Here is a 55,830-nt window from a genome sequence, read left to right on the forward strand (position 1 = left end):
CAGCAACGCCGGCGCCGTCCACTGGTACCCCTCGGCCACCGCCGATACGTTCAGCGCCACCAACGGGAACAGCACCGTGCAGTACGCTGCCCGCTCCGGCCCCATGCGCCCGACCAGGGTCAGGTAGGCAGTAAAAGCGATCACCGAGCCTGGGATCACCAAGTACAGCAGCGAACCGATATAGCGGGCGTTCCATTCCATGTCGAAGGGAATGCCCTTGACCAGGCAATACACCGCCAGCATCGAGGCGCCGTACACCATGCCCCAGGCATTGGTAGTCATGGGCTTGAGCCCGGCCTTCTGCTGCACGGTGGACAGCATGTTGCCCGCCGAGAAGCACAACGTGCCGAGCAGTCCCAGCCCCAGGCCGTACAAGGTCTCGCGGCTGGCGGCGTGGTGCGACAGCTCTGGCCAGAACAGCAAGCCCAGCCCGAGCAGGCCCAAGGCCCCGCCGGCCAGCACGTTGGCGGCGATGCGCTGGCCGAAGAAGATCCGCGCGTTGATCGCGTTCCACAAGGTGGCGGTGGAGAACACCACGGCGATCAGGCCGGTGGCGACCCACTGGCTGGCGGTGAGGAAGCACATGAAGTTGACGCAGAACAGGCACAACCCCTGGGCCAGGCACACCAGGTGGCCACGGCGGTTCATCGGTTGCAGGCGGCGGGTGAGCAGCAGGAAGGCGAACAGGATCAGCCCGGCCAGGGCGAAGCGGTAGACGATCGACACCGGGATGGCGACCTCGCCCAGCTGCAGTTTCAGGGCGATCCAGGTGGTGCCCCAGATCAGGACGGTGAGCAGGTAGAGCGACAGGTTCATGGAAGTCCTCCGGGTGTTGAGCCAAGGGCCGCGTTGCGGCCTTCGCCGGCAAGCCGGCTCCTACGGGGACGCTGTAGGAGCCGGCTTGCCGGCGAACACCCGAGACGACATGCCCATTGCCAGTCTCCAACGCCCTGCTTGTTCCGGCTTGCACAAACTTGCGCTTTTCCACCCCAGGTAGCTGCCAGCCCGCCCCGCGCGCAGTACGATGGGCACCAGAGGAGTCGCCCATGCCCCCACTCGATCACCTGCAGGTCTTCAACGTCCTGAACGCCTCGCCCCACGCCAAGCTGGAGCTGAGCGCGCACCTGGGCGACGGGCTGGCGGCGGCGTTGTGGAGCAACCGCCACGACGCCCGCGACTACCAGGCCCCCAGCCACCACACCCTGTCCTGCTACATCGCCGAGGGCACCGGCACCTTCCGCCGCCAGCGCCCGGCCGACAAAGGCGCGCCGGACAAACTGTGCGTCATGCCCGCCGGCCACGAGTCGAACTGGGTGATCAACGGCTCGATCCGCCTGGCCCACCTGTACATCAGCGAGGAACAGTTCGCCCTCGGCTGCACCCGCCTGCTCGACCGCGAGCCCCGGGAGATGCAGCTGCGCGAAGAGACCTTCCTCGACGATCCGCAACAGGCCCGGCGCTTCCACCAGCTGATCCACCTGGACTGGGCCGAGCCTGGCGAACGCCTGCTGGCCAGCAGCCTGGCCCACGCCATCATCGACCACGCCGTGTTGCACCAGGCCGGGTTGCGCGAGGGGTTGAAGCTCAAGGGCGGGCTGGCGCCACATCTGCGTCGGCAGTTGGTGGAGTACATCGAGACCCACCTCGACCAGCCATTGACCCTCGGCGAGCTGGCGCTGCGCTGCAACCTCTCCGAATACCACTTTGCCCGGATGTTCCGCGCCAGCTTCGGCCTACCGCCGCATCAGTACCTGTTGGCCAGGCGCCTGCACCGGGCCTGCGAGCTACTGCGCCTGGGCGACCTGCCGCTGGGGCAGGTGGCATTGCTGTGCGGGTTCGCCAGCGCCAGCCACTTCAGCAATCGGTTCCGGCAGGCGCTGGGGGCAACGCCAGGGGACTATCGGGCTGCGTTCGCCGGTTGATCCTGGGGCCGCGTCGCGGCCCTTTCGCGACACAAGGCCGCTCCCACAGGAGATCGCCGTCTTTTGTGGGAGCGGCCTTGTGTCGCGAAAGGACCGCAACGCGGTCCCAGCAATCTAGAACTCGAAGGTACTCGACAGGCTCACCTGCCGCGCATCGCCGATCGCCACGAAATACCGGTTCACCGCCGAGCTGTAGTACACCTTGTCGAACAGGTTCTTCACGTTCAGTTGCAGGCGCACCTTGTGCTCGTCGAGCTTGGTCTCGTAGCTGGCAAAGGCGTCGGCCACGGTGTAGGCCGGCAGTTCGAAATCATTGGTCGGGTTGCCGGCACGCTCACCCACGTAGCGGGCGCCAGCCCCCATGCGCAGGCGATCGCCACCAAACAGGCTGCCATAGTCATACACCGCCGACAGCGAACCACTGTGACGGGCGACGTTCTGCAGACGATTACCCTTCAGGTCCGGGTCCTTGGTCACCTCGGCATCGGTGAACGCATAGGCGCCGATCAGGCTCCAGCGCTCGCTGAGCTGCCCGGCCAGGTCCAGTTCCACACCACGAGAACTGACTTCACCCGCGTTGCTGTACAGCGTTTCGCCGGTGTTGGTATCGAAGTTGGACACCAGCACATTGCGCTTGGTGATATCGAACAGCGCCAGGGTGCCGGAGAGCCGCCCGGGCATGTCGAGCTTGGCCCCCAGCTCCCAGGACTTGCCCTCCTCCGGGGCGACCGACGCGTCCAGCACCAGCCCGCCGGTCAATGGCGCGATGCTGGAGTTGGGCTTGAACGACTCGCTGTAGCTGCCATAGAACGACAGCTGCTCGTCCACCTTGTACACCACGCCCGCGTGGGGCACCCAGGCGCGGTCGCGGGTGTCGGTATTGGCGCTGAACGGGCGGCCACGGCCGGCGTACTGGTCGTACTGTTGCAGGCGCGCGCCCGCCACCAGGATCCAGTGCTCGTCCAGGTGCAGGGCATCCTGGAAGAACAGCGCGTCGGTGCGCAGCTTGTCGGTCTGGTCGCTGTCGCTGGCGCGCACGGTGCTGCCCTCGACTTCACGACCATAGACCGGGTCGAGGTAGCTGAAGGTCGAGCGGCTGGCCTGGCGGATCAAATCGGCGCGGTAGACCTTGCGGTCCTCATGGTCGACCCCCACCAGCAAGTCGTGCTGCATCCCCGCCAGTTGCACACTGCCATTGAGGCTGAAAGTAGCGAACTGGTCGCGGCTCATGGCGCCATGGGTGCCGTCGATGCTGCGAGTGAGCGTGCCACGCGCGTCGTTGACGCCGGTCACGCGCACCTGGCTGGCGTCGTAGGTTTCACGGTTGAAGCTGTAGCCGACATGCAGTTTCCAGTCGTCGGCGAGCTGGTGATCGACCTCCAGGCGGTACAGGTCGGAGCGCCCTTCCATGTCGTTGAACGGCTCGTCCAGGCGGCGCGTGGCGGGGATGTCCAGCGGGTGGTTGGTGCGGTTGCTGATGGCCGTGCCACGGTCGAACGGCGAGAGGAATTCGCGGTGCTCGTAGGCCAGCACCACTTGCGTGTCCTCGCCGTACCAGGCCAGCGACGGCGCAACCAGCGACTCGCGGTGCACGCCGTAGTTGCGCCAGTAGTCTTCGTCCTCATGGTCAACGATCAGCCGGTAGGCGAACGGGCTGTCGCCCAGCGCGCCGGTGCTGTCGAAGCCGCCACCGCTGCCGTTCTTGCCGCTGCCGTAGGTCGAGCCACGCAGCGTGAGGGCGTTGTACTGCTGCAATTGCGGGCGCTTGCTGACCACGTTGATCACCCCGCCCGGGTCCTGGATGCCATACAGCAGCGACGCCGGGCCCTTGAGCACTTCCACCCGCTCGGTACTGGCATTGAGCGCGCGGCCCTGCACCACCGGCATGCCGTCACGCATGATCGAGCCGTCGCGGTTGTCACCAAAGCCGCGCTTCATCACGGTGTCGGCGGTGCCGCCAAAGTTGTTGCCCTGGGTGATGCCGCTGACGTTGTACAACGCGTCATCGAGGTTGCGCGGCGCCTGGTCGCGGATCACCTGGGCGGGCACCACGTTGATCGCCTGGGGGATGTCCAGGGTCGAACCCTGGCCGCGCATGATCGAGGCGCTGGCCGGGGGTTGGTAGCTGTAGTCATCCATCTGCGAGTTGATGGTGGTGGCCTGCAGGTTCAGCGCACCGGACGTGTCGACCGGTTCCAGGGTCAGGGTGCGGGCGTCGAGGCGGCGCCAGGCCAGGCCAGCATTGCCCAGCAGTTGCTGCAGGGCCTGCTCGGCGCTGAACGTGCCATTGAGCGCGGGCGCCTGTTGCTGCGGCAGTTCCAGGGTGTAGACCACGCTTTGCCCGGTGACCCGGCTGAAGGCATTGAGCGCCTGGGCCAGCGGCTGGCTCGGCTGGGCGAAGGCATAGGCCTGGCGCTGCTGCTCGGCCAGGGCCTGGGGTGCCAGGGCCAGGGCGGGCAAGGTGCAAAGGCCGAACCAGAGAGGAACGCAACGCGGGGTGAACTTCATGGACGCTGACCTGTGAGAGGGGTAAACATTTGCGAATGAATCGCACTTCCACTCACTACACGGATGCCGTGGGGGGATACCTCATCACTTTCTCGATTTTTTCTTCACCGGCCTCTTCGCCGGCAAGCCGGCTCCTACAGGTACGGCGCTGCCTTCTGGATTTTTGGATACCGCTCCAACCTTTGGGGGCAGTCCACATTCGTAGGAGCCGGCTTGCCGGCGAAGAGGCCAGAACGATCAACACAAGGCTGTCGCTCCGACAACGTTCAACGCAGCACCGTAACCCGCCCCAGCACCGTCCGCCGCTCGAAGCCCAGCACCTTGCCCAGCGAATCCAACGCCGCCAGCGGCTGCGCCACCGGGAAACTGCCACTGACCTTGCGCTGCGCCAACTCGCCATCGAGCAACAAAATCCTTCCTGGGTAGTAACGCCCCAGGTCCTCGACCACCTGCCCCAGCGGCACCTGGTAGTAATTCAGCCAGCCCTGGCGCCAGGCCAGCCGACCCTCGCTATCCACCGCCTCGACACCAGCCGCCACGCCCTCGGTGAAGGCCAACTGCTGGTTGGCGGTCAGCTCCCGGGCCTGCTGCCCTTCGGCCGCCGTCACCGCCACCCGCCCGCTGCGCACGGTCACCTGTGCCCCGCCACCCTGCTCGCGCACTTCGAACTGCGTCCCCAGCACACGCACCTCGCCACCTGCGGCCTCGACCAGGAACGGCTGCCCGGTATGGGTCACCTCGAAGAACGCCGCCCCCCTCAGCAACCGCACCCGCCGCTCGCCATGGTCAAAGTCCACGGCCACCGCGCTGCCAGCATCCAGGGTCAGCTGCGAGCGATCCGCCAGGGTCACCTGGCGCACCTGTTCGCCGCTGCTGTAGTCGGCGCGCAGGTCCTGCAGCCAGGCCTGTGGATGCCAGCCCTCCATGCTGCCCACCCCGAGCACCAGGCAGGCAGCCACCGCAAAACGACGCCAATGGTTCGTGCGACGAGGCCGCCGCATCGCCTCCAGGTACTGGCGCAGGCTATCCTGCTCTTCGGCCGCCAAGCGCGCCGCCGGGGCTTCGCTCAGGCGCCACAGGGCCTCGGCCTCGGCATAGGCGCGGCGATGGGCGGGATCCTCCAGCAACCAGCGCTTGAACGCCGCGCTGTGCACCTGCTCGGCCTGCTGATTGATGTGCGCCAGCCAACGCAGGGCCGTTCGGGACTGCTCGGCGGTGATCGGCTGTTCAACTTTCATCGACGGGCGCTCCCTGGCCGGCGCGGTGGGGGGGCGGCTTCGGCGACACTCGCCTTGCACGCTTCGAGGGCGCGCATCATATGCTTTTCCACGGCGCTCTGGGACAGCTGCATGGCCTTGGCAATCTCACCGTAGGTACAGCCGTGGATGCGGTTAAGCAGGAAGATCTGGCGGGTGCGCTCGGGCAAGGCGCGCAGGGCCGACTCGATGCGCTGCAGGTCGTGGACAACTTCCAGCGCCTGCTCAGGCGCCTGGCTGCCTGGCTCGTCGTCGTTGATCTGCAAGCCTTCAGCGGCGCGACCCCGCGAGCCTTCGCTGCGCAGGTAGTCGATGGCCAAGTTGCCGGCGCTGCGCAGCAGGTAGGTGTCGAGGGCCTCGACCTTGACCTCCGGGCGGCGCCAGAAACGCAGGAACAGGTCCTGGACCAGGTCGGAGGCGGTGGCGCGGCAACCGATGCGCCGGCTCACCAGCGCCTCCATGCGCGCCCGCTGGGCCAGGAACACCTGGACGAAGCGCGCCCGGCCAGTGCCATCGGCCTCGGCGTCGATCACCTCCCCAGGCTCGCTCAAGCTGTCACACCGCCAGCAAGGCCAGCAGCGGCCCGAGCAGCAGGCTCGCCGCCGCCAGCCCCAGCAACAGGCGAGGTTGATACGGCAGGCCGAACACCCAGACGGTGACCCCGGCCATCAGCACCGCGATCCACTCCACCAGCCCCAGCGCCCAGCCACGCCCGTACACAGCCAGTACCAGCGACAGCAGCAGCAAGGCCCAACCACCGAAGCGCAAGCCGCGCAGTTGAACAGCCGTGGGCTTGCGCCCGAGCAGCTCGTTGAAATGCTTTTCCATGGCCAGGCACAGCCCGGCAAAACCGGCGAAACCGATCAGCGCGACACTCAGCATCAGCTCGCCTCCACCGCTTTCGCGACACGCGGCGCACGCTTGGCCACCGGCTTGGGCGCGCGCAACATCTTGCCCGCGGCCCAGGCCAGGAACAGCCCGGTGCCCAGCGCGGTCAGGTCGAAACCGGCCATGGCCCAGTCGCCCACGGCGATGGAGTGGTTCAGGCCCTGGCCGGTGGTCAGCGCGTTGAGCACGGGCAACAAGGCAAACGCCAGCGCGCCCAATGCCAGCTGTTCACCCCAGGCACGGCGCCCGGGGCGCAGCATTGCGTGCAGCAACGACAGCCCCCAGGCCAGGAAGAACCCGTTGATCTCCCAGTCGGCGCGCCCTTCAAGCGCAGCCGGCACCAGGCGGTTGACCCAGAAGAACGCCGCCACGCCCAGCAGCAGCCCGCTCATGCTGGCGATGTTGAGCACCTCGACCAGGCGCAGCTCGCCCGGCATGCGTTCACTCTTGGCATGCTTGAGCTGGCGCTTGCCCAGCCACATCACCAGGCCCGTGCCGATCACCGCGGTGCCGGCCACGCCAAAGACGAAGTACAGCCAGCGCAACCAGGGCCCGGCGAAGTTGCCCATGTGCAGGCCGACGAAGGTGAACGAGGTCAACATCGCCGCGCTTTCCGGCGCGCCTTGGGTGAGCAGCGCGCCGCTGGCGCCGTCGAAGGTCCAGTTGGCGCTACGTCGGTAAGCCACGCTGTCGGACGAAGCGCGGTTGAAGGTGACGCGGGCGTTCAGGTCGCCGGGGTTCTGCACCTGGATGAAGCCCAGGCGCGCGCCCAGCGCCTGGGCCTGCAGCTTGCCGTACAGCTCGCCCAACGGCACCAGCGGCGCGGCCTGGGCCGCCGCCTTGGGCACTTCGTCGCGGCCGAACACATCATTGAAGTAGCGGTTGCTGTCGCCATAGCTGGCCATGATGCTGGCCGGCATCACCATGTACATGAAGATCACCAGGCTGCTGTAGCTGATCATCAGGTGGAACGGCAGCACCAGCACGCCGATGGCGTTGTGCCCGTCGAGCCAGGAACGCTGGCCCTTGCCCGGGCGGAAGGTGAAGAACTCCTTGAAGATCTTCTTGTGGGTGATGATCCCGGTCACCAGCCCCAGCAGCATGATGAACGCGCAGAAAGTCGACAGCCAGCGGCCCCAGGGGTGCGGCATCTGCAATTGGAAGTGGAAACGGTAGAAGAACTCGCCGCCCCGGCTGTCGCGGGCCTCGACCTCCTGGCCGCTGCGGGCATCCAGCGTCTTGCTGACGAAGCCCCGTCGCCCACCAGCCTCGGGGTCGCGCCAGCCGACGCTCAGCGCTGCCTCGCGCTCGCTGGGCAGGCGGATGAACCAGCCGCTGGCGTGCCCGGCGTTGGCCTCCAGGTAGCGTTGCGCCGCTGTCAGGCTGGCCGCGGGGTCGAGCGCGTGGCTGCGGATCTCCGGTTGGGTCCAGTGGCTGATTTCGTCCTTGAAGTACGACAGCGTGCCGGTCAGGAAGATCGCGAACAGCAGCCAGCCGAAGATCAGGCCGGTCCAGGTGTGCAGCCAGGCCATGGCCTGGCGGAAGCCTTCTTTCATGGCTGTTTCATCCAGTAGGCCAGGCCGTTGATCGCCCCCAGCAGCACGCTCGGCAGCAACACCCCCAGCCAGGCGCGCCAGGCGCTGCGGCAGGCGAAGCACCAGAGGAAGGCCAGCAGGTAGAACACGAACGACAGCATCATGCCGGCCATGGTGGCGTCCACCTGGCTCATGGGTGCCAGCAGGGTGATGCAGACACTGGCCATGGACGCCAGCAGGTAGCCACCCAGCAGCGCGGCCAGGCTGCGTGAGGTCACGGCCAGGCGGTAGCTCAGGGGAAGGCCGGCGGCTTTGCGGGTCATGGTGGAGGTCCGGGGAATGGGGATGCAATAGTAATGATTTCAATTCTCATAAGCAAAACCCCGTCGAACCTGTAGGAGCGGCTTCAGCCGCGATCACCCGCGAAGCGGGTGCCCTGCACCGGGTTGGCTTCATCGCGGCTGAAGCCGCTCCTACAAGGGGCCCAACTCTCCTTACGTCGCCAGCAATTGCCGAACACCGGCCGCATGAATACAATGCGAACAATTCTTACTTCCAGTTGCGCTAGCCAGCGCCGGAGTCGCATCGGTGCCCAGCGCCCTCTCTTCCACCGTCGAAGGCCTCTATGTCGCCCACCACAGCTGGTTGACCGGCTGGCTGCGCCGGCGCCTGGGCTGCCCGCAGAGCGCCGCCGACCTGGCCCAGGACACCTACGTGCGCCTGCTCCAGGCCCGCGAGACGCCACAACTGATCGAGCCCCGCGCCTTCCTCACCACCGTGGCCAAGCGCGTGCTGTGCAACCACTTCCGCCGCCAGGAGCTGGAGCGCGCCTACCTCGAGGCCCTGGCCCAGGTGCCCGAGCAAGTGGCGCCGAGCGAAGAGGACAAGGCAATCATCTTCGCCACCCTGCTCGAGCTCGACCGCCTGCTCGATGGCCTGGCGCCGCTGGTCAAACGCGCCTTCCTGCTGGCCCAGGTCGATGGCCTGGGCCAGGGCGAGATCGCCCGCGAACTGGGCATCTCGCTGGCCACCGTCAAGCGCTACCTGAACAAGGCAGCCCTGCGCTGCTACTTCGCCCTGTGAACACCAGTTTCTCGCCACAGATCGCCGAGCAGGCGGTGCACTGGCTGATCGAGTCCCAGGGCGACGCTTTCGACCAGCAGCAGCGCCAGGCCCTGGAACGCTGGTTGCAGGCCGACAGCGAGCATCAGCGCGCCTGGGCGCATATCCAGCAGGTCAACCAGCGCCTGCGCGGCGTGGCCTCGCCGGTGGTCCACGCCACCCTGCAGGCGCCGCCCTCCGCGGCCCGGCGCCGGGCGCTCAAGGCCCTGCTGCTGGTGGGCGTGGCCAGCGCCACGGGGTTGGGCCTGCAACAGCACAATCCACTGCCCGGGCTGATGGCCGACTACCGCAGCCCGGTGGGCCAGCGTCGCCGCCTGACCCTCGACGATGGCAGCCAGTTGCACCTGAATACCCGCAGTGCCGCCGATGTGCGTTTCGATGGCCAACAGCGCCTGGTGCGTCTGCGCGAAGGCGAGCTGTTGCTCGACGTGGTCGACGAACCCCGCCCGCTGCGCGTGCGCACCGCAGAAGGCGAACTGCACCTGGCCCGTGGCCGTTTCGACGTGCGCCAGTTCGATGGTTTCAGCCTGGTCTCGGTGTTCAGCGGCCAGGCCAGTGTCGCCGGCCAGCCCCTGCTGGCGGGGCATCAGGCTCGCTTTGCCCAGGGCGGCTGGCAGGCCATCGCGCCCCTGGACCCCAACCGCGCGGCCTGGGTGGACGGCATGCTGGTGGTGTCGCAGATGCGCCTGACGGATTTTCTCGCCGAGCTGTCGCGCTACCGGCTCGGGCAGCTCGCGTGCAGCGAGCGAGTGGCCGACCTGCGGATCTCCGGCTCGTATCCGCTGGAAGACAACGAGCGGATCCTCGACATGCTTGAGGTGGCGCTGCCGGTACGGGTGCGGCGCTTCACCCGCTACTGGGTCAGCGTGGAAGACGCCACCAGTTGAACAGACGCACCGCCCACCCTGTAGGAGCCAGCCTTGCTGGCGAACAGCCCCACACACGGATCCAAGACCTGCGCTGGCCCGGTTCGCCAGCAAAGCTGGCTCCTACAGAGAGCGTGACGCGAAAAAATTTTTAATCACCTGAGCCATTTCCCGAACCTCGCGTGACAGAGAGGGCAGAACCCCTCGTCACAGGACCTCCGCCCTATGCCCCTGCGCCCCAGCCCGCTCGCCTTCGCCCTGATCCTCGCCGCGCCGTTCGCCCTGGCCGGTGAACCCCGCGCCTACCACATCGCCCCCGGCACCCTGGAACAGGCCCTGAACCAATTCGGCCGTGAAAGCGGCGCGCTGATCTCGTTCAGCCCGGCCATCACCCAGGGCCTGAACAGCCCAGGCCTGGAGGGGCAATACGAGGTCGGCCAGGGTCTCGACGCCCTGCTGCGCGGCAGCGGCCTGCAAGCCCGCCGGGAAACCGACAACGCCTACAGCCTGCAGCCGCAGCCCACCAGCAGCAGCGGCGCGGCCGTCGAGCTGGGCGCCTCGACCGTGGTCGGCGACTGGCTGGCCGAGGCCCGCCAGGACAACGTCTTCGAACACCCCGGCGCCCGCGACGTGGTCCGCCGCGAAGACTTCGAGCGCAGCGGCGCCAGCAGCGCCCGCGAAGTGCTCAACCGCATCCCCGGGGTCAACGCCCCCGAGAACAACGGCACCGGCAGCCACGACCTGGCGCTGAACTTCGGCATCCGCGGCCTCAACCCGCGCCTGGCCTCGCGCTCCACCGTGCTGATGGACGGCATCCCGGTGCCCTTCGCCCCCTACGGCCAGCCGCAGCTGTCGCTGGCCCCCATCAGCCTGGGCAACATGGACGCAGTGGACGTGGTGCGCGGCGGCGGCGCGGTGCGCTATGGCCCGCAGAACGTCGGCGGCATCGTCAACTTCGTCACCCGCGCCATCCCCGAGGAAGCCACCTTCAAGGCGGCGGTGCAGAACCAGATCAGCCCTTCGTCCAGCCAGGATGGCCTGAAGAACAGCGCCAACCTGCTGGTCGGCGGCACCAACGCCAACGGCCTGGGCGGCGCCCTGCTCTACTCCGGCACCCGGGGCAGCGACTGGCGCGAACACAGCGACACGCAGATCGACGACCTGATGCTCAAGGGCAAGCTGCAGCTCGACGACGCCAACAGCCTGCACGCCATGGCCCAGTACTACGAGGGCGAGGCCGAAATGCCCGGCGGCCTGAGCACGGCCGACTTCGACGCCGACCCGTACCAGTCGACCCGCCTGAAAGACAAGTTCTGGGGCCGCCGCACGCTGTTCAACTTCGGCTACGACTACAAGCAGGACGACCGCCAGTTCAGCGTCAACAGTTTCTTCACCAAGACCCTGCGCAGCGGCTACCTCGACCAGGGCAGCTTCGTCTCGCTGTCGCCGCGCGAGTACTGGGTGCGCGGCATCGAGACCCGCTTCTCGCAGGGCCTGGCCCTGGGCGACAGCTGGCACGAGCTGGGCATCGGCTACCGATACGTCAACGAAGCCGGCCACGAGCTGCGCTTCCGCGAGCCGGTCAACGGCGCCCTGCCCACCACCGCCAGCCGCAACGACCGCGACACCCGCGGCAGCACCGAAGCCCACGCCATCTACCTGGACGACCGCATCGACATCGGCCGCTGGACCATCACCCCGGGCGTGCGCTACGAGATGATCGACTCCGAGCAGAGCAACAAGCTCAACGGCCAGCGCTACCAGGGCAGCTACAACACCGCGTTGCCGGCGTTGAACGTGATGTACCACCTGACCGACAGCTGGAACCTCTACGCCAACACCGAAGGCTCGTTCGGCAGCGTGCAGTACAGCCAGATGCCCAACCGCGTCAGCAGCGGTGAAGTGAAGCCGGAGAAGGCGCGCACCTGGGAAGTCGGTACCCGCTACGACAATGGCGACCTGCAGGCCGAGATCGGCGCCTTCCTGATCAACTTCGACAACCAGTACGAAAGCAACCAGACCAACGACTCGGTGATCGCCCGCGGCGAAACCCGCCACCAGGGCATCGAGACCAGCGTGCGCTACGCCCTCGACGGCCTGAGCCCGGCGCTGGCCGGTTTCGACGTGCATGCCGGCTATGCCTTCGTCGACGCCACCATCCGCGAGGATGGGCCGAACAAGGGCAACCAGGTGCCGTTCTCGTCGCGCCACAAAGGCACGCTGGGCGTGGGTTACACCGAAGGCCCATGGCAGTTGAACCTGGACAGCAGCTTCCAGAGCAGCCAGTACGCCGACAACGCCAACACCGGCGCCGAGAGCGCCGATGGCAGCACCGGGCGCATCCCGGGCTACATGCTGGTGAGCACACGCGCTGGGTACGACTTTGGGCCGCAGTTGTCGAACTTGAAGGTGGCGGTGGGGGTGAAGAACCTGTTCAACCGCGAGTACTACACCCGTTCGTTCGATGACAACAACAAGGGCAAGTACGTGGGGGAACCACGGACGTTGTATGTGCAGACGTCGGTTGAGTTCTGAGGGGGATGTGGGATCAGCGGTTGATGATTTCAGCCGCTGGCCTGGTGATGACGAACAGGTGCCTGCCTGAGGATTTGTAGTGGTGCGCAAATCGAGCGCCGCGCGGGCGGCGCTCGATCTGATAGGCGCTGAAGATTTCGTGGCTGGCCCTCTCACCCACAACACCGATCAAAAATGCCCCTCACGAACCACCAAAAAATCAGACTAAGCCGATTTCTTGTAGTCCATTTCCCAAACATACTCCCGCCCCCTTCCGAGCCATTGCGGTGTTCCCGGTTGGCCTCTAGTCTCGGCCGGTCGCTGCGAAATCAGTGACCGGCTTTGACAGGCCGACCTAGGTTCATTCCCATGGCTCGCTCTTATGGCGGCTGTGCGTGGGGCACTTCGTGTGCGCCGGGTTTTGGGATGCCTACCGGTCTGTCAACCCATGTACAGCTGCCACCTTCTTGTTTGACAGCAGGCGTGTTGCGGCCCTTTTCAGGTACCCCAAAATGCTGAAGATTGTCCCCGACCCACCCCATCACCACCACTCCCTCGAAGACACCCTCATCCAGGCCACCGAGTACGCCCTGTGCGCCTTGACCGTGGCCCATCAGGCGGTGCTGGCCCAGCCCAGGTCCCCGGCCACGATCCTGATGATGGCGTCGATGCACGAAGTCGAATCGCTGCGCGTGCTGCTCGAATCAGCGTTGATCCAGGTCCAGATGCCAGCGCAGCCGAGGACGCTGCACTAAGCCCTTGCCGGCCCTGTTCGCCGGCAAGCCGGCTCCTACCGGCGGCTGCGTTTCACCTGTAGGAGCCAGCCTTGCTGGCGAAAGGGCCCGCCCAGGCCCCGAAAAATCCAGGGAGAAAAAACAATGACAACAGACGAAACCACCCCCAACACCACCGCCGGCAAAACCAAGTTCTACCAAGGCGAAGGCCAGACCATCCCACTGTTCTGCATCGAACCCGGCATCCCCTGCCAGCACGCCCGCGAACAGGCCTCGGAACTGATGGGCTGCGTGCGCGACCTGACCATCGCCGGGATCATGGAAGAAAAGCCGCAACTGCTCTGGGCCTCGTACTACCTGAGCGCACTGGCCAAGGCGCTGATGGATGACGCCGAGCTGGGAATGACTCACTGAGTGTCGCGGTGCCTGGGGGTGAATCACACCGGCTCCCAGGCAATCGCGTCAAACGCCATTGGCTTGCTGGTACACCTCGCCTAGCCAAGTTGCAGGAAGAAGCCGTTGACGCCATCCGTACCGCCAGCAACGAATGCATCGCTCAACAGCAGATACCCCATGCCATCGGAAAGCAGGCCTTTGTGCCCAGGCAAGGACATGTCCAGATCGCCGCCATACAGCGAAAGCCTTCTATGAGCGCCCGGCAGTTCGAGCGGGGCTTGCAGCCAGGCATCGACGCCATCCACCTTGGAGGCCAGGTTCTCGTCGTCATCGCACTCATCGACTTGCACGAGCACGACTTTGCCGGGAGGGCCGATCCCTGCATTGGCCCCATGGCGCAATTCAACGTGCCTTGCGTACCTCAACACCACCGCCTGTGAACGCCCATCCCGATAACGAAGTGCTCGGTAGTTAGGCACACCCTCCGGCTGTACTGGAATGAAGATCGATATCCAGCAGCTCGCATCGGCGTCACCCAACCAATGGCTCGGCAATGCCAGCAGATGCATCAATGGCTCGCCATCACTGGACGTCGGCCAACCCAGGGTCGCGGGCAAGTAAGCGCCGCCACCGGCGTAAGCATCGTTTTCCGTCGGCGCTTCCTGCGTGAACACCAACTCCTTGAACATCTCATCCTCCTGGAACATCACCTGGCAGCGGATACATGCGTCTGGCCTTCCTGTGAAATCTGCGACTCAGTCGGTGGCGGTGGGAACCGTGCCGGTGGCGTTGACCAAGATGAAGTCCACATGATGGTCAGGGTCGAAGTCATCCATCACATCCTGCCAATGCAGATGCTCCAGCCCTTCCACAGCCATCCGCTGTGCAGCCTCGATCAAGAACGTCCCAAGGGCGTTGAAAGCCTCAGGTGATGCATGGAGGGTTACCTCATCCAGCCTCAGCGATTCAGAAGAGCCGACTTCACATCCCGATACTTGGTCAATTTAGACCTTCAGATTCCCTTCTCACCGGCCCGTGCGACCCGCACGGCTTTCAGCCATAAAAATAATCAAAGAATCGGCCAAAGTTTTCCGCCCCCAAGACAGGCTCAATCTCTGCCTGCGTGCGCGATCGAAAAGCCTCCACAACGCCATCGTCATCGAAGACATCGAAAATGCAGAACTCGCCATGGACGATATCGATCAGCCTTGCCAACGCGATCAGGAAGTCGGCGAACTTGGCAGCGACTTCAAAGGGCGGGCCGGCACCATAGTTTGCGTAGACAGGCAGCCCCGGCTCACCGGTAACGGCGATCAACGGCTTGCCGCCGCCGATGTCGTCCATGATGACCACATGCTGCTCAGGCCAGGCAGCAAGGGAAACCAGACCACCCGCCGCGTTGGACCACCGGTATCCGACCTGCGCCTTCTCCAGGTCGTCCAAGGCCATGAGCTTCAACGGCGTCAGCCCAGTCTCCAGTTTTACGCCGAGCGGCTCGCACGCGTTGTAAAACAGCACCAGTTCCCTGGCCGCAGGGATACTGGCAGGCCAGTCTGTTTCAGCGCCGCGACCCGAACGAAAAACGCCGGGCAGGTGGTACTTGGCATGTACGCTCTTCAGTTCCTGTAGCGCTATCTCAAGGTCTCTCAAACTGCCTCCCGATACTTGGCAGCCACCAGAATACGGCCACCTTCTGAGTCTGCCTCGATACACAAGGCTTGCACGCGTCCTGATCGACTTCGCTCGCGATGCACCTGTCGACGAAGGCCAATGGAACTGGCAAGGCGTCCTCGAACCGAAAATCAAGCGCTCCAAGTGTCTTCAGCGTGTAGGTTCTCAGCAGGGTGTGTGATTCCCGCTCTTCTACCGGCCAGACAATATCACCCAATACAAAAACTCACGAAAACTACCTCATTACAACTGTCTGTCAAACCTCACCGATTCCGAAGCGGTTACTGAAGTAGTTGAAAAAATCGTCCGCGATATCGGGAAGGGCGCGCTCCAGACAGTGAAGGTAATAAAAAAGTGGTGTAGCGTCACCATCATTATCTTCCTGCCAGTCACCTTCATCGAACAAACAGTTCATCGCACTTCTTCCGAAGGCAGCGGTGGGGCCATCACTCTCCCTGAAGGTGATTTCTATACCACCCATCTTCCGCCTGAGCTGCCTTTTTTCTTCCGCACCGATCACACCCGCCGAGAGTTTGGCGGATCGTTTCAACGAGTGTTCGATATCAACACGAGCCTGGGGATTCAAGGCCACGCGATGATCGCTCAGCAAGATCAACAAGTACTCGGAAAATGCAACAGCGACATCGGTTACATCATGGCCTCGCGTGATCAGATGCTGTTCCAACGCATCGACACGATCATGATTGACCTCATTCATAAGCGTACCTCCCTGTGAGCACCCAAGGTTCAGTCAATCAGCTATCAAGCCACCAATCCAGCAGCGTGTCATCATCAAGGTCATTATAATTTTTATATATATTTGAATAATACCACTCAATCCCGGTAGTTTCTTTGAAGCGGTTAAACACCTCCCTTATGTTTTCCCTTCCACTTCTCGCTGGAACACTGAACGCCAGGTTCCCCCTGTACACACCATCAAGCGTACCGTTCAACAGAACGTTTACCTGTGACTCCAGCGTTGACAGCGTATCCGCATCAATATGATCCGCATACAAATTGATGCAAAAATTCCCTCCCCTTTTTATCACCACAGCTGGGGCGTTGGGGTCCTCGATACTAATCAAATCGCCTTTTGCGAGATTCAGCGCCAAACCGGGGGAGGACAAAAGCTCATAAACACCCTCGCCTTTCCAAAGCGCAGGAAGCTCCTCATAGACAGGGCCTCGAGCCGAGACAAAAACCTTGATGACCGAAAATGCTTCTAGCTTTTCCATAAAGTGCTTCTACAATCCCTTAAATAGATATCCATTACTTTATAGGGCAGCGCTTTCCCAAACCCAGGTGCTACCCACCCCACAGATTATATTGCAACCTCACGCGCCAAGCGAGGTTACTCATCAAACCAGACGTCTTCGTATCCATTTCTGTCAATAATAAAATGAGCACCTTCAGGAAGGTAAAGATACTTGGCGACTTCTGGCAAATCCTCTTTCAGGTGATAGGTGTGAAGCGCCTGGTAGAAATCGTCCGCCTCCGAAAATTCCCCGCAGTGGAAAAACCAACTCACCCCACCCTCTTCCGCGCCTCGGATACGTGTGCCATAGATTGGAGATCCATTCAGCGTGCCAAGCGCGACAGCCACTCGCGCTTCGGGAGCGGTTGGCGTCACACCATACCGCTTGCATACCTCCTCCTGAAGACTATCAGGGCTTTTCCTGAGCGTATTGTCCACTATCGGTCCCTCAACCAAAGCAATTTCATAATTTCCTATAGGGGCGAATACACTCTCTAAAATATTCGGAGTCAACACCGTCCTCGAATTCACCTCGACCCTCAAACTTCAAATACAGCAAGGCTTTTTTCACGGTATTTATCTCTCCCTGATCCAGCCTTATTTCTATCTCGGCAACCTCATCCACAAGATCTTCATTTTCATCCATTGAACAGCGTAAGCGCCATTTCAATCTTTAATATCATGAAAACTCAATAACACAAGAAAATACATGTCTTCTCACTTGGCGAAAAACCTGTCGATCATAATCAGGCAGAGGTACTGCGCTTCAGTCACAAGCTAAAGCTTCCACTCACTTCACATTGGAGCGGGCAAGCTCAAAGCCGCTCTAAAGTACGCCACTAACTCCTTTGTTCCCCCACCCCGCATTCTATCCAACTCATCAGCATACAGCAGAAAAGGTGTGTCTTCGCCTAACAAGTGGTCCGCCCAATCCTCATCATTGTTCGCGCAAAAAACACAGCACCTGGCAAAAGACGATAAAACGTCATCCACACCTTTGTACAAACTCACTGTAAACCAGAAATATTTTCTGGCCTTCTCTTTTTCAGGGGTCTCAGTCGCGGGCCATTCTTTCCGCTCAGCAGAGCCCAAGAGGCTAACAAGTTGGTGCTTGACCTCTCCATCAGGAAAATCGACATACCCCGAGACCAACATACATTTTAAATAGCCTGCCAAACAGGAAGAAAGATCATAAATAGTCAGATCGAAATTTAAAAAATCCTCCTCAAACCTATCAACCATCAACTGATCTAGCGCCCTAAACATAGTAAAACTCCATTTCTAAAATTACGCTTTTCCGCAACATGGCCACAAGACCTATCTAACACCCTTATTCCGACACCTAAAAAGGCAATACCCCCTTGATAGAAGAAAATTTTTCAATATCAACCTGTTTTAGCCAAAAGTAATCAAAGGCATCTTCTGCATTGGCAAACTCATTAAGCTCTTCCATTGCATAATCCTCGAATGTCTCCATCTTGCTTTCAAGCACACAAAACAAATAGGTACAATATTTGCCACCTTGCTTTTTTATTGCATACTGAAAATAATAGCGTTCTCCATTTACATCCCGCACCTCATCAAATCCCCTGACTTTACCTTTCTCTATAGAGAAAGCCAAATTCTTAACTGAAATTCCAGCCATACGTATCAGTCCTCATCCTTGTCAAATCGGAATGTTTAGGTTCACATGAGGTAAATAGCCATGCTCGTCCCCTTCATAAAATGAGGATCCGGAAATGTGTGAGGCCGATTTTCTCCACGCTCGTCTCGGTCAACTCGCTTCACTCACTCGGTCCATTGATGCTGTTCACGCACACAGAGAAAAGGGGACGAATGTATTTTCTCTACTTTAGAGTAATAAAATACATTCATCCTCTTTTTCCACGCTGCGGATACGATAGTACTTGTCGAGCCTAGCTAGCACCCAGTTGCAATTGAGCCTTGTTCTGGTCATTGCCCCGGCATGTGTGGGTACCGCAGATCACAGGCTGTCTTTCGGATCACTCAGCTTTAAATGGATAAATGTAATCTTCAAAATACTCGATCTCGCTAATTGTTTTGGCTTTCACCTCTCCTTCAAATTCACGCTGATCATTAATTTTTTTTAGCACATGCTCTTCCACATCTGTATTTCGCGTATTATAAAATTTCCGCTCTCTATCTGCAGACCTGCTGCCGGTAACCAGTTTATCGAAAGCAGAGTTTATCAGCTCACTACCCGTGTATATTAGGGAACTTGTCTCCTCGCAATCAAATTTCAAGTAAAGTATTGCTTTTTTCAAGGCATTAATCTCCCCTTGATTAAGCATTACAGGGCTCTCTGTAAATTCATCCACAACGCTTTCCTTTTCACTCATTGATTTAGCCTCAAACAATGGGACACAAAAATGGATAAATTTATTTCCTCCACTATCAGAGAAAAGGGGACAAATTTATTTTCCCTACTCTAATTTCAGGATACCCTGCCTCGTCCGCTCGATGCATTCCCCGGAAATTCGATTAGAGCAGGAAAATAAATCCGTCCCCTTTTTCGCGCTTTTTCTGCAATGACCTCGGTGTGCCACAACGGATCCTGATCGAAGTCGTACTCGCGCTGACTCCAGTCCGGTTGCTTGTGCAGGCGGATCGGCCTTTACGCAGAGCCTGGGCGACTGGCACGAAGCTGCCTGGCTCTTACAGGTAATGCACGGTGCGCCCGGTGTAGCCTTCATCGCGTGGCGGTGAACTCTCCCAGGCCAGGGTGTCGCCGTCCCAACCAAGCAGGGTGAAGCCACAGCCGAGTTCACGTTGACGCTTGGCCCGTTACAGCTGATTCCAACTGGTCCCCACCTCGGGGCGGTCCCAGAAGTGCGCCACCGAATGCTTGTGCAGACGCCGGCTCAAGGCATCGTAGCTGTAGTCGACCTTTGACAAAAGGGGACGGATTTATTTCCTCTACTTTAGAGCAATAATATAAACCCGCCTCATTTTTCCACTATTAAAGCAGAAAAACCTCACCTCTTTTTTCAATTTTTTATTCAACTAGGTTTTTTGCGGGAATTATCTGCACACAAACAGACCTCAGACCTTGCTGGAAGCAAATATTCACAAGCAACACCTGAGCAGATATAAGTTTCGCTCAGGCGCACCTGAAAACATCTTAAAGTATCAACACACAACCAGCACATCAGACCTTAAATGGATGCATATAAGTCGCAGCATGTTCGAAGCTCTCCATATCTTCAATTTCGCTGCGGCCTTCATACCTACGTTTTTCATTTAACTTTTCCAGCATATGCCTTTCGGCACTTTGATTTTTCCTATTATAAAAATCATCATCCCACTCAATATCACTACTGGCAACAAGCTTATCAAAGGCCGAATTTATTAACGGACTACCACAAAAGATTACAGACTCTGTCTCTTCACACTCAAATTTCAAGTAATAAATTGCCTTTTTCAGGGCAGTTATCTCACCCTGACTGAGTACTACTTCTGCTTCCGGAATTTTACTCACAACCCTTTCCTTTTCTCGATGCGACTTGACTTCCAGTCATTTGAAGCCGCTGCTCATATGGACTATCGACCATGGAAAAAGGAGACGGATTAATTTTCTCTAATTTAAAGTAGTAAAAATAAATCTGTCTCGTTTTTGCACCCCCATTTTTTGCCAATGAAGTAGAAAAGGGGACAGATTTATTTTCCCTACTCTAATTTCAGGATACCCTGCCTCGTCCGCTCGATGAATTCCCCGGAAATTCGATTAGAGCGGGAAAATAAATCCGTCCCCTTTTCTGCGTTTTCCGGTCCATTTTTTTACTCCCGGGTCGCACTGGTAATGCGTCACCAAACCCTCGAAGCCGGTCTCCTGCAACAGGCGGCCAACTGGGTCGCAGAGGAACGTCGCCTTGCTCTCGTTCTCCGGACCGCTCCGCTGACCGAGTTTGTTTCTAATCGACTAGTCGATTTTGTACGGACGCATACACTCCTTGAAGTAAGCAGACCGTCTATCCTCACTGAGACCTTGATTATCATCAGCCTCAAGTGTTCGAATTAATTTTTCAAGCATGAATTTTTCAGCGGCTTTATTTCCATTATCAAAAAACTGCCTCTCACTGCTTCCAAAAACACTTTGATCAATCAGCTTATCAAGAACCGAGTTAACCAATGGACTACCCGAGAAAATCAGAGAGCTCGTCTCTTCACACTCAAACTTCAAATAAAGTAGAGCCTTTTTTAGAGCGCTGGCCTCTCCATGATTTAATGCAATATTTATTTCTGCCGCATTATTCACAATTCACCTCTTTTCTCGAACTGGCCTGACTTATAGTAACTCAGCAGAAAAAGGGACGAATCTATTTTTTCCTCACTCTAATCTTAGGCTACCCGGCCTCATCTGTGCGATGCATTCCCCGGAAACTCGATTATAGCAGGAAGACAAGTTCCCATTTTTCGGTCGCCCCCTTTTTCGATTCATGCTGCACCTTTCACAAGGCAGTCTTGGGCGAATGTAGATTTCGCCCAATGACGTGTCACAACAGACTTGAACATTCACGCACCACCAATGCACTACACCTTAAATGGATGCATGAAAATCGCAGAGTGCTCGAACTGCTCAATCTGTTCAATCTCACTATTACCTTCGTGTATAAATTCCTTATTTAGTTTTTCTAACATCAGCTTTTCGGCTTTCGGATTTTTTCTATTGTAAAAAACATCCTCACCCTTGATATCACTATTAGCAACAAGCTTATCGAAGGCCGAGTTAATTGATGTACTCCCACAAAATATTAGCGACCCAGCCTCCTCACACTCAAACTTTAAATAAGTGATAGCCTTTTTCAGAGCGACAATCTCTCCCTGACTGAGTGTCACTTGTCTCTCTGGTGCTTTATTCACAGCATTTACCTCTTCGGGTTGCAATTTGAGAATTTGTCATTTGAAGACGCTGCTCATATGGAATTTCGCTCATGGTGCCATAAGGGTTTTTTCCTGTATGAATAACTTCATTCAACCTCAAAGGCCTCTTGTGAACATACTCATAATGCCTATCCTGCTCAATGCTGGCCATTTGAACTGAGTTCGCTTTGAAAACGACAACATAATCTTCGCGACCGACGCGCCTTGCATCATTAATAAAAATATTACTTACCACACCCTCAGCAAAAATAAATCTGTCCCCTTTTACTGTAAGTACGAAGAATACCTGCACGGCGATCATACTACGTTGAAAGCAGGCTCGAAATGCTCATTTCTAATCAGCAAAGTCGAACGCGCCCCCGACCGTTCCTCGCCTGTTTTCGCCTTGCCTGATCGTCGCGCTGCGACTTTTCGTACAAACCCTAGAACAGAAAGTAAATCCCTCTTCTACTTTCAATACTTTTACGATCGCTGCGCGCCCAGTGGAGTTCCGCCAAGAACAGGACAAGAGAATTTAATATTTATCCTCTCCGCTAAAAAATAATTCCACCCTCCTTTAAAAATCTGTGGGTGTCGTAGCTACACTGATGTTTATTTCGAGTTAGTTTGTGCAAACAACTCTTGCTTGCTGCGCCAAATGATCGGCGGCCAAGTAAATCCTATCACTACCTTTACTATCATATAACTCTGCACAACATGTCATTGCCCCCCACATATCCAAGAAAATTTCTGCCAAGCCTTTGGGGATATAATCCTTCCCCTCAAGCTCGAGGCCTATCCGCTCTAGCAAATCCATCAAATCCTGATATAGCTCCTCATTCACTCCCTGTCTCTCACGGATCTGCAAACTAAAATCCAACCACTTAGCGACAAAATCATCAATCAAATCATTATTCATAACCACCTCTCTATGGCCTAACCAAAGTAACTGCGGATGCCGGCACGTGACCTACAATCAATACCTCCCCTGACTTCCTTGCAAAATTCCGAGCAGTAGCCCCTCTCAATTTACCGCACTCACTATTCAGATCCACAGAGTCACTCACCTGAGCAAGATCAATTTTGGCAATTCGCTCAGTTCCGTTACCATATTTCATTGAGTTACTTACCGCCTGATCGTAGGTTTTGGAGGCCGAAATATACTGTGTTTTTACCGTTGGTTTCGAAGCATTCAATACATGACCTTCAACAGTATAGTTACCTGCTGGATCTTTCGCGCTCAAGCCAACACTCGGATCTTCATCATCCCTCAACACACGATACGCATAACCTTCCTTACACTTGCAACAGACCTGATGATCAACTGATGGCGCGGGGTCTGACTTCTTACGCCTCTTGAGCCCAGATGGATCAATCCAGCCAGTACTATTGGGCGCATATTGATATACATTCACCCCCCCTGCAAAACCAATAGGATCTTTCGAAAGAAAACGCCCGTTGCTGGGAGCATAATATCTATATCGATTATAGTGTAAGCCCGTTTCCAGATCGTGGTACTGACCCTGGAAGCGAATTGGGTTGCCCAGGCCATGCTGCTTGGCCCATTCCGACCGCTCCTCTTGGACTTCACCCCAGGCCTTGTACTGCCCGGCCCAGGCGACATTACCCTGCTCGTCGGTCAATTCCATCGGCGTGCCAAGGTGGTCGCACTGGTACCAGGCAATGGCCTCGAACGCCTGTGGTTTCACCTCGGTGTGCCACAACGGATCCTGATCGAAGTCGTAATCGCGTTGACTCCAGTCCGGTTGCTTGTGCAAGCGGATCGGACTTTTGCGCAGGGCCTGGGCCACCGGCACGAAGCTGCCTGGTTCGTACAGGTAATGCACGGTGCGGCCGGCGTCGCCTTCGTCGCGCGGCGGTGAGCTCTCCCAGGCCAGGGTGTCGCCGTCCCAACCAAACAGGGTAAAGCCACAGCCGAGTTCACGTTGACGCTTGGCCCGTTGCAGCTGGTTCCAGCCGGTCCCCGCTTCGGGGCGATCCCAGAAGTGCGCCACCGAATGTTTGTGCAGGCGCCGGCCCAGGGCGTCGTAGCTGTAGTCGACCTTGAGCTTGTCGTCGTTGTAACCCGTTAGCCGGTCGAACAGGTCCCAGGTGAAATGCGCATGGGCACCGTTTTGCAGGCGGTGGATCAGGTTGCCGCGTTCGTCGTAGCGGTAATGAGTCCCGGCGTATTCGCGCAGCAGGTTGTCCATCAGCTTGTTGCGCCGCGGATCGGCTTCCAGCGGGCGATTCAGTTCCTGGGTTTTCTGATCCAGCAGGTTACCGGCCGGGTCGAAGGCGAAGGTTTCCACCCCCAGGCGGCTGGTGGCCTTGAGCAGGCGACCGACTGGATCGTACTGGTACTCCAGCGGCCCACGACGGCTGTCGTGGATGTTGGTCAGTTGCCCCGCTGCGTCATAACGGTACTGGCGCTTGAGCAGCGTGGACTGGCCGTCATGGCTGCCCAGCAGCTGTTCCTGCAAACGCCCGGCCGGGTCCCAGGCCTGGGTCTGCATCAGCTTATTGCCCTGATGCCGCACGATTTCGCGGTGTAGGTCGTCGCGCTCGTAGGCCAGCATCTCATGCTGGTCGAGAGTCATGCCGAGCAGGTGGCCGCTGCCGTAGGTCAGCCAGCTGACCTTGTGGCCATCCGGGCGAATCGTGCTGACCCGGTGGTTGAGCGCATCGTATTCGTGCTGCCACACCGCGACCATCGGCGTGCCGGTGGCCAAATAGTGTTGGTGCTCGCGGGTCAGGTTGCCCGCTTCGTCGTGGAACCATTGCAGCTTGCTGGCGGCGTTGACCGCCTGAACCAGCTGACCATTGCCGTTGTAGGCAAAGGTTTCGCTCTGGCTCTGATCACCCAGGCGCGCCGTACGCTCGGCCAGGCGGCCCATGCGGTCGAAACGCAGGTCGATACGGCGCTGGCCCACTTGAGTGCTCGCCAGGCGACCGCTATTCGGGTCGTACTGGTAACGGGTGACCAAGCCATCGAAGCCGGTCTCCTGCAGCAGCCGGCCGACCGGGTCGTACAGGAAGTTAGCCTTGCTCTCGTTTTCGTTTTCCAGCCCGATCAGGCGGCCGAGCTTGTCCCAGCGATAACGCAGGGTGTGCTCGTTGGCGTCGACGCGTTCAGCGAGCATACCGGCAGCGGTATAGGACCAGGTGGTGCAGCGATCAAGCGCGTCCACATGGGCCAGCAGACGGCCTTCGGCGTCACGCTCGAAGCGTTCTTCGGTCTTGTCCGGGTGGGTGACCTTGGCCAACTGCCCGGCCTTGTATTCATAGGCGGTCTTGTTGCCCGCCGCGTCGGCGAACTCGATCAGCTGGCCGGAGGTGTCGTACGTCCACTGGCTGGTCTTGCCCGAGCAGTCGGTGTACTCAAGCAGTTGCCCGGCATCGTTGTAGGCGAGTTTCTTCTCGTTGCCGATGGCGTCCTTGATCGCCTTGACCAGCCCGGCCGGGGTGTAGGCGAACTCGGTCTTGTTGCCCAGCGGGTCGACGGTCTCGACCAGGTTGCCGCGCTCGTCGTAGTCGCGCTGCCACAGCCCACCCTCGGCGTCGCTGATCTTGATCAGCTGGTCCTGGTCGTCGTAGGCGTAGTGCACCGTGCTGTGGTCGGCACGAATGTGCTTGAGGCGGTTGCTGCGCTCATCGTAGACGTAGCGGTCCTGGCTGCCGTCGGGGTGGACGTGGCGGATGACGTTCTTGCGCGCGTCACGGAACAGCCATTCGGAATTGCCGTCCGGGTGCTTGATCCGGTAGGTGTAGCCCTCGGCGTCGTAGTAGTGCCAGGTTTCCTGGCCGTGGGCATCGGTGACGTAGGTCAGGCGGATGCGCTCGTCCCACTGCAGGCGGGTCTCGAAACTGCCGTCGTCGGCCCATTCGTGGATGGCCTTGGCGTGTGGGCCGCTGCCGTCCCATTCGAGGTTGATGCCGCGGTTGGTACGGTCGGTATAGCGGGTGACAAGGTGGTGCTGGTACTGATAGCGCCAGGCAGCGCCGTGCTCATCCTGGGCGGCGATCAGGTCGCCCTGGTCATCGTAGTGGTAGCCGCACAGCTGGCGTAGCGGCTTGCCATCAACCACCTGCCACAGGCCTTGGATATGCCCGTGGTCATCGAGCAACGTACCCAGTTGCAGGTGCACCTTGGTCGGATCGTCGTCCTGGTAAGTGTTGATGTCCGACAGCGCCGGCCGGTCGTGGTGACGGTGCTCGTAGTGCAGCATCGCGCCGGCGCCGCTGCGCAACTTGATGTGCGTCAGGTAGAAGCGGTCGCCATGGCGGGCATAGGTTTCCTGACGCGTGAGGCCGCGCAACAGCACCAGCTGCTGTTCGCCGGTACGCACCAGGGTGAGGTACTCCACTGCGTCGTGGTGCGGCTTGCCTTGCTTGGGCAGCGGGTACGCATGGCTGCGGCCGTCCATGTCGTGGAACACCACGCCCTGGTCGACCACGTCGATGCAGGTGGTGAACTCGGTGACCCAGCGGGCGCCGAGAACGCCGTCGTCCAGCTTGTCCAGCCGCGAGTTGTAGGTCCGCGTCCAGGTGACCGGGAACGGGCCGGGCAGGCTGAAGTCGGTGTGGTGCAGCGACTCGCTGCCCAGGGCGAAGTTGATGCGGTTGCAGGTGCTGGTGCAGACCTCGTTCTTCTGGTCGTTGGCCGCTTTCGTCGCCGGGCCCTGGTTGGTGATCGACTCGGTACGGCCCATGGAACCCTGGTGCTTGGCTTCGGTGACTTTGTCCTGCTTGACCACCGTGGGCAAGGCCTTGGGGTTGCGCAGGTGCCACTTCACGCTGCTGTTGTGCAGCACCAGCAGCATGTTCTTGATCGAGTCCTTGTTGGCCGTGCTGCCCAGGCTCATCAGCTTGCCGCTCATTTGCGGCGCCAAGGTGCGGAATTGCTTGGTGTAGTCGAGCACTTCCTTCTGCACCCGAGTGGGCACGGCGTTGCTCATGAGCGTGTTGGCCGCGCCCTTGCCCATCGCCGAGTAGGCGTTGCTCAACGCACCGAAGGCATTCTCGAAGGCCACCGACGGGTCGGACTTCCAGGTTTCGCTGACCTTCTGCGCCAGCTTCGTGGCCTTGTCGAGGTCGCCCTTGCTGTCGAGCTTACCGAGAATGATCGCGTCGATGGCGTCGGCGGTGTTGTTGATCAGTTGCTCGCCGGTCTTGGCGGCTTCGCCGAGGATGCTGTCGAGCTGGGCCTGGGCGTCGACGAGGAAGGTATCCAGTTCGCCCAGCAGGTCGGCGTTGAGATGGCCGATGATGATCTCGACCAGCGCGTCGCCGAGGATGTCCTTGCCCTCCTGGCGGGCCAGGGTCAGCATCGGCCGCAGGCCCTTGCGCGCCGCGGCCATGGTCGGTGGCGCGGGGATCACGCCGATCAGGTTGATGCCCAGGCTCACCCAATCCCACGGGTCGGGTTCCTTGGCACTGGCCAGGTTGACGATATCGCCCACGGCATCCACCAGGGCAATGATGTTGCCGATTACCGGCAACACCTCGGCGGTGTCCTTGAGCCGCTCCAGGTTGACGTAGCCGCCGCTGATCTCGCGCAGCCAGGCGTCGAACACGGCGGCGCCGCGGCTGACGTCGGCCATGCCGATCTGGTCCAGGGGAACGACCGCCGCCTGGGCTGGACGTGGTTTTTCAGAGGTATCGGCGGTCATGACATCAGTTCACTTGGCAGAAGATCGGTAGCAGTGCTCAGGCTCGGGGCCTTGAAAGCGGGGAGTTTGGGCATCGCCGGCAACTTGGGCAGGCTTGGCAGGCTGGCCATGGCCCCCTGCGCAGCACTGCCCGCCTTGCCGGCGGCGCCCAGGGCGTTGGAGGCGGCCGGCAGGGCCGAGCTGGCGGCGCTCGCCAGTTGCGGCAGGCCAGCAACGCCGCCTTTGAGCGCGCCTTGCACCTGCTGCGCACTCTGCATCGCGCCTTGCCCGGTCTTGAGCAGGTTCATGCCGGTCTTGGCCGCGTCCATGCCGCTGCCGGCCAGCTGCTTGGCCTTGTCGAACAGGCCGCCTTCGCCCTTGGGCAGCGGCAGCTTGTCGACCAGCGATTCGAGCTGGGTCGACAGGCTGTTCGGGTCGGGTGGCTGCACCGGCCACTCGACCTCGCCGATGTAGCTGCTCGGCGCCCACGGGGGCGTCGGGTCGCGGCCGAAGGTGACCCAGGCCGGCCCGGGCGCGGCGCCGGACACGGCATTGAAGCCCTGCCCGTCCAGCGAGCCCTTGAGTACCGTGCCCAGGGCGTCGGTGACTTCGTAGTCGCCGGCCTTGATGCCCTTAGTGTTGGCATACAGGTTGAACAGCTCCAGCGCGCCCTTGCCGGGTTTGGGCGGTTCGGGGAAGGTGCCGGCCATGCTCGCCGCGCCGATGTGGGCGAACTGCGCGGCGTGGGCGGTGTAGTTGGCGCTGGTGACGTGGGTGATGCCGCTGGCGTTGTAAGTCGTCGCGCTGCCGCCGCCCTGCACCACCAGCTCGGTCTTGGCCTTGAGGAGGATGCGGTCGGCGTTGGCGGTGATGTCGAGTTTGGCCAGCAGGTTGATGCTGTCCTTCAGGGCGCGGAAATCGATATCGCCCGAGGCAGCGACCAGACGGAGACCGAGGCTTTGCACGAACAGGCGCATGCCCTGGCTGGCACTGGCCAAGAGGCGCTTGCCGACCGACATACTCGTGTGCCCGGTGCTGCTCAGGGCCAGGTGACTGCCACTGGTGAGGTGGTTGGGGCCGGGGGTGGTCAAAGCGATACCGGCCGGGCTCGACACCACCAGGTGCGGCTGGGCGAATTCGGGGAACTCGTTGGCGCTCTGGTTGACCGGGCCGCTGCCGAGGATGCCCTGGTGCTGCTCGTGCAGGCGCTTGGCCACGGCGTCCTGGTCGCCGGGCTCCTGGGCCTGCATCTGCTTGGCCAGCTCCGCCAGGCTGTCCTGCTGCTCGCTGGCGGTGGCCAGGCGTTCGGCGGTTTCCGGCAGGTCCTTGTGGTGCTTGGCTTCGTTCGGGCGTGGTTCGGTGGTGATCAGCAGGCCACCGGCCGCGCGCACGGCGCCGTGGCGGTCGGTGCGCAGCTCGAAGCCCTCACCACGGGGCGCGCCGCCACTCGGGCGTGGGTGCGTGAGGTAGCCGAGGTTCAGCGCACTGGCGCCGTGGTCACTGCGCAGGGCGATGCTGATTTCGCTGGTGGTGTCGTCGATGCGCAGTTCGTTGCCGCGGCTGCCTTTGTATTCCTTGCTCTTGATCGTCGCCAGGGTCTTGAGGTCGGGCAGCTTGTAGTGCGGCATGTTCACGCCGTGGTACAGGCAGCCGGTCACCAGCGGTTGGTCGGGGTCACCTTCGAGGAAGCTGACCAGTACTTCCATGCCCACGCGGGGGAGTTGCAGGCCGGCGATGCCCTGCCCGGCCCAGCTGCTGGCCACGCGCATCCACACGCTGGACTTGTCGTCCGAGCGCCCTTCGCGGTCCCAGAAGAACTGCACCTTGATGCGGCCGTATTCGTCGCAGTAGATCTCTTCGCCGGCCGGGCCGCTGACCACGGCGCGCTGCTCGCCCAGCACCTTCGGCTTCGGGTGGTTCAGCGGCGGGCGGTACGGCTGCTCCCACGGGGTGACCACGAAGAAGTTGCGGTAACCCTGCTGGAAGCCGTCGAAGCGTGGGTCGACGTCGCTGGTGATGGCTTCTTCCAGCACCTGCGGCTGGCGGCCCTGGTGCTGGATTTCGGTGAGCAACCAGAGGTCGTTCCAGGCGGCGTTGGGGTGGCTGGCCAGGGTCAGGAAATGCCCGCTGGCCAACAACGGCTGGTCGCTGTCGCCGCTCGCCTGGCGGTAATCGCTGCGGTGGCGTTCCAGGGCGCGGTTGGCCAGGTGCTTGCCACGGGGGCGGTCAAGGAAGCGCCCGGGGTAGTCGTAGTCTTCCAGGGCCGGCTCGTCGTGGCTGTCGGCCTCGCCTTCGAGCTGGATCAGCGGTTTCTTGAAGTCGTAGTCGCGGCGGGTGACGCTGCTGGTGCGGGTTTCCAGGCGCAGGGCGAAGCGCTTGATCATCGGCGTGTCGGCGACCAGCCCGGAGTCGTGCTGGAACTGCACCGGGGCCAGTTTCGGGAACACCGTCTGGTCGTCGCCGAACACCAGTTGGTGGCCGTCGGCGCTGTGGCGGAAGTGGTAGTGGATGCCCTCTTCTTCGCACAGGCGCTGGATGAACTGCAGGTTGGACTCGTCGTACTGCACGCAATACTCGCGCTGTGGGTACGTCGCGCCCAACTGGAATTGGTAGGCGTTGGCGAGGATGCCATGTTCCTCGAGCACCTGGGCGATGATCTCCTGCACGGTCTTGTGCTGGAACATGCGCTGGTTGATGCGGTGGGCCAGGTAGGCCAGTTGCGGGCGCAGGGTCACCTGGTAGCGGGTCAGGCGCTTGCCGGCCTCGCCTTGCGCGGCGCGGTAGATCAGGCCGTGCAGGCCGCGGCCGTCGTCGCCCAGCTGGAGGAACGCGGGCCTGTGCAGCAGGCTTTCCAGGTCCCGCGAGGGGTGCTCGCTGACCAGCTCCAGGTCGATGGCGTAAGGTTGGCTGATGGCCTCCTTGCCGTCGAAGGCAAGCACCTGGAAGTCGTGCTCCAGGCCGTCGATGTGCAGGCTGAAATGGGTCTGGTTCGCGGCGGCAAACATCCCTGTCCCTCAATGGTGCGGAAATTGGATAGCAAAAACGATTGCGGGGTGGTGGCGGGGGGCTTTGGCGGTGTGGAGATCGAGCGCCGCTGGCGCGACGCATCGCGGATGAATCCGCTCCTACAGAGGCAGCATCGGGCCAATCAGGCGGGCTGCAACCGCTGTAGGAGCGGATTCATCCGCGATGCGCCGCGCAGGCGGCGCTCGGTCTGATGGGCGATGCAACGCTAGCGTCGATCACCCAGAGACCCCGCAGAGCCTTAGCCCGCGACCGGCGCGCGCCAGTCGTCGGAACCGGAAGTACCGGACACTTCGTGGGTCCAGGTGATCTTGCGGTAGGTGAAGTACACGTCTTCCAGGTGGGTGAAGTGGGCGTTGGCCGGGTCCTGGCAGTTGTGCATGTAGTCCTTGATGTCGACGATGATCGCGTCTTCCAGGACGGTGGTGTAGTAGTGCTCCTGGGTGCCCTGGGCCGAGGTGCGGTACCACTTGATCTCGACCTTGGTCATGCGCTCGCCCGAGGTCAGGGCGGCCAGCAGCAGTGGCGAGGCCTTGTCGAAGACCTTGGTGATCTTCACCGGCTTGTGCACGCGCTGGCCGGTCGGCTGGCCGGACTGCGGGTCACGCGGGATGATCACTTCGTGTTCGAAGCCCTGGACCATGACCTGGTCTTCGTGGCCTTCCTGGTAGGTGTTGCCCACCGAGTCGGCGGTGAAGGCGCCGGCGGTGATCAGACCTTGTTTTTCGCCGGTGACGGCCATGTAGGCGGGAGTTGCCATGTGTTGCTCTCCTTGCTGGATAAGTGCCTGTTCTGGCAGGAAATTGCCAGTTGGCTAGCAAGAGAGTTATCAAAAGTCGCGCCAGAAAATATTTTCTTAGTATTTTCAACTACTTACAAACGTCATGCATCCATTTGGATGCTCTCGAAAGAAAAAACCATCCAAAAGTTGCGCAACTTTTTGCGCAGTGGTGGCAAAAAGTTGCGCAGTTGGCCGTAGGCCATGCTGCGCATGCTCTACATCAATGTATTCACACACTTATCCACATTCGAGTGCGCAACTTCTTGCGCAGTTGACCCAAAGATCAGAAATAGAAATTCCCGCCATGACCAGGGTCATGCCACTGTGCTTTTGCAACAGGAAATTTATTTTCGAAAGGGGGTTGAATTCGCTCCGCGGTTGCCTGACCTTAGAGTCAAGAGGCAAAGAAATACCAACGGCCTCAAGGGCCTAGGCACGCCTCCCTGCGAGCAAGCTGAATAAGGATTGAATCATGCAAATCCAGGTCAACAGCAGCAACCATATCGAAGGCAACATCCGGCTCGACGAGTGGGTCCGCAGCACACTGCACGCCTCGCTCGAACGCTTCGAGGACGACCTCACCCGCATCGAGGTGCACCTGCGCGACGAGAACGGCGCAAAGCCCGGACCGCATGACAAACGCTGCCAGATGGAGGCTCGCCCCAAAGGCCACCAACCGATTTCCGTGACACACACCGCCACTTCGCTGGACCAGGCCGTCGACGGCGCGGCCGGCAAGCTGAACAACGCGCTGGAGCATTTCTACGGCAAGTTGCGCAGCAAGCGCGGCGCCCTGGAGCTGAGTGACCCGGACGCCTGAAGCACAGGTGATGCACACAACCAACGCCCGGCCTTGCGCCGGGCGTTTTCGTCCGGGCCGATCAGCGGGCCTGAACCAACCCCGCCCTGCCCCGGTCAACTCCTGCAGTCATTCAGTGCAGAAGTTGACCATGAACAACCCCTTCGAGCAGATCAGCGCCGCCTTCGCCCCCGAATACCGGGTCAACCTGAGCATCGAGCGCCTGGACGGCAGCATCATGCTGACGCTGTCCGACGACAGCGGCGTGGTCGCCAAGCGCCTGGTCAGCGAGGCCCAGCGCAACGACCCGGTGCGCCTGCAACGGGTCATCGACAGCATCCGCCTGGGCCTGGCCATCGAGCTGGGGCAGAACCCGCTGGAAGTGCTGGCCGCCCTCACCCACCCACAGCGCTGTCCCGCCACCACGCTGGCCAACTGAGGCTTACTTGCCCTCTTCCACTTCCTTGCCGTTGGCGTCCAGCACCTTGGTCGACGGATAGCGGTACGAGGCGTAGCGCACCACCAGGATGGCGAACGCCAGCAGCAGGATGCCGCCGCACACGTACAGCAGGCCAACGTCCGGCGCCTTGTGGTGCGACACGTCGCCGATCAGCAGGCGGGTCAGCGCGGTGATCGCCACGTACAGCAGGAAGCGGATGGGCATGTGGTTGGTCTTGAAGTAGATCCCCACCATGGCGCCCAGCTCCAGGTAGATGAACAGCAGCAGGATGTCATCGACGCTGACCCCGCCCTTGCCCAGCATGTCCATGAAGGTGACCACTGCCGCATAGGCGGTGATCGCGCCGATGCCGAACAGCGCCAGGTAGTGGAAGGCCTCCACGCACAGGTTGCCCAGCGAGTCGGCCGAGCCATGCAGGCCCTTGCGCAGTTTGTCTGCCCATTTGATGTTCACGATGTTCGATTCCCCGATACGGCTGAAGGATGGTGCGCCACCTCTGTGACGCTTGTGCCATGCAGTTAAAGGGCCACGCCCTTGCCTTGGAAGGCGGCCGATTGCCGCAGGGCACCTGTGGGCTACGCTGTTTTTCAGCGCAAAAGGCCATCATCGTGGTTGCGGTCCGGTGGCTTTCGCCTGTACTGTATAAAGATACAGTTATCCGCAACCCCAACCAGCAAAAAGGCACAGAGGTGATGAATGGCCGTCGAAGTGGTGTACCGCAGCAGCCGCGACCCGGAGCGCTTGTTCATGGATAAGGCCGAAGCAGACCGTCACGACAAGATGCTCGAACTGGCCGAACGCCTGGCCGAGGTGCTGCACAAGGCGGTGCCGTCGCTGAGCGAACAGCAGGTTGAGGAAGCCGGGATCTACATGGCCAAGAACCGCGATGTGTTCGCCCGGGCGTTCAAGAGCCAGCCGGATGCGTTGGCGGAGTTGCTTGAAGGTGGTTCGGCGGAGTGATTTCGGTGTTCGCTGGCAAGCCGGCGAACCGCCCCCGATTTCAACCGTACAACAAGCGCTCCGCCAGCATCTGCGCCACCCGCGCCGGCGAGCGCTTTTCCGCCTGGGCATGGGCGAAAACATCGGTCAGCCGGGTCGGAATCTTCGCCAGGTGCGCGGTGATGGTGCCCAGGTCCTCGCCCCGGTGCTTGAGCACCACGTAGATCAACCCACCCGCGTTGATCACATAGTCGGGCGCGTACAGAATCCCCCGAGCTTCCAGCTGATCGGCCACCTGCAAGGTGGTCAGCTGGTTGTTGGCCGAGCCTGCCACTGCCGCGCAACGCAACTGCATCACGCTCTGGCCGGTGAGTACCGGCCCCACCCCGCATGGCGCGAAGATATCGCACGGCGTGCTGATCAACGCATCGTTGACCACCGGATGAGCACCGAACTGCTCCACCGCCAGCCGCACCTTCCCAGGGTCCAGATCGCTGACCAACAGCTCGGCACCCGCCGCATGCAGTTGTTCGGCCAACGCATAGCCCACATTCCCCAGCCCCTGCACCGCCACCCGCAAGCCTTCCAGGTTGTCGCTGCCCAGGCGCGCCATGGAGGTTGCACGAATACCGGCGAACACGCCCATGGCCGCGTGGGGGGACGGGTCGCCTGCAGCCGTAGTGCTGGTCACATGGGGCGTGGTCTGGGCAATGCAGTCCATGTCGAGGGTCGAGGTGCCGCTGTCCACGGCGGTGATGAATCGGCCCTGGAGTGTGTCGACGAAGCGACCGAAGGCCTCGAACAGCGCCGCGCGGTTTTCCACATGCGGGTTGCGCACGATCACCGCCTTGCCGCCACCCATCGGTAGCCCCGCCAGGGCGGCCTTGTAGCTCATGCCCTGGGCCAGGCGGATGGCATCGGTCATGGCGCTTTCGTCATCGGCATAGGGCAGGTAGCGGCAACCGCCAATCGCCGGCCCCAACTGCTCGCTGTGGATCACCACCACGGCCTTGAGGCCCGTGGGCGGGTCGATGAACAGGTGCAGCGACTGAGTACGGGTACTTTGCATGAGGGCGAACATCGACAGGCTCCCCCGTGAGGTGCTCCCTCCAGTATAGGCAGGCCGATACCGGCCGCGACGCGGTCGGACCACTGGACGAAAACCGGCGCCAGGGCTACAAGTTAAGCGTGATGGAGAGGTGCCATGAACCCACGCCAAGCCTGCCTGGCCTGCCTGGAACGCGAGCCAGCCGCCCTGCTGGAAGCCGCCCTGTGGATCGCCGCCGAGCATGACCGGGCCGTCGAGCCCGCAGCCGGCCTTGCCCGCCTGCACGAGTTGCAGCGCGAGGTCAGCGCCAGCCTGCCGATGCTGCCGCTCAATGAGCTGGCCCAGCCACTGCTGCGCCAGCTGAATGCCCTGGGTTACCAGCAAGACGAATACCAACCGCTGCGCCCGCAGGCGGCCCTGATGGACAAGGTGCTGCAACGCCGCCGTGGCCAGCCGCTGCCCCTGGCCATCCTGGCCCTGGAGCTGGCGCGGTGCCTGTCGATACCGCTGGAGGGGGTCAACTTCCCCGGCCACTTCCTGCTGCGCGTACCCGGCGCCGATCACCTGCTCGACCCTTGTGGGGGCCGCCGCCTCTACCCCAACGACTGCCGCGACCTGCTGGCCCGCCAGTTCGGCCCGCAGGTCACGCTGACCGCCGAGCACCTGCGCAGCGCCTCGCCGATACAGATGCTGCAGCGCCTGTCACGCAACCTGCGCCAGCTGCACAGCAGCAACGATAACGACCTGGCCGCACTGATCGATGCCGAGCGGGTCATGCAGCTGGGCCCGGTGCAGGTCGGCGACTACCTGGCCCGCGCCACCCTGTACCAACACCTGGATTGCCCCCAGGCCGAACGCTTCGACCTGGAGCACGCCCTGCTGCTGACCGACGACCCGGTGCAGCGCCTCAAGCTTGGTGAACGGCTCGGCCAACTGCCCAGCGGCAAGCGCTCAATCCATTAGTGCTTCACCCTTGGGCGCCACTTCACGCGGCCGTGGCGCCCGTACCTGGCTGACCAGCAGCGCCCCCAGCAACGCCGGAATGGCGCAGAAGAAGAAGATCTGCTCCACCGGCATGTGCAGGGTCAGCAGCAGGCTGCCGATCAGCGGCCCGAGGATCGAACCGAAACGCCCGACGCCCAGCGCCCAACCGGTGCCGGTGGCACGCACCTGGGCCGGGTAGAAGTTGCTGACGAAGGCATTGAGCGTCAGTTGCCCGCCGATGATGCAGAAGCCTGCGGCGAACACGCTGGGCACCAGCCAGCGTGGGTCGTCGTGGTTCAGGCCGACCAGCACGCTGAACACCGCCGCCCCCAACAACACGCCGGCCAACAGGCGGGCCTTGTTCTTCATGCGGTCGGCGCACCAGGCCAGGCACACCGCGCCGAAGGTGCCGGCGAACAGGAACAGCGAAGTGACGAGGTTGGCCTGGTTCAGTGCCAGCCCGCTTTCCTGCAACAGCGACGGCAGCCAGCTGATCATGAAATACAGCAGGATCAGGCTGACGAAGAAAGTGCCCCACAGCAGCAAGGTTGGCCGGGCGAAACCGTCGCGGAACAACGCCACCATGGTGAGCTTGCTGTCTGCGGGTTCATCGGTGGCGACTTGGGCCATTGGAACCTGCCAGCCTGGCAGCAAGCGGGCGACAATTCGTTGCAACCGAGCGTACGGCGGTGCATCGCGCAGCAAGCGTGGCAGCGACTCGGGCAGGTACAAAGCCAGGAAAGGGAACAACAGCAACGGCGCCACCCCGCCGGCGAGGAACACTGCCTGCCAGCCGTGCTGGTCGATGAAGCCCGCCGCGACGAAACCGCCCGCAGCGCCTCCCAGCGAAAAGCCGCAAGCGGCCAGGGTCACCATCAATGTGCGTAGGCGCGGCGGCGCGTAGTCGGCCATCAACGCCATGGCACTGGGCATGGCGCCGCCCATACCGATACCGCAGAGGAATCGCGCCAGCATCAAGCTGTCGAGGGAAGTAGCGAACACCATCAGCACCGTCAGGCTGGCGTACAGCAGTATGCAGCACAGCAGCACCCGACGTACACCGAAGCGGTCAGCCAAGGGCGTCACCGCCAGCGAGCCGACCGTCAGGCCGAACAGGTTGGCGCTGAACACCGGCCCGAAGGCGGCCTTCTCCAGCCCCCAGTCCTGGGCCAGCGCGGGAATCACGTAGCCCAGCACCTGGGCATCATAACCATCGGTGACCAACAGCAGGATCAACAGCAGCAGCAGGCGCCACTGGTAGGGTGACACCGGGCGCGCGTCGAGCGCCGCGCGAAAGCTGGCTATCTGGTTGTGCATCGCAAGGTACCTGTCTTTTGTTGTTATGCCATAGGAACGCGATGGTATGTGTAGGAGCCGGCTTGCCGGCGAACCAGGCACCACGGTGCATGGCACCGGCTTTGCCGGTGTTCGCCGGCAAGCCGGCTCCTACAAGGTTGACGCGGCACCCTGTGAGAACGGGTTTCCAGCCAACACAATGAGTTGGTGTTCAGTTGGGGGTGTCGGGCTGCCTCGCCGGGTGGGCTTTCTGGAAGGCCGGGTGCTGCTCGGCCAAGGCGGCGACCCGGCGAATGCGCGGGTAGCCGGCAAGGTCGATGTTGAAGCGCTCGGCCGCATACAACTGCGGGATCAGGTAGACATCGGCCAGCCCCGGCGTGGCGCCGAAGCAGAAGCCGTCATCGCCGATCAGTTGCTCGATCGCCGCCAGCCCCTGGCTGATCCAGTGGCCGATCCACTGGTTGACCTGGGTTTCGTCATGCCCCAGCTGACGTAGCTGATTGAGCACGCTGACATTGTGCAGCGGATGAATATCGCAACCGATGATCGCCGCCACGCCGCGCACCTTGGCCCGGGCCTCGGCGGAGGTCGGCAGCAGTGCAGGCTGTGGATAAACCTCCTCCATGTACTCGATGATCGCCGGCGATTGCACCAGCAACTCGCCGTCGTCAGTGCGCAGGGCCGGCACCCGCCCTTGCGGGTTGAGTGCCAGGTATTGCTCGCCACGCTGCTCGCCCTTGAGCAGGTTCACCGGCTCGGCCTGGTAATCCAGGCCCTTGAGCGCCAGGGCGATGCGCACGCGGTACGACGAGGTGGAACGGTAGTAAGTGAACAGCTCCATCGCCCCGCCCCCTTATCTGGCCGCGACGACGGTGCCGCGGCACTCGCCGAAGCCGATGCTGGCCACGCCATCGCGCACGCAACGGGCGCGCAGGATGATCTCGTCACCGTCCTCGAGGAACTTGCGCACCTCGCCGCTGGCCAGCTCCACCGGGTGCTTGCCGCCCTCGGTGATCTCCAGCAGGCTGCCGAACGAACCCGGCGCCGCACCCGACAGGGTGCCCGAGCCGAACAGGTCGCCCGGTTGCAGCTGGCAGCCGTTGACGCTGTGGTGGGCAACCATCTGCGCCACGGTCCAGTACATGCTGCGGGTGTTGCTCAAGGTCAGGCGATGGGCCGGCAGGTTCTGCTCGCGCATGCCTGCGGTCAGCAGCAGCACTTCCAGCTCGATGTCGAAGGCGCCAGCGGCCTGGTCGCGCTTGTCCAGCAGGTAGGACAGCGGCTGCGGATCACCCTCCGGGCGCGCCGGCTGGGCGCAGCGGAACGGCTCCAGGGCCTCGGCGGTCACCACCCACGGCGATACCGTGGTGATGAAGCTCTTGGACAGGAACGGGCCCAGCGGCTGGTATTCCCAGGCCTGGATATCACGCGCCGACCAGTCGTTGAGCAGGCAGAAGCCCGCCACGTGCTCGGCGGCGTCGCCAATCGGGATCGGCTGGCCCATCTCGTTGCCCTGGCCGATCCAGATCCCCAGCTCCAGCTCGTAGTCCAGGCGCGCGCAGGGGCCGAAGTTCGGTTCGGTCTGGCCGGCCGGCAGGGTCTGGCCCTTGGGGCGGCGCACGTCGGTGCCGGACGGGCGGATGGTCGAGGCGCGGCCGTGGTAACCGATCGGCACGTGCTTGTAGTTGGGCAGCAGCGGGTTGTCCGGGCGGAACAGCTTGCCGACATTCTTGGCGTGCTCGATGCCCACGTAGAAGTCGGTGTAGTCACCAATTTTCGCTGGCAAGTGCAATTGGCATTCAGCGGCCGGATACAGCGCGGCCTTCAATGCAGCCTGGTGCTCGCTGCCTTCACCCAGCAGCGCCAGCAGGCGCTCGCGCAGGGCCACGCGGGCCGGGCGGCCCAGGGCGAAGAAGGCGTTCAGCGCCCCCTCTTGGGTGGCCTCGACGGCGGCCTTGGCCTGGCCGTCGAACAGCCCGGCGGCCAGCACGGCTTCCAGGTCAAGGATGGCGTCGCCGATGGCCACGCCGCAACGCGGCGCCTGCCCTGGGCGGCTGAAGATGCCCAGAGGCAGGTTCTGCAGCGGGAAGTCGCGGTGCCCGTTGGCGTGCTCGACCCAGCTACGGGCGTTGGCGGTCTGGTTCATCGGTTATCTCCGGTTCGGGTTGAAGGTGCTCGGCAAGGTGGCCCAGCAACTATCGTAGTCGGCCTGCAACTGCGGGCTTTCGAGGGCCTGGCGGCTCGGGCGCAGCACTTGGCTGGTCTCGAACATGAAGGCCATGGTGTTGTCGATCTTGTGCGGCGCCAGGTCCACCGAGATGGCCTTGTCGCAGGTCTCGGCGTCCGGGCCATGGGCGCTCATCACCCCGTGCAGCGAGGCGCCGCCGGGCAGGAAGCCTTCGGCCTTGGCGTCGTAGGCGCCCTGGATCAGGCCCATGAACTCGTTCATCAGGTTGCGGTGGAACCATGGTGGGCGGAAGGTGTTCTCGGCCACCATCCAGCGCGGCGGGAAGATCACGAAGTCCATGTTGGCCATGCCGTGGACGCTGGTCGGCGAGGTGAGCACGGTGAAGATCGACGGGTCGGGGTGGTCGAAGCTGACGGTGCCGATGGTGTTGAAGCGGCGCAGGTCGTACTTGTACGGCACGTTGCTGCCGTGCCAGGCGACCACGTCCAGCGGCGAGTGCTGCAGCTCGCAGGCCCAATGCTCGCCAAGGAATTTCTGCACCAGCTGTACCGGGCCGCTGGTCTCTTCGTAGTGCGCCACCGGGGTGAGGAAGTCACGTGGGTTGGCCAGCCCGTTGCTGCCGATCGGCCCCAGGTCCGGGATGCGCAGCGGCGCCCCGTGGTTTTCGGCGATGTAGCCACGGGCCTGGTCGTCGAGCAGTTCGACGCGGAATTTCATGCCGCGCGGAATCACCGCGATCTCCAGCGGCTCGACTTCCAGCACGCCCAGCTCGGTGGCGATGCGCAGGCGGCCCTGCTCGGGCACCAGTAGCAGTTCGCCGTCGGCGTTGAAGAACACCCGCTCCATGGAGCGGTTGGCGCGGTAGATGTAGATGCTTACCCCCGCCGGTTTCTCGGAAGCCGAGTTGGCCACCATCGGCAGCCAGCCTTCGATGAAGTCGGTGGGCTCGGCCGGCATCGGCTGGGGGCTCCAGCGCAGGCGGTTGGGGGTGATGGCGCCCAGCGCGCCGGTCAGCGGCTGGCGCTCCAGGCGCTCGAAGCGTGGGTGCAGCGCCGACGGGCGGATGCGGTACAGCCAGGTGCGACGCAGTTCGCTGCGGGTCATGGTGAACGCAGTGCCCGACAGCAACTCGGCGTACAGCCCGTAGGGCGCCTTCTGCGGCGAGTTCTGCCCCACCGGCAAGGCGCCGGGCAGGGCTTCGCTGGCGAATTCGTTACCGAAGCCGCTCAGGTACTGAAGTTGGGGTGATGTGTCGCGGGTCATCGGGGCCTCCGGGCTCGCGCGGAGCCGTTGCTGGCAGCTGGCTGCTGGCCCGATCCGGAGACTGGCACGGGGGTGGCAGCGCGTCTGCATTGTTTTTATCGTAATCAGATTACGAATAACGTAATTTGCTCGTGCGCAGGCGTCAAGCTATAAAGGCGCCACCCAATGAAATCTGCGTAGAAGTCCCTCATGGCCAAAGCCAGCACCACCGCCGACAACGGCAAACAGAAGGTCCGCTCGGCGGAAGTCGGTACCGACATCCTCAAGGCCTTGGCTGAACTCTCCCCCTCTACTTCGCTGTCGCGCCTGGCCGAGCATGTGCAGATGCCGGCAAGCAAGGTGCACCGGTACCTGCAGGCGCTGATCGCCAGCGGCTTCGCCGAGCAGGACCCGGCCACCAACCATTACGGGCTGGGCCGCGAGGCGTTGCGCGTGGGCATGGCGGCGCTGGGCAGCATCGATGTGCTGAAGGTGGCGGCGCTGCCGCTGTCGCAGTTGCGCGACGAACTCAACGAAAGCTGCTTCATCGCGGTGTGGGGCAACCAGGGCGCGACAGTGGTGAGCATCGAGCCTGCGGTGCGCGCGGTGACGGTGGTGACGCAGATCGGCTCGGTGCTGCCGCTGCTGAGCTCGTCCACCGGGCTGGTGTTCGCCGCCCACTTGCCGGAGCGGGAAACCGTCGAGTTGCGCGACCAGGAACTGGCCGCGCGGCAGCAGACTGCCGACGACTACACGGCACTGCTGGCACAGATCCGTCAGCGTGGCCTGCACCATGTGCACGGCCTGCTGATGCCCGGGGTGGATGCACTGTCCGCCCCGGTGTTCAACGCCATGGGCCAGATTGCCGCAGTGATGACCGTGGTCGGGCCGACCTCGATCTTCCATGCCGATGAACAGGGGCCTGCGGCGCAGCGCCTGCTGGCCGCCGTGGAGGCGGTCAGCAGGCGGATGGGCTACCAGCCTTAGGCCGTCAGGCGATCAGGCTCCTTTCCCAGGGCGATGTAGGCGGTGTAGAGCAGCAGTTCCTTGTCGAACTTTTCGTAAAGCCCCGAAACGACTTCGCCGCCTATCTCCATGGTGATTCGTCTTTCCAGCTTGTGGGTCAGGATGAACGTCTTGAGTTTGCTGAACCAAGGCGACGATGGGCCTGGGAACAGATTCGACCAGACCTTCATGACCGGCGTGATGAGCACTGCCTGGGCCAACGGTTTCAACGCATCGATGATGCCAGGGAAGGCGAGCGTGCCGGTCACGTAGAGTTTGATCGCCAAGAACTGATCGCCATCGCAAAGCGCCACGGCTGCCTTGTAGAAGCTATAGACTGCATCGACGAAGCCAATCACCAGACGTGCAGGGGGGAACGGCAAGGTCACGACTTTCAGGATCGTCCACAGGTGCGAATAGATCTGCCAGCCGATACGCGCCAGCACACCCCGGGCATTGCTTTCGGCCTCATCGAGCAGTTGCCGCAGCTGACCGCGTAGCGAAGCCCCCAGGTGGTCGATATTGCGATAGGCCCGCAGCGAAAAGAGTATTCGCTCGTAGCCCTTGAACCCCGTCGGATCGTCCTCGTTGTCGTTGGCAAGCTCCCTCAACAGCGCATGGATCTTTTCCTCCTGCGCCACCGGGATGTGCTTGAACATCCAATCCTGGATGTCGTCCCCCTGCCATTGCTGGGCAAAGTCCCACGCGGTCAGCAGCGAGCACCCTCGTGGACCATCGGTCAGATAGACCAACGTGCCTTGTGCCGCCTCGGACTGAAGCAAGTAAGCCCCCTGAATCGGGCAGCCGTTGATCATCAGTTCTGCCAGCTTGCAGTCTTCGATGAAACTGCCCTCATTGAACTGCGCGCATACCTCGGACAGCCATTCGACATGCGCCGGATCCTGAACTGATCCACGCATGATCTCGACCAGGCAATCACGCTGCAGGGTCAACCCCAACAGGTACCGATGCAGTTCCAGCACAGGTGTGTCAATCCGATCGTCCGGCCCAAGGTAGAGCTGCTCCAGTCCTGACTGATAGCTGATCTGGATCGTGCGCTCACGCATGCATCGCTCGATCACCATCTTGTTCAGATGCGACAAGTCCTGGCCAACGGTCGAGTGAAGCCGGGTGACACTGGGCGTGAAGAAACTCTCACCGGACTCGATCAGCAGGCTGACCAGCGCCTGCCTCTCACCGTTGTCTTGCTCGACCACAACAGTATCAGGGTCGATCCACGACCCCACGCCCCCCACATTGAGCAAATCATCCGCAGCCTTGTGGAAATACACTTCGGCGGTGGGGATATTCACGACGGCCTGATATTCCTGCGCCAGCACCCGCAGTTCATGACCAAGATCCGTCACGCGCTGCAGCTTGGATGCGTCGGCATGGGGATACGCTTCAGGCCTGATCGCCTTGAGGTCATCCTTGATCTTCTCCTTCTTCAACACCGCCCACACTTCAACCACTTCATTCCAGTTTTCGGCCTGAGCGTCTTGCAAGCTCACGGTTTGCCCAGACCAGGCAGAAGGCAGACGCTGGATCAGCCGGAGGAACCTGTCCAGTTCAAGACGATCGTCGTGCAGCCCATGCTCCAACAGATAGGCATTGCCCTCGGCGGTGGCGGTCAACTCACCCACACCGAAGCTCAATGCCTCCATCGATGTGAAAAAGCGGAAATCTCCTTTCGGCGAGCCCGGCGCGTAAAGGAGGTAGCCGTCGTCGTTGCTCAGGCACAGGTGATTGGTGAGGGAGAACTGATGATCGTCGTGCAGGATGCACACCCCCGCGATCCCCATCGACGAGCCTGACCAGTCGTTTTCCAAGGCAGCCTCGAGCAGGGCCACCCCACGCCGGTCGAGCCCTTGATAGTCGGCCGCCTGGATCGCAAGCCGCAGCTTGGCGTCCAGCGTTTCGCGCAACAGCGTGTCAGTGGCATCCCCCTGGTAAGCGTTCTCGACCATTTCGGCATAGCTCGCCTGAAGGTCCAGCGCTTGTGCCATCTGCGCCAGATGCTCTGGCGTCAACACCTCCCGCAGGTCTTCACTGGTACACTCCACCGTCAGGTGATCGCCGAGGTAGGCGCCGCCACATACCCACTCCAGCAAGCTGGTCGCATGCGTCTTCCCCTCGGCAACGAAGTCATGGCTGACGTGCAGTTCGATGTCCTGCGCGGAAACATCCATGACACCGGCCGCCTCGAGCCATTCGTTCATCTTCTGCAGGGCATACCCGTGAAAGTCGGTGTGCCCGGTGTGCTGCACAAGGGCCTCCTGCGCCTGGGCCAGCACCTCGTCGAGCTCGGCGATCCGCTTGCGCTCCTGGTCCGACAAGTTGCGCATCCACTCCGGCATCCGCCTGCGCCGGAAGGCTTCGAACAGATCGGCCACCGACTTCTGTGTCCGCTCGGCCAGTGGGTACATCGACACCGCCGTCTCGATATCACCCACCTCCTCATCCAAGGCCTGCTCGACCAACCATGCCTGAAGCACCTGCATGTCTCGGATCAGATAGTCTTCAAATGGCTCGTCCAGTGGTTCGAACTCAAGCTCGACGGCGTCCGCGCTCGACAACGCCTCATGCTGTTCCGGCAGCAAGTTAGCTAACCATTGCTCATCCTGTTTCAAATCCCAAAGCATCTGCTTGGCCAAGTCCTGATCGATATCGAACCACTTACCCAGGCCTAAACCGTAAACCACCTTGGGCGCCTCGCTGTCAGCCCCAGGCGCGAGCATCGCCACGCATCCCGGAATTCGTATGCTCAGGTCGTCCTGCGTACGCAGCGAGACGGAGGCGATGACCAGGCTGGTTTGGCCATTGGGCAACAGTGCCTCGATGGCCGGCCCTTCAGTACGGCGTTGTATCGCCCTGGCCTGGAGCTCAAGCGCCACGTGTTGCTGAAGCTGCTGGGATAACACCTCCGACTGCTCCGACCACCACTGCTCGACGTCCTCGGGTGGCCTTGGCGCACGGCTCAGCTGTGCCTGGAGCGCCAGCGTGCTCAAGGCAAGCGCACTAAGCACATCGTCCTGGAATTGCGTTGCCTGCGTACCGGGGGGAGTCAGGTTGGCGACACCGAGCATTTGCTCGGGAAAGTCAGCGGCATCGGCGATTTCGGCCAGGGAAAGCGGCTCGAAGTTCATGTTCACTCTCCAATATTCGTGTAGGAGCCTGGACAATGAACAATGTAAAAGAGGGAAAGAGGAGGGAAAGCCTGACAGGCCAAAGTTCAACTAGCCTACGCAGGCTGAAGACTGCTCTGGATCTACAACCTGAAAACGGAAGGATTATCACGGACGATGTAATAGAGAATGTCAGAAGCCGGTATTTTTCCCACTGCAACAAGTGCTTATTCTTACCTCACTGGTCGGCACGAAGCGCTCTCCCCCCCCGCCTTTCGGGCCACCATGGTTCACCGACGTTGATTTTGAAGCTCCTTGATCTACGTCTCGATTGGCCGCTGCGGTTGCAGCGGCCTTTTTTATTTTCTGCAAGAATCACCGGCATTTTCATGCCCTGTGGGGGCTGCTATCGCGCAGAGAACAAAACCCTCTGTAGGAGCGGCTTTAGCCGCGATGCATTCAACGCGGTCTGGCCCCCGCTTCGCGGGTGATCGCGGCTCAAGCCGCTCCTACAGAGGTCGCCCCCTCCCAGAGATGCCGCTTACGCCAACGGAAACCGCTGCAAGTTCGCCATCATCTGTTGCAACGCCTGCAGGCTATCCTGCGGATGCACTGCATCTTCAAAATCGCCGATCCGCTCCCAGTTGTCCGCCACCTGCTCCGGGGTGAAACCCTCGCGCGGGTCGAAGCCCACGCCCAGGCTGCGCTCCCAGCGCACCTTGCCGACCCAGCCACCACCAACCTCGAACAACTGGCCGCTGTCCTGGCACTGTTCGCTGCCCAGGTACACCACCAGCGGGCTGATCAGTTCCGGCTTGAGGCGCTCGAATACCTGGGGCGGGATCAGCCCTTCGGTCATGCGGGTCGCGCCGGTTGGCGCAATGGCATTGACCAGGATGCCGTTCTTGCTGCCTTCGATGGCCAGGGTGCGGGTCAGGCCGTAGAGCCCGAGCTTGGCCATGCCGTAGTTGGCCTGGCCGAAATTGCCGTAGATGCCCGACGTGGACGAGGTGAAGATCACCCGCCCCCAGTTCTGCGCGCGCAGGTGCGGCCATGCCGCGTGGGTGAGCTTGTAGGCGCCCTCCACATGCACGCGGTAGACCAGCTCCCAGTCGCTGTCCTCCATCTTGTGGAAGGTCTTGTCGCGCAGGATGCCGGCGTTGTTCACCAGCACATCGACCTGGCCGAAGCTGTCCAGGGCCTGCTCGACGATGCGTGCACCATCGGTGACCGAGTCATGGTTGGCCACTGCCGTACCGCCTGCGGCGCGGATCTCCTCCACCACCCGGTCGGCCGCCGAGGCATTGGCGCCTTCGCCATGGGTGCTGCCGCCCAGGTCGTTGACCACCACCCTGGCGCCCCTTGCGGCAAACAACAGCGCATGGGCCCGGCCCAGGCCGCCACCGGCCCCCGTGACAATCACCACTCGATCTTGCAGACGTACCGGCTCGCTCATGCTCAGGGCTCCAGGCAATGGATGGATTCAACCAGTCTCCGCCTGCCATGGGCGCCGGGCAATCAAGCCCACCGTGGCGAATGCCGGGCGATAACGCCCGGCGATGTTCGTCCGGTCACGACCAGGCAACCTTCTGCGGGATGAAACTCAACGGCTGTTCACGAAACGCCAGGTAATGACGCAGCACCTGCACCGGCGCCTCGGTGTGCGGGTAATGGCCGATCCCCTGCAGCACGACGGTGTCCGGCTCCGGCACCACCTGCCGGTAACGCTCGACCATGTGCGCGCCCGACAACGGGTCTACCGCGCCATTGATGAAGCGTAGCGGCACGCTCGCGCGCTGCAAGGCGCTGACCCAGCGTTCACGCTGGGCCCGACGTTCGGGCAGGAAATTGATGAGTTTGTGCAGGATACGCGGGCCATGATTGGCGGCGATCAGGCTCCAGTAGTCATCCAGGGCGCTCTCGCTGGGGTGTGTGCAGGGCCCGTAGACCTGGGTGACATTGCGTACCAGGTCGTCGCGCCCGAACGAGCGCCCGACCAGCCAACCCAGGCGGCTGAGCAACAGTTTCTGGATCAGCAGCACCCGGCAGCTTTCCGGAAACAGCCCGCTGTTCAGGAACACGCAGCTGGCGATCGCAAGACGCTGCTCATGATGCCGCGCCAGTAGCTCCTGGGCCACGCTGCCACCGTAGTCGTGGGCCAGCAGGTGCACGGGCTGGTCGATCTGCAGATGGGCGAGCAGCGCCTGTTGCAGGTCGGCCTGCTCCAGCAGGCTGTAGTCGTGGTTCGGGGGTTTGGCAGAATCGCCAAAGCCCAGCATGTCGCAGGCCACCACGCGGTAGCGTTGGGTTAGCGGTGCCCACAGGTAGTGCCAATCCCAGCTGGCGGTGGGGAAACCGTGAAGCAGTAGCAGTGGCTCTCCTTGCCCTGCCGTCCAGTAGCGGATGCTCTGGCCTCGGAAGCTGAAACTCAGGCTCCGGGTACGCCAGACGCACAGTGGAATCTCGGCCAGAGGCATCACGGTCGTCCCGGTATGTATAGGTAAGTGTCGGAATAGGGCAAGGCTGCGTTCATTGCAATTCACCTCGGCACATGCATGTGCTCTCTATGTCGAGGCACAGTCTAGAAGCCCCTACGAAGGTGATAAGTCGCCTTGGCAGCCAGCCTGATGACCGTGCGAGTCAGTGGCACGAACGGTCACAGCAGCATGACCAGCAATGGCGCGGCCAGCAGGTTGAGCAGACCGGTCAGGACCATGACCAGGCCGGCCACCGAACCCTCTTCGCGCCCCACTTCCTGGGCCCGGCTCACGCCCGCGCCATGGGCACCGACCCCGAACAGCGCGCCACGAGCCAGCGGCGTGCGCAACGGCAGCCAGCGCAGCAGCACGCCGCCGAACAGCGCACCCAGCACCCCGGTGAACATCACAAATACAGCAGTCAGCTCCGGCACGCCGCCCAGGTCCTGGGCCACCGGCATGGCAAACGGCGTGGTGATCGAACGCGGCAACAGCGACAGGCTGACCGACTCGTCCAGCGCCAGCAGGTGCGCCAGCGCCCACGAACTGCCGATAGACGCCACGCTGCCGGCCAGCATGCCCACCAGCAGCGCCGGCCAGTGCCGGGCCAGCAGCGCCCGCTGCTGCCAGATCGGCACGGCGAAGGCCACGGTCACCGGGCCCAGCACGCCCATCAGCCAATGGGTGTTGCGGGCGTATTCGGCGTAGGCGGTGTGCAGCGGCACGGCCACCGCCAGCAGCAGCGCCGGCACCAGGATCAACGGCGACAGCAGGTAGCGCCCGCTGCGTTGGTACAGCCAGCGGCTGGCCAGGTAGGCCGCCAGGGTCAGCGCGAGCCAGAACACTGGCATGGGCTCAAGGCTCATGGCGCAGCCTCCAGCGGCACACCAGTTCCACGGTCACGGCGGTGACCACCATCACCAGCAGGGTGCTCACGGCGATCACCAGCAGGATGCGCCAGCCTTCGCTGCGCAGCAGGCTGCCGTAGTCCAGCAGGCTCATCAGTGCCGGGATGAAGAACAGCAGCATCTCGGCCATCAACCACTTGGCGCCCAGTTGCAAGGTGGCGGGTTTGAGCACGCCGGTGGCGAACAACGCCAGCAACAGGGCCAGGCCCATCACACCGCCAGGGATCGGCCAGGCGAGCCAGGCGGCGAGTTGGCCACCAATCAGGAACAGGGCGAGCAGCACCGCCAGTTCGGCGAGCAGGCGGAGGGTCTTCTTGAGTAGTTCGGCATTCATGGGCGGGATTCCTCGACAACGCGCCCATTGTAGAATTCGGCCACCTAGGCCAGAAGCGAATTGTTAGACTGATAGGCATTCCATAATGGAATGGTGATCATGGAATTCAAACAACTGCGCAGCTTCATCGAAGTCGTTCATCGAGGGGGCTTCACCCAGGCGGCGAGTACCCTGCACATCAGCCAGTCGGCGGTGAGCAAGCAGGTCGCCCAACTGGAACAGGCCATCGGCCAACCTTTGCTGGAGCGGCAAGGCTCGCAGCTGCACCTGACAGACGCCGGGCGCATCGTCCTGCAGCGTGGCGAAGTGCTGATGCGCCAGCGCCAGGAGCTGCTCAATGAGCTGGACGACCTGGGCCAGCTGGCCCGAGGCGAACTGCGTCTCGGTTTGCCGCTGCTGGGCAGCGATGCCTTGTTCGCCGGGCTGTTCGCCGAATACCGGCGCCGTTACCCGAACATTTCCGTGCAATTGCTCGAAGGTGGCAGCCGCATGGTCGAGCAGGCGGTCAGGAGTGGCGAGCTGGAACTTGGGGGCAGCCTGACACCCAGCGATCCGGCATTCGAATACCAGCCGTTCTGCAACGAGGCACTGGAGGCCTTGCTACCGTCCGATCACATCCTGGCGGGGCAGGCCGAGGTGGAACTTGCGCAACTGGCCGACACGCCGTTCCTGCTTTATCAGCGCAGCTTCGTGCTCAACGATCGCCTGCTCAGCGCTTGCCAGCAGGTGGGGTTCACGCCGAAGGAAGGCGGGCGCAGTGGCCAGGCGGACTTTCTCGCGGCGTTGGTGGCGGCAGGCCAGGGCGTGGTGCTGTTGCCGGCCATCGTGGCGCGGGCGCTGGAGCGGCCCGGGGTGGTGCGCCTGCCGCTGCGGGCGCCGGATTACCTGAAGTGGGATATCGCCTTCATCTGGCGGCGGGGGGCGTACCTGTCGCGGGCGGCGCAGGCGTGGCTGGCGTTGTTGCGCGAACAGCATTAATTTGGTTCGCCCCCTGTAGGAGCGGCTTCAGCCGCGATCACCCGCAAAGCGGGTGCCAGGTACCGCGTTGCCTGCATCGCGGCTGAAGCCGCTCCTACAAGCGAACCGCATTAGCCCTTGAGAACGGCTACAAGCTCCGCCAGCCACGGCTCGGCATCGGTCTCCGGGGTCACGGTCTCGCTGGCATCGAGCTTGAGCATCGGCAGCACCTCCCGCACCCCCAGCTCGGCGAACAACTCGCGCATCTGCTCGCCGCCGCCACAATACGTATCGCCATAGCTCGAATCGCCCAGACCGATCACTGCGCCTGGCAGGCCACGCCAGGCCGCTGGCAGGGTGTCGCGGATGGCGCTGAACAGCGGCATCAGGTTGTCGGGCAGCTCGCCCATGCCGGTGGTCGAGGTCACGGCCAGCAGTGCTTCGGGGGCAAAACCCTGGAGATCCTGCAGGGTGGCGCGCGAAGCGTGCCAGGCTTCGAAGCCTGCCGCCTTGAGCAGGGACTCGGCGTGGCGGGCGACTTCTTCGGCGGTGCCGTACACCGAACCGGAAATAATGGCGACTTTCATCGGGTGAGGATTCCGAAACTGAGTGAAAACGTAGGATACTAGCATCCGACAGTGGCAAAAGGCCGCCTCCGCCCAAAGTCACAGACACCCGTCGGATCGAACCATGATCCGACCAACGGCATGAACCAAGCCCCTGGATCACTGTCCATCGCCGTGAAGAAATCGCCCATACCGATCGCCCCTTCGAGTTCGACCATGCAAGCAGATGCCCTCCTCTCCCAGGACGAGCTGGATTTCATCCAGGACATGCAGCATTCGCCCCACCTGAACAAGGCCGACCCCATGTCGAGCCTGCTGGTCAACGGCGACCGTCGTCTCAAGGACCTCCTCACCCGCCTGGTGGCGAATGAACAGGTCACGCTGCAGGCCAGCTTCAACAACCAGCAGCTGAGCTTCCCGCTGCAACTGGTCGAGGACGAATTCCACGCCCTGCACCTGCAACTGGGTTCGCCGGACATCTACGAAGACGGCCCCATGCTGCGGCCCTGGCGCCTGCCACTCGAACGGCCCTCACCGCTGCTGGACGATCACGGCAAGGCCAGCGGGCTTTGGGTGCGAGACATCTCCTTCAAAGGCGTGCTACTTGAAGTACGCGGCAGCTTGAAGGCACCCAACCGTTTCGACCTGCGCTTCGCGCCCGGCGATATCCCGCCAATCGGGCTGCACGGCAGGCTGCGCCGCCGCATCAACCCCACACTGGCGGCCTATGACCTGTCGCAGACCCCTGCCGAGGAAGTCGAGCGGCTGCGCGAGTACATCCTGCAGGCCCATCGCCAGGCCCACCCCGAGTTGCACGCCCAGGCCCCCGCGCCCTTCTGACGACCGCCTGACGGCTGAAACTGACCGGTCATGATCGATCGGCGATAATCCGTGCCCGATTCTTGCAAGCACGCCTGCGCCGCCCACCACCCCGGGCCGCGCATGAAGAGGAGCCGGCTACCCGCCAGCCCCGTCGCCAGGAGATACACGATGTCTACCCCCGTCACCCTGATGGTGTCGCGCCGCGCCGCCCACGGCCGCTACCAGGACCTGCTGGCCTGGCTGCACGAAGGCGAGCAGCTGGCCACCGACTTCCCCGGCTATCTCGGCTCGGGCATCCTCGCCCCACCTACCGACGGCGATGAGTTCCAGATCATCTTCCGCTTCACCAACGAGCACACGCTGCACGCCTGGGAGCATTCCGCCTCGCGCCGCGCCTGGCTGCAACGCGGCGACGGCCTGTTCGAGCGCCCCAAAGAGAGGCGCGTCAGCGGCATCGACGATTGGTTCGGCACCAACATGGTGCAAAAGCCTCCGCGCTGGAAGCAGGCCACGGCCATCTGGCTGGCGTTCTTCCCGGTCTCGCTGCTGTTCAACCTGCTGTTCGGCCACTGGCTGGCGCCACTCGACCTGCTGCCCCGCGTACTGCTCAGCACCCTGGCCCTGACGCCGGTCATGGTGTACCTGTTCATCCCCCTGTCGACCCGCTTGCTGGCCAGCTGGCTGAACCCGGCCCCACGCCCGCAGCAAGAGCGCCCCACGGGCCTGCGCAGCCGCTGAGGCTCGGGCTCGCAAGGCCACGCAGTTCGGGTATGCTGGGGCATCACGCACGGACAGACGAACAGACCGCCCCGCACATGAACAGCCCAATCCTCATCACCGGAGCCAGCCAGCGCGTCGGGCTGGCCCTGGCCCTTGAGCTGGCACAGGCCGGCCATACGGTGGTCAGCGCCAGCCGCAGCCTGCACCCGCAGGCGCCGCACCCGAACATCCGGCAGTTCCAGGCCGACCTGACACAAGCCGCCGACCGCCAGGCCCTGATCGACCACCTGCACAGCCACTACGACGGCCTGCGCGCGATCATCCACAACGCCTCGCTGTGGCTCGACGATGGCCTCGACAACCTCGACACCATGTTCCGCCTGCACGTCGAGGCGCCCTACCACCTCAACCTGGCCCTCGGCGAACTGCTAACGAGGGTGGACAAGGCCGACATCATCCATATCTGCGACGAGACCTCCTCGCGCGGCAGCAAGAGCCACATCGGCTACGCGGCCACCAAGGCGGCGTTGCAGAACATGGTGCTGTCGTTCGCCGAAAAGTACGCGCCCAAGGTGCGCGTCAACGGTATCCTGCCGGGCCTGCTCATTCTCAAGGAAGGCGGCGACGAGCAGTACCGCCAGCAGACGCTGAAGAAAGCCCTGCTCGAATTCGAACCCGGCGCCCGCCCGCTGATCGACGCCGTGCTGTTCCTGCTCGAAAGCCAGTACAGCACCGGCAGCCAGGTGGTCATCAACGGTGGCCGCCATCTGAAGAACCGCATGACCTGAGAGATGCCCATGACCCCGCAACAACAGCTCGAACTCGAAGCCGCCGCGTTCCGGCGCCTGGTCGACCACCTGCAAAAACGCACCGACGTGCAGAACATCGACCTGATGAACCTGTCCGGCTTCTGCCGCAACTGCCTGTCGAAATGGCTCAAGGCCGCCGCCGACGATCGCCAGATCGAGCTGAGCCTGGACGATGCCCGCGAGCAGGTGTACGGCATGCCCTACAACGATTGGAAAGCCCTCCACCAGAAAGAAGCCAGCGCCGAGCAGCAAGCGGCGTTCGAACAAGGAAAACCCCGTGACTGACCTGAACACCCTGCGCAGCAGCCTCGCCAGCGGCGAGCACGTGTTTGCCGACACCCTGGCGTTCGTCGCCGCCCACTACAGCTACCAGCCCCAGGCCTTCGACAATGGCGACGTGCACAATGCCGCCGGGCAGAACGAAGGCTCGTGCAAGACCCTGGGCCTGGCCCTGCTGGAAGGATTGAGCGACCAGGAAGCGCTGCTGGCCTTCGGCGAGCACTACCGCAGCGTGGTGGCCACGCCCGAGGGCAGCGACCATGGCAATATCCGTGCACTGATCAAGCATGGGCTGGCGGGCGTGAAGTTCGCCGAACAGCCGCTGGCGCGCCTGGCCTGAAGCAGCACGCCCACCTGTAGGAGCCAGCCTTGCTGGCGAAAGCGCCCGTGTGATGCAGGCAAGGCTGCGCCTTGCATCGCCAGCAAGGCTGGCTCCTACAGGACGCGGCCTGGGGTCTTGGCGGGGAGGCTGGCGTGTTGTAGCCAGCTCAGCGCGATCGGCCACAGGCTTTCGCGGAAGCGGTCGTGGAAAAAGGCAAAATGGCCGATCGCCTCGACCGAGATATCCACAGGCGCCAGCCGCAGGTGCCTGCGCACGGCACCGTCCAGATAGCCCAACAGGCGCTCGGTCGCGGCCACCGTGCCGAACGGGTCGTCGGTCAGGCTGATGGCCAGGGTGGCGGCCTGGACCTGGGCGAACGGCGGCGCTTCAAGAGAGCGCCCGCTGGGGCGCTGCTCGTAGCGTGGCGTGCGTGTGCTCCAGTCACGCACCACCCCGGCCGGGGTGTCCTCCAGCCAACCGAGGCGCTTGCCCGGAAAGTATCCGAACACTCGCGTCAGCAGCGGCATCAGCACATGCCATTTACCGAACAGTTGCCAGCGCTGGTCGGCCGCGTAATCGCGCCAGTAGGCGAACTGCGCGCCCACCAGCACCGCATGCCTGACCTGCGCCGCGGACGGCGCCAGCCCCAGCGCCCAGCCACCGAAACTGTGCCCGACCACATGAACCGGCTGATCAGGATGCTCGGCGGCGGCCAGTTGCAGCATGGCCTCGAAATCCAACCGCCCCCAGTCGCTCCAGCTGGCCTGGAAGCCGCGCAGCGATGCCGGGCGCGACTCGCCGATACCACGGTAGTCGTAGGTCAGTACATCGAAGCCCTGGGCGAAGAGGTAGTCGGCGAAGCGGGAATAGTAGCGGCAGCGCACCGAGGTGGCGGCATTGATGATCACCAGCGGGCGCTGGCGGTCAGGCGTGGCATGGCGCCAGCGAAAGCCCCCGAGGTTGTAGCCGTCGGCGGCGGTGTGGCGAAAGGCGGTGGCGGGTTGAGTGAGGCTGCTCATGGCGCGCTCCCTGCGGTTGTGCGCCCACGCTAGCAAAACGGCCCTTTCGCCGGCAAGCCAGCGCCTACGAGGGCTGCGCCAATCTCAGGATCGGCGCTTGCCCCGTAGGAGCCGGCTTGCCGGCGAACAGCCAGAAGGCCTTACAGCTCGACGCAGTCGAACTTCACGTCGGTGGCCACGTCTTCGTCATAGTTGACGTCAGCGCGCTCGAAGCCGAACAGGTTGAGGAACTGCTTCTTGTAACCGGCATAGTCGGTCAGTTCGAACAGGTTCTCGGTGGTCACCTTCGGCCACATCGCACGGCAGGCGTCCTGCACGTCATCACGCAGTTCCCAGTCGTCCAGACGCAGGCGGCCTTCGTCGTCCAGGGCAGCCGGCGCACCGTCCTCACGGTACATGCGGTCACGGAACATGCGGTCCAGCTGGTGCTGGGTACCTTCGTGGATACCCTTCTCCTGCATGATCTTGAAGACCATCGACAGGTACAGCGGCATTACCGGGATCGCCGAGCTGGCCTGGGTAACCACCGACTTCAGCACCGCAACGTTGGCGCTGCCACCGACTTTCTTGCCCAGGCGCTGGGCGGTTTCGTCCAGGTCCTGCTTGGCCTTGCCCAGCGCACCGTCCCAATAGATCGGCCAGGTGATGTCGGAGCCGATGTAGCTGAAGGCCACGGTGCGGGCCTGCGGCGCCAGCACGCCGGCAGCGTTCAGGGCATCGATCCACAGTTCCCAGTCCTGGCCACCCATGACGGTGACGGTGTCGGCAATTTCCTGCTCGGTGGCCGGCTCGATGCTGGCCTCGATGATGACGTCCTTGTTGGTGTCGATGGCGGTCGACTTGTACGGCTGGCCGATCGGCTTGAGCGCCGAGCGCACCAGTTCACCGGTCTGCGGCAGCTTGCGCACTGGCGAGGCCAGGGAGTAGATGACCAGGTCGACCTTGCCGCCCATTTCGTTCTTGATCAGCTCGATCACTTTGGCGCGGGCTTCGTCGGAGAAGGCGTCACCGTTGATCGACTTGCTGTACAGGCCCTCGGCCTTGGCGAACTTGTCGAAGGCGGCGGCGTTGTACCAGCCGGCGGTGCCGGCCTTGGTCTCGGTGCCCGGCTTTTCGAAGAACACGCCCAGGGTGTCGGCCTTGAAGCCGAACGCCGCGGTGATGCGCGCGGCCAGGCCGTAGCCGCTGGAGGCGCCGATCACCAGGACTTTCTTCGGACCATCCTCGCGCACGCCCAGCTTGCGGGTGGCTTCGATCTGGTCACGGACGTTGAGCTCGCAGCCCTTGGGGTGAGTCGTGGTGCAGATGAAACCGCGAACCTTGGGATGAATGATGGCCAATGTCTGTACCTCGTCAGGTTTAGGCTGGGGAAACGCCCGCATCAGGGGGCGGTTCCGTTTGATCTAGAGGGTGAGACTACCCTCGTGGGATATCCGACACATATTACGAGGTCATTGAGATTGCTGCATGGTCTGTACAGCCTGATTCGGCTCTGAGCGTAAGGCTGGCTCGATCCTGTGGGAGCGGCCTTGTGTCGCGAAAGGGCCGCGCAGCGGCCCCGGCGATCTTTGTGTCAACTCTGAAATCCTGGGGCCGCTACGCAGCCCTTTCGCGACACAAGGCCGCTCCCACAAGGTCGGGTCCATCACGACAACGCAGGCGACAGGGCCTCTCGCAACCACGTCAGGAACTGCCGCGCCAGCGGATCCTCCTGGCTTTCCCAATGCACCAGGCAACTCCACACCGGCCCGCGCACACGCTGCTCAGACAAGGGCCGCAAGCGCCCCTCATCGACCATCCGCCGCGCCAACAACTGGCTGACCAGGGCAATCCCCAGCCCCTCGCCCGCCGCCTCCAGCAGCAACCCCGGGTCGGAGAAGTTCAGCCCTTTGCCCTGCTGCCCAACAGCCTCGCCACCCTCCAGTTGCCAGTGGCTCCAGTCCATCTCGCGCTCGCCATGCAAGGTGGTGCGCCCAGCCTCGGGTAGCGCCGGGTGGCAAGCCGGATAGAGCTGGTCCTGATGCAACACGGTAAAGCTGCATTCAGCCTGCGGCCCGATATCGTCGCGAATCGCCAGGTCGATGGTCTCGCTGGCCATGTCCGGCACCTCGAAGCTGGTGAACAGCCACAGGTCCACATCCGGATGACGCTGGTGGAAGTCCGCCAGGCGCGGCAACAGCCAATGCCGGGCAAAGGCCGGCGTGGTATTGACCACCAGCTGGTTGGGCTTGCGGTATTGATCGAGGCGACGGATCCCCACCGCCAGTTGCTGCAGCAAGGCTTGAGTAGTGCTGAGCAGGTCATGCCCGGCATCGGTCAGGCTGACGCTGCGCCCGCTACGGTGGAACAACGGCTGCTCCAGGTAGCTTTCCAGGCTGCGGATCTGCTGGCTGATCGCCGATTGAGTGAGGTTCAGGGCCTCGGCGGCCTTGTGGAAACTGCCCAGGCGGGCGGCGGCTTCGAAGCCGCGCAGGGCGTTTAGCGGGGGCCAGTGTTTGAGCATGCTGATAAGCCTGACTGATCAGTA

General features: G+C 62.3%; 57 protein-coding genes and 1 pseudogene (1 of these 58 only partly in view). 18 read left to right on the top strand and 40 right to left on the bottom strand.

The genetic code is table 11. The features are described 5' to 3' along the window. Nucleotides 1-816, bottom strand: partial view of a DMT family transporter gene (locus PSEEN_RS21160; RefSeq protein ID WP_011535610.1) — the 5' portion only. It extends 84 nt beyond the left edge of the window; 816 of the gene's 900 nt are visible here — the first part of the coding sequence; it begins with the start codon at nt 814-816; its stop codon lies beyond the left edge, outside the window. 230 nt (nt 817-1,046) lie between these two features. On the opposite strand from PSEEN_RS21160, the gene PSEEN_RS21165 reads away from it, so the two are divergent. Beyond that, a complete protein-coding gene (locus tag PSEEN_RS21165; protein ID WP_011535611.1) occupies nt 1,047-1,922 on the top strand; it encodes a helix-turn-helix domain-containing protein in 876 nt (291 codons plus the stop codon). Nucleotides 1,923-2,036: 114 nt separating this feature from the next. Here PSEEN_RS21165 and PSEEN_RS21170 read toward each other — a convergent pair whose 3' ends face one another. The 6 genes from PSEEN_RS21170 to PSEEN_RS21195 all read right to left on the bottom strand — a co-directional run bounded on the left by PSEEN_RS21170 (nt 2,037) and on the right by PSEEN_RS21195 (nt 8,432). After that, a complete protein-coding gene (locus PSEEN_RS21170; RefSeq protein ID WP_011535612.1) occupies nt 2,037-4,430 on the bottom strand; it encodes a TonB-dependent siderophore receptor in 2,394 nt (797 codons plus the stop codon). 266 nt (nt 4,431-4,696) lie between these two features. Continuing rightward, nucleotides 4,697-5,668 carry a FecR family protein gene (locus PSEEN_RS21175; RefSeq protein ID WP_011535613.1) on the bottom strand — a complete coding sequence of 324 codons (972 nt, stop codon included), beginning with the start codon at nt 5,666-5,668 and terminating at the stop codon, nt 4,697-4,699. Beyond that, nucleotides 5,665-6,237 carry an RNA polymerase sigma factor gene (locus PSEEN_RS21180; protein ID WP_044488448.1) on the bottom strand — a complete coding sequence of 191 codons (573 nt, stop codon included), beginning with the start codon at nt 6,235-6,237 and terminating at the stop codon, nt 5,665-5,667. The genes PSEEN_RS21175 and PSEEN_RS21180 overlap by 4 nt, the downstream gene beginning before the upstream one ends. Nucleotides 6,238-6,241: 4 nt before the next feature. Next, nucleotides 6,242-6,568: a DUF3325 domain-containing protein gene (locus PSEEN_RS21185; protein ID WP_011535615.1), complete on the bottom strand. Its 327-nt coding sequence runs from the start codon at nt 6,566-6,568 to the stop codon at nt 6,242-6,244. Then, a complete protein-coding gene (locus PSEEN_RS21190) occupies nt 6,568-8,130 on the bottom strand; it encodes a PepSY-associated TM helix domain-containing protein (protein WP_011535616.1) in 1,563 nt (520 codons plus the stop codon). The genes PSEEN_RS21185 and PSEEN_RS21190 overlap by 1 nt, the downstream gene beginning before the upstream one ends. Next, nucleotides 8,127-8,432 carry a DUF3649 domain-containing protein gene (locus tag PSEEN_RS21195; protein WP_011535617.1) on the bottom strand — a complete coding sequence of 102 codons (306 nt, stop codon included), beginning with the start codon at nt 8,430-8,432 and terminating at the stop codon, nt 8,127-8,129. The genes PSEEN_RS21190 and PSEEN_RS21195 overlap by 4 nt, the downstream gene beginning before the upstream one ends. Nucleotides 8,433-8,697: 265 nt before the next feature. On the opposite strand from PSEEN_RS21195, the gene PSEEN_RS21200 reads away from it, so the two are divergent. The 5 genes from PSEEN_RS21200 (at nt 8,698) to PSEEN_RS21220 (ending at nt 13,759) form a co-directional block, all read left to right on the top strand. Beyond that, a complete protein-coding gene (locus tag PSEEN_RS21200) occupies nt 8,698-9,192 on the top strand; it encodes a sigma-70 family RNA polymerase sigma factor (protein WP_011535618.1) in 495 nt (164 codons plus the stop codon). Then, nucleotides 9,189-10,118 (top strand): FecR domain-containing protein, encoded by a 930-nt coding sequence (locus tag PSEEN_RS21205; RefSeq protein WP_011535619.1) that lies wholly within the window; start codon nt 9,189-9,191, stop codon nt 10,116-10,118. The genes PSEEN_RS21200 and PSEEN_RS21205 overlap by 4 nt, the downstream gene beginning before the upstream one ends. A gap of 204 nt (nt 10,119-10,322) precedes the next feature. After that, nucleotides 10,323-12,632 carry a TonB-dependent Fe(3+) dicitrate receptor FecA gene (fecA, locus tag PSEEN_RS21210; RefSeq protein WP_011535620.1) on the top strand — a complete coding sequence of 770 codons (2,310 nt, stop codon included), beginning with the start codon at nt 10,323-10,325 and terminating at the stop codon, nt 12,630-12,632. Nucleotides 12,633-13,123: 491 nt separating this feature from the next. Then, nucleotides 13,124-13,366, top strand: a complete 243-nt coding sequence (locus PSEEN_RS21215) for a hypothetical protein (RefSeq protein ID WP_011535621.1) — start codon at nt 13,124-13,126, stop codon at nt 13,364-13,366. Between the two features lie 123 nt (nt 13,367-13,489). Further along, nucleotides 13,490-13,759, top strand: a complete 270-nt coding sequence (locus PSEEN_RS21220; protein ID WP_011535622.1) for a DUF3077 domain-containing protein — start codon at nt 13,490-13,492, stop codon at nt 13,757-13,759. An 80-nt stretch (nt 13,760-13,839) separates the two neighbouring features. Here the strand turns inward: PSEEN_RS21220 and PSEEN_RS21225 are convergent, their stop codons facing one another. The 18 genes and pseudogenes from PSEEN_RS21225 to PSEEN_RS21285 form a co-directional block, all read right to left on the bottom strand. Continuing rightward, the gene (locus PSEEN_RS21225) at nt 13,840-14,430 is read right to left on the bottom strand and encodes a hypothetical protein (RefSeq protein ID WP_011535623.1); all 591 of its coding nucleotides are present in this window, start codon (nt 14,428-14,430) and stop codon (nt 13,840-13,842) included. A 66-nt stretch (nt 14,431-14,496) separates the two neighbouring features. After that, the gene (locus PSEEN_RS27395; protein ID WP_420806629.1) at nt 14,497-14,745 is read right to left on the bottom strand and encodes an Imm32 family immunity protein; all 249 of its coding nucleotides are present in this window, start codon (nt 14,743-14,745) and stop codon (nt 14,497-14,499) included. A gap of 49 nt (nt 14,746-14,794) precedes the next feature. Continuing rightward, complete coding sequence (locus tag PSEEN_RS21230) at nt 14,795-15,391, bottom strand: hypothetical protein (protein ID WP_158020270.1); 597 nt, start codon at nt 15,389-15,391, stop codon at nt 14,795-14,797. A gap of 277 nt (nt 15,392-15,668) precedes the next feature. Beyond that, nucleotides 15,669-16,130: a hypothetical protein gene (locus PSEEN_RS21235; protein ID WP_011535627.1), complete on the bottom strand. Its 462-nt coding sequence runs from the start codon at nt 16,128-16,130 to the stop codon at nt 15,669-15,671. Nucleotides 16,131-16,167: 37 nt separating this feature from the next. Further along, nucleotides 16,168-16,647, bottom strand: coding sequence for a DUF4265 domain-containing protein (locus tag PSEEN_RS21240; protein ID WP_011535628.1), 480 nt, complete (start codon nt 16,645-16,647; stop codon nt 16,168-16,170). Nucleotides 16,648-16,763: 116 nt separating this feature from the next. Then, complete coding sequence (locus tag PSEEN_RS26365; RefSeq protein WP_309306515.1) at nt 16,764-17,180, bottom strand: immunity protein Imm33 domain-containing protein; 417 nt, start codon at nt 17,178-17,180, stop codon at nt 16,764-16,766. Nucleotides 17,181-17,462: 282 nt separating this feature from the next. Continuing rightward, the gene (locus PSEEN_RS21250) at nt 17,463-17,933 is read right to left on the bottom strand and encodes a hypothetical protein (protein ID WP_011535631.1); all 471 of its coding nucleotides are present in this window, start codon (nt 17,931-17,933) and stop codon (nt 17,463-17,465) included. A gap of 76 nt (nt 17,934-18,009) precedes the next feature. Then, complete coding sequence (locus PSEEN_RS21255) at nt 18,010-18,312, bottom strand: hypothetical protein (RefSeq protein ID WP_011535632.1); 303 nt, start codon at nt 18,310-18,312, stop codon at nt 18,010-18,012. A gap of 358 nt (nt 18,313-18,670) precedes the next feature. After that, the gene (locus PSEEN_RS21260; RefSeq protein ID WP_044488453.1) at nt 18,671-19,027 is read right to left on the bottom strand and encodes a hypothetical protein; all 357 of its coding nucleotides are present in this window, start codon (nt 19,025-19,027) and stop codon (nt 18,671-18,673) included. Nucleotides 19,028-19,218: 191 nt separating this feature from the next. Then, nucleotides 19,219-19,577: pseudogene (locus PSEEN_RS27400) on the bottom strand (hypothetical protein); the annotation flags it as partial. 259 nt (nt 19,578-19,836) lie between these two features. After that, nucleotides 19,837-20,166, bottom strand: coding sequence for a hypothetical protein (locus tag PSEEN_RS26375; RefSeq protein WP_011535635.1), 330 nt, complete (start codon nt 20,164-20,166; stop codon nt 19,837-19,839). A 441-nt stretch (nt 20,167-20,607) separates the two neighbouring features. Next, nucleotides 20,608-20,943 (bottom strand): hypothetical protein, encoded by a 336-nt coding sequence (locus PSEEN_RS26740; RefSeq protein WP_011535636.1) that lies wholly within the window; start codon nt 20,941-20,943, stop codon nt 20,608-20,610. Nucleotides 20,944-21,218: 275 nt separating this feature from the next. Continuing rightward, complete coding sequence (locus PSEEN_RS21265) at nt 21,219-21,548, bottom strand: hypothetical protein (protein WP_011535637.1); 330 nt, start codon at nt 21,546-21,548, stop codon at nt 21,219-21,221. Next, on the bottom strand, nt 21,541-21,870 hold the full coding sequence (locus PSEEN_RS26745; protein WP_011535638.1) for a hypothetical protein: 330 nt from the start codon (nt 21,868-21,870) through the stop codon (nt 21,541-21,543). Before PSEEN_RS26745 ends, PSEEN_RS21265 begins: the two co-directional genes overlap by 8 nt. 300 nt (nt 21,871-22,170) lie before the next feature. Further along, nucleotides 22,171-22,467 (bottom strand): hypothetical protein, encoded by a 297-nt coding sequence (locus PSEEN_RS21270; RefSeq protein ID WP_011535639.1) that lies wholly within the window; start codon nt 22,465-22,467, stop codon nt 22,171-22,173. Nucleotides 22,468-22,477: 10 nt separating this feature from the next. After that, nucleotides 22,478-27,220, bottom strand: coding sequence for an RHS repeat-associated core domain-containing protein (locus PSEEN_RS21275; RefSeq protein ID WP_231845281.1), 4,743 nt, complete (start codon nt 27,218-27,220; stop codon nt 22,478-22,480). After that, nucleotides 27,217-30,204 (bottom strand): type VI secretion system Vgr family protein, encoded by a 2,988-nt coding sequence (locus PSEEN_RS21280; protein ID WP_011535641.1) that lies wholly within the window; start codon nt 30,202-30,204, stop codon nt 27,217-27,219. Before PSEEN_RS21280 ends, PSEEN_RS21275 begins: the two co-directional genes overlap by 4 nt. 260 nt (nt 30,205-30,464) lie before the next feature. Continuing rightward, nucleotides 30,465-30,983 (bottom strand): Hcp family type VI secretion system effector, encoded by a 519-nt coding sequence (locus tag PSEEN_RS21285; protein ID WP_011531920.1) that lies wholly within the window; start codon nt 30,981-30,983, stop codon nt 30,465-30,467. Between PSEEN_RS21285 and PSEEN_RS26750 the strand changes: the two genes are divergently transcribed. The 3 genes from PSEEN_RS26750 to PSEEN_RS21295 all read left to right on the top strand — a co-directional run bounded on the left by PSEEN_RS26750 (nt 30,984) and on the right by PSEEN_RS21295 (nt 32,242). Beyond that, entirely contained in the window at nt 30,984-31,202 is a 219-nt protein-coding gene (locus PSEEN_RS26750; protein WP_158020271.1) for a hypothetical protein, read from the top strand. A gap of 274 nt (nt 31,203-31,476) precedes the next feature. Further along, a complete protein-coding gene (locus PSEEN_RS21290) occupies nt 31,477-31,824 on the top strand; it encodes an HPF/RaiA family ribosome-associated protein (protein ID WP_011535642.1) in 348 nt (115 codons plus the stop codon). Between the two features lie 130 nt (nt 31,825-31,954). Next, nucleotides 31,955-32,242 (top strand): DUF3509 domain-containing protein, encoded by a 288-nt coding sequence (locus PSEEN_RS21295; RefSeq protein WP_011535643.1) that lies wholly within the window; start codon nt 31,955-31,957, stop codon nt 32,240-32,242. A gap of 3 nt (nt 32,243-32,245) precedes the next feature. Here PSEEN_RS21295 and PSEEN_RS21300 read toward each other — a convergent pair whose 3' ends face one another. Continuing rightward, a complete protein-coding gene (locus tag PSEEN_RS21300) occupies nt 32,246-32,716 on the bottom strand; it encodes a phosphate-starvation-inducible protein PsiE (RefSeq protein ID WP_011535644.1) in 471 nt (156 codons plus the stop codon). A gap of 243 nt (nt 32,717-32,959) precedes the next feature. On the opposite strand from PSEEN_RS21300, the gene PSEEN_RS21305 reads away from it, so the two are divergent. Next, a complete protein-coding gene (locus tag PSEEN_RS21305; RefSeq protein WP_011535645.1) occupies nt 32,960-33,223 on the top strand; it encodes a YebG family protein in 264 nt (87 codons plus the stop codon). Between the two features lie 40 nt (nt 33,224-33,263). On the opposite strand, the gene PSEEN_RS21310 is transcribed toward PSEEN_RS21305, so the two are convergent. Continuing rightward, a complete protein-coding gene (locus PSEEN_RS21310; protein WP_011535646.1) occupies nt 33,264-34,283 on the bottom strand; it encodes a Leu/Phe/Val dehydrogenase in 1,020 nt (339 codons plus the stop codon). A gap of 123 nt (nt 34,284-34,406) precedes the next feature. On the opposite strand from PSEEN_RS21310, the gene PSEEN_RS21315 reads away from it, so the two are divergent. Beyond that, a complete protein-coding gene (locus PSEEN_RS21315; protein ID WP_011535647.1) occupies nt 34,407-35,213 on the top strand; it encodes a SirB1 family protein in 807 nt (268 codons plus the stop codon). On the opposite strand, the gene PSEEN_RS21320 is transcribed toward PSEEN_RS21315, so the two are convergent. From PSEEN_RS21320 to hmgA, 4 genes are all read right to left on the bottom strand, one after another. Beyond that, on the bottom strand, nt 35,202-36,551 hold the full coding sequence (locus PSEEN_RS21320) for an MFS transporter (RefSeq protein WP_011535648.1): 1,350 nt from the start codon (nt 36,549-36,551) through the stop codon (nt 35,202-35,204). The two genes, PSEEN_RS21315 and PSEEN_RS21320, sit on opposite strands and share 12 nt — an antisense overlap. Nucleotides 36,552-36,741: 190 nt before the next feature. Then, nucleotides 36,742-37,371, bottom strand: coding sequence for a maleylacetoacetate isomerase (gene maiA / locus PSEEN_RS21325; protein WP_011535649.1), 630 nt, complete (start codon nt 37,369-37,371; stop codon nt 36,742-36,744). A 12-nt stretch (nt 37,372-37,383) separates the two neighbouring features. Next, nucleotides 37,384-38,676, bottom strand: coding sequence for a fumarylacetoacetase (gene fahA, locus PSEEN_RS21330; RefSeq protein ID WP_011535650.1), 1,293 nt, complete (start codon nt 38,674-38,676; stop codon nt 37,384-37,386). 3 nt (nt 38,677-38,679) lie between these two features. Continuing rightward, entirely contained in the window at nt 38,680-39,981 is a 1,302-nt protein-coding gene (gene hmgA / locus PSEEN_RS21335) for a homogentisate 1,2-dioxygenase (protein ID WP_011535651.1), read from the bottom strand. 189 nt (nt 39,982-40,170) lie between these two features. Here hmgA and PSEEN_RS21340 point away from each other — a divergent pair, with 189 nt between their 5' ends. After that, entirely contained in the window at nt 40,171-40,947 is a 777-nt protein-coding gene (locus PSEEN_RS21340) for an IclR family transcriptional regulator (protein ID WP_011535652.1), read from the top strand. Here the strand turns inward: PSEEN_RS21340 and PSEEN_RS21345 are convergent. The 5 genes from PSEEN_RS21345 to PSEEN_RS21365 form a co-directional block, all read right to left on the bottom strand. Continuing rightward, a complete protein-coding gene (locus tag PSEEN_RS21345) occupies nt 40,944-44,111 on the bottom strand; it encodes a dermonecrotic toxin domain-containing protein (protein WP_011535653.1) in 3,168 nt (1,055 codons plus the stop codon). The genes PSEEN_RS21340 and PSEEN_RS21345 overlap by 4 nt on opposite strands. 520 nt (nt 44,112-44,631) lie before the next feature. Further along, entirely contained in the window at nt 44,632-45,546 is a 915-nt protein-coding gene (locus PSEEN_RS21350; RefSeq protein WP_011535654.1) for an SDR family oxidoreductase, read from the bottom strand. 115 nt (nt 45,547-45,661) lie between these two features. Beyond that, nucleotides 45,662-46,567, bottom strand: coding sequence for an alpha/beta fold hydrolase (locus PSEEN_RS21355; protein WP_011535655.1), 906 nt, complete (start codon nt 46,565-46,567; stop codon nt 45,662-45,664). 179 nt (nt 46,568-46,746) lie between these two features. Then, nucleotides 46,747-47,433 carry an LrgB family protein gene (locus PSEEN_RS21360; RefSeq protein WP_011535656.1) on the bottom strand — a complete coding sequence of 229 codons (687 nt, stop codon included), beginning with the start codon at nt 47,431-47,433 and terminating at the stop codon, nt 46,747-46,749. Next, nucleotides 47,423-47,809, bottom strand: coding sequence for a CidA/LrgA family protein (locus PSEEN_RS21365; protein WP_011535657.1), 387 nt, complete (start codon nt 47,807-47,809; stop codon nt 47,423-47,425). The genes PSEEN_RS21360 and PSEEN_RS21365 overlap by 11 nt, the downstream gene beginning before the upstream one ends. 99 nt (nt 47,810-47,908) lie before the next feature. On the opposite strand from PSEEN_RS21365, the gene PSEEN_RS21370 reads away from it, so the two are divergent. Further along, complete coding sequence (locus PSEEN_RS21370; RefSeq protein WP_011535658.1) at nt 47,909-48,787, top strand: LysR family transcriptional regulator; 879 nt, start codon at nt 47,909-47,911, stop codon at nt 48,785-48,787. 110 nt (nt 48,788-48,897) lie between these two features. On the opposite strand, the gene PSEEN_RS21375 is transcribed toward PSEEN_RS21370, so the two are convergent. Next, nucleotides 48,898-49,353, bottom strand: a complete 456-nt coding sequence (locus PSEEN_RS21375) for a flavodoxin (protein WP_011535659.1) — start codon at nt 49,351-49,353, stop codon at nt 48,898-48,900. 195 nt (nt 49,354-49,548) lie between these two features. Here PSEEN_RS21375 and PSEEN_RS21380 point away from each other — a divergent pair, with 195 nt between their 5' ends. The 5 genes from PSEEN_RS21380 to PSEEN_RS21400 all read left to right on the top strand — a co-directional run bounded on the left by PSEEN_RS21380 (nt 49,549) and on the right by PSEEN_RS21400 (nt 52,302). Next, nucleotides 49,549-50,172, top strand: coding sequence for a PilZ domain-containing protein (locus PSEEN_RS21380; protein ID WP_011535660.1), 624 nt, complete (start codon nt 49,549-49,551; stop codon nt 50,170-50,172). A gap of 150 nt (nt 50,173-50,322) precedes the next feature. Continuing rightward, entirely contained in the window at nt 50,323-50,892 is a 570-nt protein-coding gene (locus PSEEN_RS21385) for a putative antibiotic biosynthesis monooxygenase (RefSeq protein ID WP_011535661.1), read from the top strand. 32 nt (nt 50,893-50,924) lie between these two features. Then, the gene (gene folM / locus PSEEN_RS21390; protein WP_083789200.1) at nt 50,925-51,662 is read left to right on the top strand and encodes a dihydromonapterin reductase; all 738 of its coding nucleotides are present in this window, start codon (nt 50,925-50,927) and stop codon (nt 51,660-51,662) included. 9 nt (nt 51,663-51,671) lie between these two features. Beyond that, on the top strand, nt 51,672-51,968 hold the full coding sequence (locus tag PSEEN_RS21395; RefSeq protein WP_011535663.1) for a DUF1244 domain-containing protein: 297 nt from the start codon (nt 51,672-51,674) through the stop codon (nt 51,966-51,968). Further along, nucleotides 51,961-52,302 carry a HopJ type III effector protein gene (locus PSEEN_RS21400; RefSeq protein ID WP_011535664.1) on the top strand — a complete coding sequence of 114 codons (342 nt, stop codon included), beginning with the start codon at nt 51,961-51,963 and terminating at the stop codon, nt 52,300-52,302. Before PSEEN_RS21395 ends, PSEEN_RS21400 begins: the two co-directional genes overlap by 8 nt. Nucleotides 52,303-52,397: 95 nt before the next feature. On the opposite strand, the gene PSEEN_RS21405 is transcribed toward PSEEN_RS21400, so the two are convergent. The 3 genes from PSEEN_RS21405 to PSEEN_RS21415 all read right to left on the bottom strand — a co-directional run bounded on the left by PSEEN_RS21405 (nt 52,398) and on the right by PSEEN_RS21415 (nt 55,806). Beyond that, on the bottom strand, nt 52,398-53,303 hold the full coding sequence (locus tag PSEEN_RS21405; RefSeq protein ID WP_011535665.1) for an alpha/beta hydrolase family protein: 906 nt from the start codon (nt 53,301-53,303) through the stop codon (nt 52,398-52,400). Between the two features lie 140 nt (nt 53,304-53,443). Continuing rightward, the gene (gene fabV / locus PSEEN_RS21410) at nt 53,444-54,643 is read right to left on the bottom strand and encodes an enoyl-ACP reductase FabV (RefSeq protein WP_197533003.1); all 1,200 of its coding nucleotides are present in this window, start codon (nt 54,641-54,643) and stop codon (nt 53,444-53,446) included. Nucleotides 54,644-54,948: 305 nt separating this feature from the next. After that, complete coding sequence (locus PSEEN_RS21415) at nt 54,949-55,806, bottom strand: LysR substrate-binding domain-containing protein (RefSeq protein WP_011535667.1); 858 nt, start codon at nt 55,804-55,806, stop codon at nt 54,949-54,951. Between the last annotated feature and the right edge of the window lie 24 nt (nt 55,807-55,830).

Origin of the sequence: Pseudomonas entomophila L48 (assembly GCF_000026105.1) — a bacterium.
Taxonomy (GTDB): Bacteria; Pseudomonadota; Gammaproteobacteria; order Pseudomonadales; family Pseudomonadaceae; genus Aquipseudomonas; species Aquipseudomonas entomophila.

Bases quoted from the DNA above. Each gene is read 5' to 3' on its own strand.
- PSEEN_RS21165 (WP_011535611.1), top strand. From the start codon at position 1,047: ATGCCCCCACTCGATCACCTGCAGGTCTTCAACGTCCTGAACGCCTCG.
- PSEEN_RS21170 (WP_011535612.1), bottom strand. From the start codon at position 4,430: ATGAAGTTCACCCCGCGTTGCGTTCCTCTCTGGTTCGGCCTTTGCACC.
- PSEEN_RS21175 (WP_011535613.1), bottom strand. From the start codon at position 5,668: ATGAAAGTTGAACAGCCGATCACCGCCGAGCAGTCCCGAACGGCCCTG.
- PSEEN_RS21185 (WP_011535615.1), bottom strand. From the start codon at position 6,568: ATGCTGAGTGTCGCGCTGATCGGTTTCGCCGGTTTTGCCGGGCTGTGC.
- PSEEN_RS21190 (WP_011535616.1), bottom strand. From the start codon at position 8,130: ATGAAAGAAGGCTTCCGCCAGGCCATGGCCTGGCTGCACACCTGGACC.
- PSEEN_RS21195 (WP_011535617.1), bottom strand. From the start codon at position 8,432: ATGACCCGCAAAGCCGCCGGCCTTCCCCTGAGCTACCGCCTGGCCGTG.
- fecA (WP_011535620.1), top strand. From the start codon at position 10,323: ATGCCCCTGCGCCCCAGCCCGCTCGCCTTCGCCCTGATCCTCGCCGCG.
- PSEEN_RS21215 (WP_011535621.1), top strand. From the start codon at position 13,124: ATGCTGAAGATTGTCCCCGACCCACCCCATCACCACCACTCCCTCGAA.
- PSEEN_RS21220 (WP_011535622.1), top strand. From the start codon at position 13,490: ATGACAACAGACGAAACCACCCCCAACACCACCGCCGGCAAAACCAAG.
- PSEEN_RS21225 (WP_011535623.1), bottom strand. From the start codon at position 14,430: ATGTTCAAGGAGTTGGTGTTCACGCAGGAAGCGCCGACGGAAAACGAT.
- PSEEN_RS21235 (WP_011535627.1), bottom strand. From the start codon at position 16,130: ATGAATGAGGTCAATCATGATCGTGTCGATGCGTTGGAACAGCATCTG.
- PSEEN_RS21240 (WP_011535628.1), bottom strand. From the start codon at position 16,647: ATGGAAAAGCTAGAAGCATTTTCGGTCATCAAGGTTTTTGTCTCGGCT.
- PSEEN_RS21250 (WP_011535631.1), bottom strand. From the start codon at position 17,933: ATGTTTAGGGCGCTAGATCAGTTGATGGTTGATAGGTTTGAGGAGGAT.
- PSEEN_RS21255 (WP_011535632.1), bottom strand. From the start codon at position 18,312: ATGGCTGGAATTTCAGTTAAGAATTTGGCTTTCTCTATAGAGAAAGGT.
- PSEEN_RS21260 (WP_044488453.1), bottom strand. From the start codon at position 19,027: ATGAGTGAAAAGGAAAGCGTTGTGGATGAATTTACAGAGAGCCCTGTA.
- PSEEN_RS26745 (WP_011535638.1), bottom strand. From the start codon at position 21,870: ATGATCGCCGTGCAGGTATTCTTCGTACTTACAGTAAAAGGGGACAGA.
- PSEEN_RS21270 (WP_011535639.1), bottom strand. From the start codon at position 22,467: ATGAATAATGATTTGATTGATGATTTTGTCGCTAAGTGGTTGGATTTT.
- PSEEN_RS21275 (WP_231845281.1), bottom strand. From the start codon at position 27,220: ATGACCGCCGATACCTCTGAAAAACCACGTCCAGCCCAGGCGGCGGTC.
- PSEEN_RS21280 (WP_011535641.1), bottom strand. From the start codon at position 30,204: ATGTTTGCCGCCGCGAACCAGACCCATTTCAGCCTGCACATCGACGGC.
- PSEEN_RS21285 (WP_011531920.1), bottom strand. From the start codon at position 30,983: ATGGCAACTCCCGCCTACATGGCCGTCACCGGCGAAAAACAAGGTCTG.
- PSEEN_RS21290 (WP_011535642.1), top strand. From the start codon at position 31,477: ATGCAAATCCAGGTCAACAGCAGCAACCATATCGAAGGCAACATCCGG.
- PSEEN_RS21295 (WP_011535643.1), top strand. From the start codon at position 31,955: ATGAACAACCCCTTCGAGCAGATCAGCGCCGCCTTCGCCCCCGAATAC.
- PSEEN_RS21305 (WP_011535645.1), top strand. From the start codon at position 32,960: ATGGCCGTCGAAGTGGTGTACCGCAGCAGCCGCGACCCGGAGCGCTTG.
- PSEEN_RS21310 (WP_011535646.1), bottom strand. From the start codon at position 34,283: ATGTTCGCCCTCATGCAAAGTACCCGTACTCAGTCGCTGCACCTGTTC.
- PSEEN_RS21315 (WP_011535647.1), top strand. From the start codon at position 34,407: ATGAACCCACGCCAAGCCTGCCTGGCCTGCCTGGAACGCGAGCCAGCC.
- PSEEN_RS21320 (WP_011535648.1), bottom strand. From the start codon at position 36,551: ATGCACAACCAGATAGCCAGCTTTCGCGCGGCGCTCGACGCGCGCCCG.
- maiA (WP_011535649.1), bottom strand. From the start codon at position 37,371: ATGGAGCTGTTCACTTACTACCGTTCCACCTCGTCGTACCGCGTGCGC.
- fahA (WP_011535650.1), bottom strand. From the start codon at position 38,676: ATGAACCAGACCGCCAACGCCCGTAGCTGGGTCGAGCACGCCAACGGG.
- hmgA (WP_011535651.1), bottom strand. From the start codon at position 39,981: ATGACCCGCGACACATCACCCCAACTTCAGTACCTGAGCGGCTTCGGT.
- PSEEN_RS21340 (WP_011535652.1), top strand. From the start codon at position 40,171: ATGGCCAAAGCCAGCACCACCGCCGACAACGGCAAACAGAAGGTCCGC.
- PSEEN_RS21345 (WP_011535653.1), bottom strand. From the start codon at position 44,111: ATGAACTTCGAGCCGCTTTCCCTGGCCGAAATCGCCGATGCCGCTGAC.
- PSEEN_RS21350 (WP_011535654.1), bottom strand. From the start codon at position 45,546: ATGAGCGAGCCGGTACGTCTGCAAGATCGAGTGGTGATTGTCACGGGG.
- PSEEN_RS21355 (WP_011535655.1), bottom strand. From the start codon at position 46,567: ATGCCTCTGGCCGAGATTCCACTGTGCGTCTGGCGTACCCGGAGCCTG.
- PSEEN_RS21360 (WP_011535656.1), bottom strand. From the start codon at position 47,433: ATGAGCCTTGAGCCCATGCCAGTGTTCTGGCTCGCGCTGACCCTGGCG.
- PSEEN_RS21365 (WP_011535657.1), bottom strand. From the start codon at position 47,809: ATGAATGCCGAACTACTCAAGAAGACCCTCCGCCTGCTCGCCGAACTG.
- PSEEN_RS21370 (WP_011535658.1), top strand. From the start codon at position 47,909: ATGGAATTCAAACAACTGCGCAGCTTCATCGAAGTCGTTCATCGAGGG.
- PSEEN_RS21375 (WP_011535659.1), bottom strand. From the start codon at position 49,353: ATGAAAGTCGCCATTATTTCCGGTTCGGTGTACGGCACCGCCGAAGAA.
- PSEEN_RS21380 (WP_011535660.1), top strand. From the start codon at position 49,549: ATGCAAGCAGATGCCCTCCTCTCCCAGGACGAGCTGGATTTCATCCAG.
- PSEEN_RS21385 (WP_011535661.1), top strand. From the start codon at position 50,323: ATGTCTACCCCCGTCACCCTGATGGTGTCGCGCCGCGCCGCCCACGGC.
- folM (WP_083789200.1), top strand. From the start codon at position 50,925: ATGCTGGGGCATCACGCACGGACAGACGAACAGACCGCCCCGCACATG.
- PSEEN_RS21395 (WP_011535663.1), top strand. From the start codon at position 51,672: ATGACCCCGCAACAACAGCTCGAACTCGAAGCCGCCGCGTTCCGGCGC.
- PSEEN_RS21405 (WP_011535665.1), bottom strand. From the start codon at position 53,303: ATGAGCAGCCTCACTCAACCCGCCACCGCCTTTCGCCACACCGCCGCC.
- PSEEN_RS21415 (WP_011535667.1), bottom strand. From the start codon at position 55,806: ATGCTCAAACACTGGCCCCCGCTAAACGCCCTGCGCGGCTTCGAAGCC.